Here is a 54,856-nt window from a genome sequence, read left to right as displayed (position 1 = left end):
TTTTTAGACCTACGACATCTTTATAAGTGTTAGAAAGAGAGAAGTGAGCTTTATAATCTTTCTTTTCTAGAGAATTCGTTAACGCTATTTGCAAATCATTTTCGATTGCTTTCAGTTTTTCTGTGGACTCCTTAAAGAAATCCGAATGATCCATTCTCTGTTCAACAGTCAGTGAAGAACTCAATATAGAAACTAACTCTCTAGCTGTTTTCACCAAGGTTTTAATTTCTGTATATGGCAGTCGCTTTTCACTGGACTTGCTCTCAATTTCAACAAATGTATTTGTGGTACTTTTTTTACGAAATCAATAGTTTGCATATTTTCTCCTTGTAGCGATTGGTCGCAACCCTATAAAGTGTTATTCAACTATTTACAAACTTTAAAACGAATTATGTATGTAGCTTCAATACCTTCTTCATCAAATACCATGAATTTCTGTGAAGGCTTAGTTCCAAAGCGTCCTTGCATAGCGTAGTCATCAGCGCCTACTAAAGCTCCATTAACAACTACAGTCGTACTGCCGTATTCTTTTTCGTAATTGTGGTGAACATGTCCACCGAATATGTAAGAAGGGATATAACCAAGTAATTGAGGTAGCCGTGTTACACACTGATCAACCCGATCATAATGACCATGCACAAACACAACTTCTTGATTTTTAATTTTTGTAGGGATGAAACCGTCTTGCTCTTGCTCAATAGTGATATTTGAGATGTGGCTTAGGCGAGCTTCTAAATACCAGTTAATTAAATACTCGAAGTTTTCTTTAATGCCTACATCGTTTTTAGAAGGGGAGAGGCGACCGTGGTTTCCTGCAACACTATAGAATTTAACTTGTTCAAACTCACTAGCGAATGCTGCCAAAATCTCAGCTAATGTTTCTGTGACGTATTGAATTTGCTCTATAGAATCAGTATTAGCTTGAACTCGTGTTGAAACATGTATTAGTCCACCAATTAAATCTCCAAGATTAGCTACATGCAGAGTTGAAATCCCATTTGATTTACCGTGTTTAATAACGTCCTGAGTTAGTTTCTGAACTCTCTCGTTGAATACTTGTTCATTAAAAGTGTTAATTCGATTGTTGATGTCCATTCCGAAATGCCAGTCACTGAACAGTGCTAGACCATGCTTATCAGATGTTGAAGGGGGAGGGGAGGAGAATTTAAGAGGACGTTTTTTCTCTAAATTCAAAATTGCTTCAGTCAAATCATCACGGATACGATCAAAACGAGCGGAATTTCTAATCTTCTTGGTTAACTCTCTATTCTGATCACGTCTACGGACTTCTGCTTTAGCGGCTTCAATCTTAATTTCATCATATTTATCGACAATTTCTTTATCCAGGTTTTTGTTTACATGAAAGTCAGCCCATCTACGGTATTGAGCGAAGTCTTTGCGCCATTTGCTTTCGCTGTAATTTTCGCCAGATTCTTCATTCAGTAAGTCTCTGATAACGAAATTGTCGATTTTATAATCGTGTTTATTTGTATGTAATCGAATAAAATAATCATCAAAGCTTTCGTCTTTTCCACGTCGTAAATCAGGATTTACATTTACGCTCATTTACTCACCAACCTTTACTCGTATTTAACAGGAAGCTCATTCACTTCTTTGATCGAGATACTTACCTGTTTTCCGTTAAATTTAGATAAAATTTCTTTTAGGTCATACGGATTTTTTTCAGAGTCTTTTGTTCGTTCAACAACTTCCATAACATCCATATCAAAAATACCTTTTAAATCAACTGTGACAGTTTGCTTGCTTGCCATTTTAAAACCTCCAGATAGTATGTAATTTTATTTTAAACCGAATAAATTCCTTCGGATGTCCAATGCCGACACATTGGAACACCCGAAAAAGGAGAGAAGAAGGGGATAAAAAAGAAAAGTCGGAAGGGTGCTGGGGAAACACCCGAAGGAATTTACTAATTAAAATAACCCTATCTTTATAAGACAGGGTGGTACGCTGATTACGGGTTCAGCGATTGAAACCTTTGTAGTCGACAGACTCTGAGTAAGTCGATAGGATAGTGAAACACGCTTACTGGCACGTATTTTAACTCCCTGCCAGTGGAGAAACCATCGCTACTTAATGATTGGTTATTCTACGGGATTTCTTTTTTTTAACGTGGGGTAGTCCCTACCACTAATACATAATAATCAATAGAAAGGTAAGACCTATGATAAACCTTTCTTGAGACAAATTCTGTTGCGCTTGTCAGGTCACACGCCCTTATCTACATACATTGCGTGTAGATCGCCAGTCTCTTATTCTGCATGGTTTTTCTTTACCTTGTGTGAGAAGGTACATGCTTGGGAAAATATAGTTTAAAAGAAGATCGGACGCATCCAATCACCTTAAGTGAAGGCCGAAGCTCAACACCGCAATTAGTTTTAATTGTCGAGCAAAATGCCTCCTATAATAAGCCCCTGCTAGGATACAGTCGCATTTGAGCGTGAAGACTTATTGGCATTAGTAGCCCGATAATATTCATTTGGTATAAGTTGAAGAGGGGGAGTCCAAACCTATATAAATGAATATTATCCGACTCAGGAGTAGCCATCTCCTAAAATCTGAGCCAGACCTATCTTATGAAAGGGAGTGAGACAGTTTGGAGAACAAAATTGTACAGGGTGGTCAACCCACTAATGACTATTATTCTATTAATAATCATTAGTCAGCCACGAATACCCCCATATTCGTGAAAGACCTCTAATATTGCAGAAGTGTGTTATTTATTGATTTGAATAAAATTAACCTTTTACAGCATCTTTAAGTGCTTTTGCAGCTTTAAATTTCGGTGCTTTAGTTTCAGGAATATCAATTTCTTCACCAGTCTGCGGATTTCGACCTTTACGGGCTGCTCGTGTAGTTACTTCAAATGTTCCGAATCCTGCAATCTTAACTTGACCTTCTTCTTTAAGAGTGGACTCAATTGCATGTAATGTTGCATCCACAGCTGATGCAACTTCCTTCTTTGCTAATCCTGTTGATTCAACCACTGCTGAAACTAATTCTGTTTTATTCATTCTAATTCCTCCTGATTGTATGTGTAATTTTTATTTTTTTAAAATTGGGGAGGGGAGATATACTAACCTTTTTAATTTGGATATTTGCTTTTTACCTCCCTTATGACGATTATCTCCAAAAGTGGTCTAAACCCTTGTGGCTGTAAGGTTGAAGCCACTTTTCACTAGGCTTATTTTTGCACAAAAACGCTGTAACCCTTGTGGCTCTAGGGCTCAAGGTACTTCCTAAACCGTCATTTTTATCCTGGATGAATATAATTTCTGTCTTTTTCTATGTTTTTCTTTTTCAATTGTGACTGAACACTTTGAACAAAAACTAGAGTTGTTAGAGGTAGGCTTATAGATTTGTCCGCACTTTACGCAACCTTTGAAAGTTTTTAAATTCCTTTTTAGATTATTGAGTATGGTCTCACCAAAACATTCCCACAACGTTGCTTTATATCTGCTTTTCTTTTTGTATAGATGTTTCACAAGAACATCCACAACATACTGTTCATCGCTATTTATTTCAAGCAGTCGTTCTCTAATTAGTTTATAAACGTATAATTTTTGATTTGGCTTAGTTTCTTCTTTATTTGTAAGCCATTTTTTGTTTCGATCAAGCCTTATGTATTCCTTAACTAACTGCTCATCTTCTTTGATGCGTTTATTCTTTAATAGAAAGTTGTAATCGAAAATACCAGCCACAGCTTTGAAATTGATTCTTTCAGTTGGGATGATACTGTCCAATTTATTAACAGTGCTTTCATTAATCGGTTGCACAGAGGTGTGCTCTTTGTCCTTGGCATGAACAAAGAAGAAAGGTACTTTGTCTTTTATGTAATTTTTGATTTGCTCATCTACATTTTCTGGTCTAGTCGGCATAAAAAGTGTTTTGGCATAGTCGATAGCAAAGTTGTTTTCAGCGCATAGCCATTTGATGACATCAATATTTACAGAGTTACTGTTCCAAATCTTTGTAATGTTGTTACTATACTCACCAATGTTCACCGCATAAGCATTGGTCAGTGATTCATACAAGTTTTTGCTGTTAATTACCTGTTTATTGGCTACTCCCATCTCATAGTAAAGGGGAACGATGTCCACTACATGTCTCTTAGCAATATCTACAAAGTAAGGATCCGATATAATAAGAGCTTTATCTCCGTCATTATCGAACTGCAGCAACTTAGAAATTGGATCATGGATGCTTGTGTATACACCCTTTGTAATAAACCATTCATCCAATAATTTATTACGAGTATTATTTCTAATACCATGCTCACGATATAGGTGAGGGGAGCGTAGAACATCAATATCTCCACTATCATACAAGGAACAGTAAACATCACTACCATTTAAAAGCCCGTTAGGATTACTAATTCCTAGAAACAGTTTTTCGCAGAAAGCGTATAAATCAGGACAAAGATATGTATACCTGGAGTTCTCAACTTGTAATTTTCCTGATTTCGCATCTTTAACAAGGCTCTTCTTTTTATTTTTGATTGTTTCTTTTACATAGTCATCATTTAAAAGCTGTGGGTAGAGGAGAAGGGCATCTTGCAATGGTGATCTAAATTTTCGATTTTCAGTAGCTCCCATAACCTTCATCATCACATCTTTGTCATTTCCAATTGCTTTTATTTCCTTGATTGTCTTTTCACTGATCGACTTGAGTTCATCATATGTAATATCCGTAAGCGTCTGAAGCATTTGATATGTAAGTTTTCCTTCTACAGTAGTGTCTTCTTCGTTTAATCTTGCCCCAAGGCATGCAAACTGGATAAATTTATTCTGATATTCATCCCAAGAGGAGTAATACTTCCACATTTTAAACTGTGATTTAGTAAATATGATTTGAATATCATCATTTTTAATATCCCACACTTTTCCGTATATATCTGTTATTTTGGATTTATTGTGTTTGTCAGCAAATTTGTGAAAATCAAAAGGAACTAACAAGCCCTTAACCCAAGGAAGCCTAACCATAAAACTTTTTTTGCTGAGCTGAGGAGATATAATACCACAGCCGTCTGTGTGTTCGATAGGGATATTCATTTTCTTTCTAGTAATCTCGTATGTGTCTCGATTTATATAATCCACTTCACTCATTACTTCAGTCTCTAAATCATCAACTACAACTGTTTTACTTATATCAATATCCCAGTGGCTGCTTGCACTATTGGATAATGCGAGATATGCATTCCACTTATTAATGTTCATACCGCCTTTAGAATTGATGTGATCTAGACTAAGTCCACAAGTTAATGAGTTTTGATATTTATCATATGTAGACTTCTTAATAAAACAAGCTTTTTTAGTTCTGATTTGACCTGCTGAACTTGTAAAGTAAACATAAAGTTCATTGTTATGTACAAAACCTTTATCAAGAATGCTCTTGAACACCTGAAAGTGGTAAACCTGAACCACAATTACATCATCAGAAAAATTGTTTTCTTTTATACCTAGGGTGCGAGTCATAACTGAATCAAACATAGCGATCTTTTTATTGTCAGTTAACGTGTCAGCTCTAAGCATTCGTACACTTTCATGTTCACTGAAGGCTTGATTTAACTCCTGTTTTAATTTAGCGATTCTGTTTTTTATGTATTTCTTATTTTTTTTGGTATCCCCATTATGTGTTTTAAGCAAATCTCTATATCTATAAGACTTTAAAATCTTTCTATGTAATAAATTCTCTCGGTCATTATAAAAACTAGAAGTATCGAGACTATAGATAAATACTTGCTTACTTAAATCATTTGTTTTTCTCCCCAAAAGCGCTCTCCTCTATTTGTTATTTTGTCTTTCAATATGTAATGCCAATCTTTTAAACAGGGTAGAAGACTCGTCCGTTTTGCCAAACCATTTGAAGTCTTCATAAAAAATGTTCTCTTCTTGAGAAGCAATACCATTAACAATCCGATATTCAAGAAGTTCAATGATGTCCTGCTTGTTACATGATCCCAATAAATCACCTCATTTCAGTACGTTATAAGGTGATTATATTTGTAATTTGTATTTTAGTCAATAATAAATATATGTTATTTGTATTTTAATAAGTGAGACTGATTACTCAGTCTTCAACAATTGAGAATAGATCATCGATTTTACATTTCAATTGTTTGCACAAGGCCATAGCATAAGGAAGGGAAGGGGGATTTGAGCAAAACCCTTCATCATTATTTGTACACCAAATAGAAATCCTGCTGGAATTAGTGCCTATTTGGTCAGCAAGCCACTTTTGTTTAATACCTTTGGAGTTTAAGTAATTCTTTAGATTGCTTCTAACCTTATATTTCATAATATCACCCAATGAGAATTTTATATTATGTGTCTATATGGATAACTTTTGTTACTCTATCAATGGAGGTGCAGTATGACATATTTTGATGAAGTCGTGGCTAGATTGAATATTGACGATGTATCACTGTTAACTTTGCTGCAAGAATGCGGTGCAATCAGGCTAATAAAAGGAATGACGAAAGAAGACTTAAAGAGCGAATCAGTTAAAGTAGAGACACAATTCTCAGAATCGACTATAAGATCGTCTTTAAGTAAATTAGAGGCGTTGCTACTAATTGAAAGAGATTCAACGAGTAAACACCATAAGTTCATTATTACTTCATATGGAGTTATGGCCTTAGAATATCATTTGGAAGGGGAAATGGTTTAATGTACGGATTTGTTGGAATTGGTCAATGTGGTGGGAGTATTGCAGATGAAGCTATGAAAAGAGGATATTTCAGTATTGCTGTCAATTACTCTAGCTCAGATTTAAATAGTTTAGAAGTTGTTGAAGACAGGCTTAAGTTAGTAGGATCCGAGGGAGTAGGTAAGGACAGGGAAGCAGCTATCAACTATTTTAAAAATAACTGGGAATCATCTGTTGAATTCATTAAAGAAGCAATGGAAAAACCATCGATTCAAATTGTATTCGTAGTCTTTTCAACAGCAGGAGGCACAGGATCAGGAATCGCACCGACATTAATTGAATTATTAGATGAATATTTGGATAACAAAACCGTAGTTGCTGTACCTGTACTTCCTGATCAAAGTGAAGTGATATTGAATCAATTAAACACCGTTGAATGCCTCCAGGAACTGACAGAAAAGCAATTGAATATAATTCCACTAGACAATCTTAAAGTGTCTCAAAAGGGCATTAAAACATTCTCAGAGCCAATCCTATATCAAAAGGTAAACAAACAATTTATTGATATGCTTGAAGAGGTTGAGGGGTATACAAACCTTCCATCTAGCTACAGTACATTAGACAAAAAGGACTTAAATCAAATTTTCAATACTCCAGGTGTAACAGTGATATCAAAAATGGATTTATCTGATTATAATAACGGAAAATTTGCAAACACTCTTCATGCTGACATTAAACAGTCATGGCAGCAATCGATATATAGCGCAGATAATTTTAATTCATTAGTTAAAGCGGGTGTTATTATAGATGGTAATGCTGATCTGACTGATCAAATTAACTTTAAGAGACTCTTTAATGAAGGAGAACCATTAGATTTATTTAAAGGATATTATGATACTGGTAAGAATCAAGTGATTTGTATTTTAAGTGGACTAGGGTGGATTAATGAAAGAATGAAACAATTAGATGAACTGATTGACTCTAGAAAGGTTGAACCAATTAAAGAAGAGGTATACGTTCCAAAATTTAATTCAAAGTCAGCGTTTTTAAAGCAGCAAACTAACACAAATAAGGGTGAGAAACAAATAAGCAAGGGGAGTTACTTAGATAGACTTAAATCATTAAAGAAATAAATAGGATGAGATGGTCAATTGACTGTCTCATTTTTTGTTATCGTAAATTTTTGAGGACGATATCGTAAAATTGCTCAAAAAGTGAAAATACATAGTAATATCAATAAGTTTGACGATAATTTGATGATTGTGAAAGGTGAGTGATCGTAAAGTCGTTGTGGGAGTAGGGAAAAGTGGTCAAATTTGATGGGAATCATGAAAAATGGGTGAGTAGGGGAAGGGATTAACGTTGATATATAAGGCGTTTACGATAGCAAGTACGATAGAAAATAGGCTAAAATCGATAAAATTTAAAGGGTGTGGAAATGGAAGTGCTATGGGCACATTTGTTCTTTGTTTTAGCGATTTGGATGTTAATATACCCCCCTCTACTGGTGTTTTATGGTTATGAATACGTCTTATAATTATAGTTATAATGCAGATTCCTTTGTGAGTCTGCTTTTTTATTTGAGGCAAATTGAATGCACAATTAAATAGAAAAATCAATACTTTATTCAATTAAATTTAAAATTTTTTAAAAAATGATGTAATTTTGAAAGTTTGTTCCATTATGCGGAACTTTTCGTATGAATAACGTGGGTCAGGAAATCGAAGTGTTATTTTTATGAATAATATTGCGTCCACTATATCACATTTAGCAATTCACAGAAAGTAAAAGTTACATTTATAAAAACATAAATAACATATAATAATAATTGACAAAAACACAAATAACATATATAATATAAATATAGGAAGTAGACGAGTACTTAATAAATGGAGGAATAGAAATGAAAAAGAAAATTCATTACTTCAATACATACTCTGTAGATAATTTAACTGATAAACAATGGAAAGAAGATGTTTCTAAGCATTTGTTGAAATACAAAGAAATAGAATGCTATTCAAATGAAAAGTTACCTGTTAACGAATTTGAGGTTTTAATTGCTCAAGGGTATAACTTTTGGGTAAAGCAGATAAACGATGCTCCTTATTACCATAGTGATTGCATACTAGTTGATATAACATTGATGTATACTAATAAAGCTATGTCATTTTACATTGATAAAGAATATTTAACAAATAAGATATATACGAAAGTAGCTGTGTAATACCTTTACCACATCAATTCTAAGCACACTCACAGCCTCATACAAAGATTTAAATTTATCACACAACCTATCTTATCTAATGACTTATATAACTCCATATAAACAAATTTAAAGAAGAGATAAAATCCACCAAAATAAAATACAAATTACATATATGTTGTTGCCTGTTATTAGTTGAAATGGTATAATATAAATATAAGATAAACGGTAACCAATTGGCCAAATTAAAGGGGAGACTACACATGAAAATATATTTTACTGATAATAAAAACATCCAAAAATTTAATGAGAAAGAAGAGGCGAAGTTCTTCTTCACACCTAAAGAAGGTGATTATGCAATAATGGTTGATGAGACTACTGGAGTTTTGTCAACTGATATAGAAGGAAGAGACTGTATTATATTTAATCATCCAAGCTTAAACGGGCATTTATTAACTGCATACGGATCAGATACAGCACAGCAAGAACTAGTTGATGTTAAAGAAGGAAAATCTGGTGCCATGATGTTGCGTGATGTAATTACTGATGAGATGTTACATATGGGTTTTGCAAACTATAAGCCATTAGAAATTGACCTTAAAGAGTTTGAGGTAAAGGAAAACGAGACATCTTTAAACTCGAAATCATTTAGAATCAGAAAGCGGTAAATAATTTTTGTTCAAACACTTTTAAGTCTAACTTGAGAGTGTTTTTTATTTGATTAATAAACAACAAATTACACACATTATCATGATTATATGTTATAATATAAGTATGGAAAGGAGGTGCAAAAGTGCTTGAAAAGGTGACTATAATAATGGCTTTACTAATCAGTCTTACTACAGTCTTAATCAATATGCTTGTGATTATTGAAAAGGTTGTAAGTATCACTAAAAGTATAAGCCAAAAGAAAAAGCGTACACATAAGCGACCTCGGTCAAGGACACGCAAACGTATACGCCGTTAATCATCATTAGACATTGGGAGGTACTTCTCCCTTTGTCATCTATATTATAGCACCTTGCAGCACTTTGTAAACATATATGCAGCATAAACAATTATGGTACTCACTAATCACTTTCGGTATCACATTCATTGTATTCTGGCTTATCAAAGGGTTATTTAGTAGCAGCGCACAATACATCATTAACTGGACATATGCTATTGCTACATTGATCCTTATTGTTTCATGGTTGTCTTACTTTGTATTTAAATGTTTTAAACGGTGAGCGGTAGCTCAGCTCGCCATACATAAAATTTTGAATAGAGGAGAACGAATGTCAAAAGTAAAAATTATTGATTCGATTATGGGCAGCGGTAAAACGAGTCTAATGATTGATCACATGAATGAAGCATCTTTAGATAAGCATTTCATTTTTATCACGCCATATCTGGATGAAGTATCAAGAATTAAGAAGTCATGCAGCAACAGAAAGTTTTATGAGCCAAAGGTTCACACAGAAAAGGGAGAAGTATTATATAAAATTGATTCCTTTCATAAGTTACTTTCAGAAAACAAGGACATTGTTGCAACTCACGCATTATTTAGCATGTCTGATCAAACAACCAAAGATTTAATTTACTCAGGCAATTATACTTTGGTACTTGATGAAGCAATGGAAGTGATTAAGAAATTCAATATTTCTAAAGATGATTTAGATATGTTATTTAAAAACAACTGGATCATTAACAACAACGGAAAGATATTGTGGAACTCTGAGAATGAAGAAAAGTTGAATAGGGAATACAAAGGAGAGTTCCAGACATTAAAGAAGCTGGCCAAAAGTGATAATCTAATCTATCACAATGAATCTGTTTTGTTCTGGGAATTCCCTAGCGATGTCTTTGCTAAGTTTAACGAGGTGTACGTGTTAACATATTTGTTTAATGCTCAGATTCAAAAGTATTATTTTGACTTACACGGTATTGAATATGAATTGTTATCAGTCATAAAAGAAAGTAAAAATTATAAATTAATTAAACATAATGAATCCCTAGACCAAAAGGTTAAAGCTGCTTTGAAGAATAAGATAAAGATTTACGAAGGAGATCTGAACAAGGTAGGTGACGACTATTACGCATTGTCTAAAAATTGGTTTGAAAGTAGAACAGTGTTACATAAGCGGTTAAAAAACAACATCTTAAACTATTACCAAAATATCATAAAGTCTAAATCAAATGAGAACCTATGGACAACCTTTAAATCTCATAAAGGGAAGTTGAGCGGTAAAGGATACACTAAAGGATTCTTAGCGTGTAATATTAAAGCGACTAATGAATACAGTCACAAGAAATCATTAGTTTATTCAATCAACAGATTTGTTAATCCAGCTATTAATGATTTCTTTAAGCAGAATAACATAAATATAGATCAAGACATTTACGCATTATCAGAGATGATTCAATGGATATGGAGATCAGCAATAAGGAATAACAAATCAATCAACATTTACATCCCATCATTTAGAATGAGACGTCTATTAATCGAGTGGTTAGAAAATGACCTATGAAAACAAAAGCAATAAATCATTTTAAAAACTCAACAGCCACAAGGGTTATTAGGGGGTCTCTCGTAAAAGAAAAGAAGTTAAAATTATAAATAATATATAGACTGAAAATAAGACCTTGGGGTGCTGACTTTGGTCACTTCAACAAGTTGAATTGCCCTTTCGTCCTACACCACCCCAAACCCCTCATAGGACGTAATAAAATACTCAAATAAATTAAAAATAACATATAAAAAGTATTGATTAAAATACAAATAACATATATAATAAAGATATAGAAAAGAACGAAATAAAATGAATATTTTAAAGGGAGAGATTGAAAATGACAGCAGTTTTAAAAATTAATGAAGAATTGAATGGGATCGAATTATACTTTGATAATAAGCCAGGAAATGAAACATTGACTCATTTAAAATCTAACGGTTTTCGATACTCTGGATTTAAAAAATGTTGGTGGAGTAAACGTACAAACGAATCTTTAGAAGTTGCTAACGATATCACTAAAAACAAAATTACATATATTGAGACGGCAGATCGGAATGAAAAGGTGAAAAAGAATGACTTTAACCTCTGGAATGCTACACAGTGGGAACCATTTGAAGTTAATAAAGAACAAGATGTGAAATTGATTTCTAAAGAAATTAAAAAACATCTTACACAACGCTTCCCAGGCTTTAAGTTCTCTGTGAGAACAGGCGGAAACAATATGTACAGCAGCATCAACATAGAAATCAAGAAAACACCTTATGAGAAAAAGAGTGTTTATCTTTCTGCGGTTCGTGAGTACTGTGAAACTGTGTTAAACCATTACCGTCACTGTTACAGTGCTGCGGATGCTTATACAGATTATGCTGGAAGCTATAATTTTTACGGTAATGTTTCAATCGATTGGGAATACAAACAAACAGAACCTACTGAAGACATAAAAACTGATTGTGAAATGTATGACCTAAAATCAGAAGAAAAAGCAAATGAGGAAAAACTAAAAAAAGACGCAGAATTTAAACAATATCTCGAAGAACAGGAAAGAAGAAATAAAGAATATCAAAGAACCCAACTTGAAGAGTCCGAAAAGGTAGAAGAAATCACTTCATCTATTGAAATAAAAGAACTTGATGAAGAACAACAATATTTCGTGATGAATTCACAATTTGCTAACTTAAATAAGAATTGTACATTAACAGAATATAAGAATGAAGTAGAAAAAGGTGATTATTCAAACGAAGATGTAAAAATCACTAAAGAAATTCACTTTAATAATGCTGATGCTTATGAAAATTTCTGAAATATGTTAATGACTAACTTTGATTTCTTAAAAGAAACGGGTGGTAGCTTCACTGAAGATAAAAGAATTAATTCTTATTTAGATTACGATATGATGGACGAATTAGAAAAAAGAACCGTCAAATGGTTTAGAAAAGGCGTAGCGGTTTATTCTGATGGTAAATTGATGTTTGTTGTAGATGCTCAAGGTTATTCTTATGCTAGGTATGTGGGATTAGTAGAGGGCTGTGAAATCAAAAAGACAGTTGAACATCGACAAGCTATTAAAGAAGACGATTTAAATAAACTTATTACTAAAGCAGATATATTGGAAAACATTTCATCATCCATTATTGAAGAGTTAGACTTGAGTAAAACATGGAAAAATGAATGTTGGAAAGCTTATAAAAATGAATTCAAAAAGAAAATGCAATTGGCCAATATTAGTCTATCAAAGAGTATCATTCAACAAATTGAAATACCAGAACTTAAGCAAAATCTTTATAAATTATTAGTGGAAGTAGAAGGAATCCAAGAACAATTTGAACATGGCGATTTGAAGAAAGGTGAAAAATACACACTTTGCTACATATCTGATTTAGGGTCATTTATTACACAACAAATCACATTCGATTCTTTTGCGTCAACTAAATATGCTCAATATGAAAATGCTGTAAAACTTGTCTTTAAGCCTCAGAACAAAAGAAAATTGTACTACAACTATTTTTATTCCGATTTATTAATTTTTAAAGGGTGGCATGAAATTCCTGAAAATGTTTTGAATAATGTTAAAGAATCTAAGGGTTTCTTAACTATTTCCAGCAAGTATCATTCTTGTGATAAGCAACAATTTGATGAGGTATTGAATTACTTCAAAAAAGAAGGTATAGAACCTATTATAAACACATATAGAACAAATTAAAAAATAGATATGGGGAACAAATCAAATATGTTCCCCTAGAAGGAGCTTTTATGTTTAAAGAGAATCCAGATTTTTATCCCACTCCAGCAAGTTTAATAAATAAAATGAATAAAAAAATAGATTGGAAGAATATTAAATCTGTTCTAGAGCCATCAGCAGGTTCTGGGAATCTAGTTGATGCAGTTTATAAACAGTTTGATTACACTAAGAACTATAGAAGAGAATCAAAATATGATATCGATGTTATTGAACATGATGAAAATTTGCGCCACGTCTTAAAAGGGAAAAATTTTAGAGTTATATCTGATGACTTTATATCTTTTAATACATACAAGAAATATGATCTTATATTTATGAATCCTCCTTTCAGTAATGGAGATAAACATTTGTTAAAGGCTATCGATTTAATTGAATCACAGAATAGAGCGGGTCAGATTGTTTGTTTATTAAACGCCGAAACTTTAAAAAATCCTTATTCGAATGACAGAAAATATCTAGTAAGAAGGTTGACGGATCTTGATTCAGATGTTGAGTTTTTAAAAGATGCCTTTGTTAGTTCTGAAAGAGAGACAAGCGTAGAGATAGCTTTAGTTTATATAAAAATTGATAACGGTGAATACAACAGTGTTCTTTTAGATGAATTGCAAAAAGATGAAAGCCACAAACTTTCAGATGATTATAAATCAACTCAATTAATTGATTCTGATTACATAAGGGGAATTGTTGAGCAATTTAACTATGAGCTTAAAGCAGGCTTGAAACTTATAAATGAATACAATAGCATGAAACCGTTAATCTTAAATAGCTTTAAAGAAACTTCTAAACCGATACTAAAATTAGAATTGGATTCTTCTGCAAAGAACTATACAGAAGATACGGAAAACGAATTTATTAAAAGTGTAAGGCAAAAGTATTGGAATACACTGTTTAATAATGCTGGATTCATGAGTCTTTTTACAAGCAATCTAAAGCAAAAATATTTGCAGCATGTCGAAGAGTTAAAGGATTATGATTTCTCATTATTCAACATATACACATTAAGAATACAAATGAGTAAAGAAATGATTCAGGGAGTCGAAGAAACCATTTTAAATTTGTTTGAGGAGTTCAGCCATAAACACTATTATGATAAAACATCAAAAAATGTTCACTTATATAACGGATGGAAAACAAACAAGTCATATAAAATAAATAAAAAAGTTGTAATCCCACTCAATGGCTATGGTACTTGGGACGGTAATTATGATCCAACTTACTATACAGTTATGGATAAACTCAAAGATATCGAAAAAGTGTTCAACTACCTAGACAATGGCCTTACTGACGATGTTAATATTGATGACGTTCTAAAACTGTCTAAACACTATGGGGAAACGAAAAAAATTGATTTGAAGTATTTTTACTTAACGTTTTACAAAAAAGGTACATGTCATATTGAATTTAAAAATGATGAGATTTTAAAGAAGTTCAATATTTTCGGAAGTCAGAAAAAAGGGTGGCTGCCACCATCATACGGTAATACAGAGTATACTGAAATGAACGAAGAGGAAAGAGCGGTTATCAATGAATTCGAAGGTGAGAGAGAATATAACAAGACAATGAAAAACAAGTCTTACTATATGTTAGATACATCAAAGGTTTTAATGTTAACATAAAAATATAAATAACACATAAAATCATTTACAAAACAACAAATAACATATATAATAAAGATATAGAAAAGCCGCAGATGAATCAAGTCATCGGGTGCTGAGAGGGACTTGAAATGAGAAAGACTAAACAAAAACTAAACCGAAATGACGAATACAGCATTCTTGAAGAAACAGGATATAAAGTCATTCATAGAATCCTCTCAGCAGAACCCATACCTATTGCAGTAATTTATCATGGAACAGAACAAGGAAGATTCAATATAGACGTTCGGTATCTAGGTAAAGAGTTTGGCTTCAAAAGTGAAGAAGAAGCGATAAGAACCGCCATACATCTTCATGAGAAGGTTTATGTAGCTTTAGAAGAAGTATTGAAATAAAGGGGTGTCTTATGGAGAAAATTAAATGCGGAATGTGCGGCAAGCATATAACAGATAAAACAGAAGTGGAGTACAGCGAATGGTATACAGAGTTCTTCTGCGATCCAAAACACGCACTAACTTATTATATGGATCAAGCGCAATCCAGACCTTTAGAATTTGATAAGGACTCGTTAAATAGACTTGGTGTAAAGCTGGAAAATGGGACACTTTATACTAAATAAAATTCTAACTTTAAAGGGAGAGATTGATATGAAAGCATCCACATTTGGAATGACATTTACAGTTTTCGCATATACCCTAGACAAAAAAGGAAGAGTGATTGAAGAAGTTGTATGGGGTGAATACAACGATTTAAATGAGGCTAGAAGAGCTATACACCCATATAGAAACGTTAAGGAATTAAAATTTCAGATTGTCTAAAAATTTAAAAGTAAAAAAATAGAATTTTATAAAGAAGGGAAATGATAATATGGCAAGAGAATTATGGTGTACTTTTCAACACTTTCGATCTGGAATGCACATTGGAGCAATTTATAAAAGAAAGAAATTAATTTTAGGTATGATTGATTCTTTAGAGGATATGCAACCATACATTGATAACGATGATGTTTACCTAGATACAGAAAAATGGTGCAAAGAACATACAAATAAACGCTTTGAAACGATTGAAGATGCAGTCGACTATTTGCAAAAGCTAGGTGTAGAAGACTATTTAGATTTTGATTATTGATAAAATGTTGATTTTCTACAGAAAGGTGTGAATGAATCTGAAATACTTAAATGAGTCTAAACAGCGAGAAATGCTAGAAGAAGAGGCTGAGAATTATTTGAGAAACCTCTACAACTCTAATCCAGTCGGCAGGGATGAAACCCCTGACGTTTATCGCTCTAAAGGAATTATATTGGGGCTATGCATGGTATTTGGTGCAACCTTTAAAGTAGAACTTCGCAGAAAAATCACATTCTATAAATTCAAAAATAAAGATTTTGACGAGAAGTATTGGTTTGAGGTTGAAAACGAAGATGTAAGTACAGAGGAAGCTGTGGACTCGATAAGGCAGATGGAAAATGAAAATAGAGAAATTTCGAATATGCGAGTAGAACTGATATAAGGAAAGAAGAACGCTGATTTTCTACAGAAGGGAGTAAATAATATGGAGGATTTTCGAGGTCATACACTTAACAAAAACCAAGCAGAGGCATTAAAAGAAATAATACTTGCTATGGGAAGTTTACAAGAAGAGAAGATTCCAACTGAATCAGTTGATAATTTAATCTGTAAAGTTGATAGTTTTTTAAATGAATTAGAAGCAATTGATTCATTAGCAATAGGGAAAATCATTGGCGATAAGGAAAGTCACCAAATTGATTGTAGATGAAGTTTCCAAGATATTGATTTTACATACAACAAGGGGGAGCTATTAAAATGGTAACAAAACCTAAATATCAAAATTACCGAACCTGTAAAACATTAAGCGGTGAAACGGTTTACGAACTGAATAAATATTGTCAGTGTCCAGAATGTAGAAAAAGAAGCCAATTTTATAGAGAGCCTGCTAACAGACTTTGTGTGACAGTAAAAAACATTGCTGACTTAGATAATGCCTCACTATTCTTGAAAGATTGGTCTTGTAATGATGGAAATAAACAATTAGAAACATTATTTGTAAAACTTTAAATTTTTAAAGCTATAAAATGTTTCTTTTATCTAATTTATAAATGAATTATAAACTTATGTTAAGCTTAAAGTAAGATCGTATAATTTGATTCTATATATCAGAGAAAGAGGAGTGAATAAAAAATGCGACAATTAACAGATGTAATAAATCAAATTTTAGAGATTTCAACTAATGAGGAATTAAATAGCGAATTGAAACAAATTAAATCTGATGCCAGTTTTACCGCACCAGAATTAATGCACATGAGGTGGGGGGCAACTCATGATTCATTATTAGATCATACACCTAATCCCATTAACAATGAAATGGTGAAAATTTTCAGTGTTTTTAGCACGAAGTCAGAAAACGAGGTCAGAAAATCATTTACAGAATTTTAAATATACATACACACACTTAAACTGTTTGGTTATCAGAAACAGCTGATTGTCTTTAGATATTATATACGGTGAAAACAAAGATAGGGATATGACTAAGGAAACTTTAGGGGAAGATTAATGAGTGTATTGATACTTAAGTCGTCAATTTAAGACGACTGATCAAATAAATAAATAACATATATTATAAAGGTGGACACGTTATGAAAGATTTAGAATTATCACTATTAAAGATGTGGAATAGGTACGAAATTAAAGATATTTATAAATATAAGAACAGAATCAAAGCGTTCCGAGGGGAAAATCTTGCAAATTTTGAACTATTCAATGATTTAACTCATGTGATGTTTAAGGATATTGAAGACATAGCAAACCATAGAGATTCTATTGCTGAGGATCATAAGGCGAGTATAGCGATGCTAATAAGAAACAGAGAACAGAAATAAAATCTGCTTGAGTGAAAACTAAATAAAACATGAGTTTTAAACAAATAAATAACACATATTCTAAGGGGTGAAGAAGTTGAAAACAATCCAGGAGCGGTTATTAAAGCGGCGAGATGAATTAATCAGTGTTGCTATATTTAGTTTATTGGCCATTATGTTGCTTTGTGCATTTGTTTATTCTGGATGAAATACAAATTACATATATTTAAGAGGCATAAGATATGAGAGATATAATTAAAAAGGAACTTTCAAAACCAAACATGCACAATATGTTCAAAGGTTGGGCGGATCAGGAACAAATTATAGATGAACTTGAAATAGGGTATACAGGGTTTGATGGCAGCGTAGAGGAATACTTAAACAACCAATTAAATTACTGAGCTTCTACATAAAAAGGGGAATGATATGTGCCAATTGAGAAAAAATTAAAACAAAATTTAGCTAAAACAAATGCTTTTGAGAAGAAACATAATGAATTCTTAAAAGGAATTAAAGAATTTGATAATAATAAAGAACTTCAATATGAATATCGACATGTTCAAGATGCTCTAATAGAGGAGGAAAACGAAAATATGAGAGATTCATGGGAAGAAACTGTGTCTCGAATAAACGATGAGCTCGAAGAAATGAGAGCCCTAAAAACAAAAGAAGGTAGAAAAGCATACGCACAAGCGTGCGGAATTGTGTCAAGAAAATATAAGATGCCGTTTGAGCTTTGTCTTGCAGTAGGAGCAAAAAATGTCGAGGTGCTAGCCAAACACAAAAGACGAAGGCCAACAAAAGCACAATACTGGGCACTCGATTATTGTGGAATCGACCGCAGAAAGAGCGCAATATTTGAATTAATAGGTGAAGAGCTATTCCGCAAGTTGGACGTGGAATGGATGAACCAAATAAATTCAAAACGGCTAGGGGATTGGCTTAAAGAGCCAGCTGACGGGAAATACGAATATAACTATTGACATATTTTGATTTTATTTCATTAGAGGTATCATAAAAATAAAAGTATAACTAAATAAAATGATGTTTTTAATAAGAAAGAGGAGCATATAAACAGCTCCCCTTTTCACACAACTTACTTACGAAGGCCATTAATTGAATTTCTTTTTTAATCCATCCATCATATCTGCAGCATAAAAAGATTGTAAGAGTTCATCTACATTGATTTTTTTATCCTTCTTGCTTAGAAATTGATTGATGATCTTTTCATATTCATCTCTAGTATTTCCTTCAATATCTGAAAGGTTTAATTCTTCACCAAAGTGTCTAATAAACGCTGTCCTTGTTATATCATATGCCTTTTTGTTTTCTTCTTCACAGGTGCAAAATGCTCCCGAGAGAGTGATAAGGAATTGAACGTCTTCATCGTCTAAACCATTGGCTTTTTGGAACTGAATAAATTGATTTTGTGACATATATAGTTACCATCCTTTTATCTAAAGTATGAGTAAATCAGCAGTGAGAACAATGTATTCAACAACAAGTCCGATTGTATCAGCTACACCCGAATCTATATGTTTTTTAAGCTCTGCAGAAACAACTTTTCTAGCCCTACCAGCTGCATTTTTTGGAGTATCAATAATTTTTTCTAATTCTTTAATGATCTTGTTTGCATTTTTGACAGTACCATTTACAGCTTCCTTTCCAAAACGTTGCTGTAAAACCCATTTTGCCCAGTCGTTATTTACTAAGCCTTTAATTACTTTGATTGCTGCCTTAATAGCTGCACCCTTAGGGCCATTTGTAGTAGCAAGTGGATCATTGTTGGCATTCTCAATAGCTTTAAATGCTTGAAGCAAGGCTTCTTGTTTTTCTAATGGTACATCTCTTAAAGCAAGTTGTTTCTGAAGCTCAGTAGGATTGATAGTTACTACCAAATCTTCTTTCTGTTCGATCTTTTCTGCTGCATGTGTAGCTGTGGATGGAATAAATACTGCTGCTGAAATGAGAACTAGCAACATCTTAACAAAAAACTTTTTCATTGGAATACTTCCTTTCTAATCATTTTTCAATAGTGAGGATATCACCAAATGAAATGAATTTTACATAAATTAGAAGAAATAGTATTTAATTCACACGCTTTTTGTCATTGTTTCATTCAATGTATTACTAATTTCCCGCACCTAAAAAAGGGGATATTTACACACAAAAACAACTTTAAACCTAACCCTAGGAGTTACTCCTTCTAATTTTTTTGCAAGTATTTCCTTAAAATGAAGCTTAGAAACTCAGGCTGTTTTATGAGGTGCGAAATTGTATTTTAGGAATCTGAAGAGGAAAATAAAAGAAAATATTGGTGAGTATCGACCAGCTATATGCTAAAATAGCACTTATATAGAGAGATGTAGCAATGCGTTTAAATACAATTATTTTGGGTGGAGTATTTATAGAAGATTAAAAGAGAGACAAAAGTTATCAAAATAAAATCATTCTTTTAATGAAAGAGTTATTCTTTCTAAATACAGATTTAAAACAAAATCATGACGTTTTAAAAAGCTTGAACTGTAACCTATTTGCATATGAATGGGTTTTATGTTTCGTATTGTATTTATTCAGAACGTCTCTTCAAGTGGAAGAATCACGTTTTAATAAATTGAACTTAAATCTTATAATGTATATTATAAATTTAAATGAAATTGATAGTAGGTGATTCATAAGTGAATAATAATTTGCTTTTGATAAAAGACTTTAGCGAATTAACTGGCTTATCACGAAAAGCTTTGTATCTTTATGATAAGCATAATATTTTGAATCCTGTATTTATTCATCCGAATAATGATTATAGATATTATGATAAGAATCAGTTACTAACTGCTAAACGAATAAATTTGTTAAAACAAGCAGGGTTTAGTTTAAATGAAATCAGCAAAATCATTCATAGAAAGTTATCTGATGCTGAAATAAGTAATTTGATAGAAGAAAAGCTTCAATTGGAAATAAATAAGATAAAAAATGCAAATCAAACAATAAATAAATTGAAAAGCCTGAATCCTACAATTACGATTTTAAATAACGAAATAAAAAAAGAGTATCTAGAATCATTGTTCGTATATGAGTATGAATTATTACCAAATGAAAATATATGTGTAGCACTGAATAACCTAGAAGGATTAGTTAGGGGACTTAATGTTAAAAAGAATGAAAGAATCATAACATATAAACTGATAGATAATAAAATTTACCCTTTTAGCATCGCCTTACAATTGGAAAATTACGAATCGAATCAATTGGCAATCACAAATTATTTTGGTTTTCAAGCGCAAAAGTTTTTTTATGAAATTGATCCGTATCAACAAGAATCGATATTAAAAATAAATGAGATAATTCAAAAAAATGAAATAGAATTATCTGAACCATATATTTATGAACGTATATTAAGTCCGGATGATTATCTATATTCCTCCAAACGTCTTTCGGAATTTATTTTTCCATCTAAGTAAGTATTAAGTGTTTGACCTTACCCTTAGGTTAACCCTTACACTCACTTTAAAGGGAGGTATAATACATGAAAAAAAATGATTATGCATTAGTAACAGGAGCATCTAGAGGGATAGGAAAAGCAATCGCAATCCAACTTGCTAATGATGGATTCAATTTATTATTACACTATAATCAAAATATTGAAAAGGCTAATCAAGTCAAATTAGAAATTGAATCAATTGGCAGACAAGCACATTTAATTCAAGGTGATTTCAATTCCAGTGAGGGGATTAACGAATTCATCGAAAAGACCAAGGAAATGGTAATCCAAGATAGTAATGTATCGTTGCATACAATTGTTCACAATGCTGGACATGCTACATCAAATGGATTTGGAGAAGTGGACTACGATGAGTTCGATCGTCTATTTAATGCAAATGTTAAAGCACCGTATTTTATCACACAATCTCTAATCGGACTTATAGAACCCAAAGGTAGGATAATAAATCTATCATCAGGTGTGACACGTATCGCATTTCCGCATATGATGATATACAGTATGACAAAAGGCGCGATTAATACAATGACGTTTACACTAGCAAAGGAATTGGGTGAAAAAGGCATTACTATTAATTCTGTAATGCCTGGGATTATTGATACGGATTCAACTGCTATTTGGCTGCATACAGAAGAAGGTCAAGAAAATGCAAAGAACATGAGTGTTTTAAAAAGAGAGGGTCAACCAGAAGAAATTGCAAATGTTGTTTCATTTCTAGCGAGTGAAAAAGCGAGTTTTATTACTGGGCATAATATGGATGTAACTGGTGGAAGTCATTTGTAATTAGGGAAATGTCGCTTATCTTTTAAAAGAGCGGTACAGAAGCGTTAAAGAAGGATATATTTATACAAGAACTAGAGCTAGTATTACTCCGGTCAATCAAAATTGCTCAATATCAACTATTGAATCTTTATGGAAAAAGCGATTTGGTCTGGACAAAACTAGGTTGGAAAGGTTCAGTCATCTTTTGAAAGATCGGGATAATTGGACTCCCAATAATTATGGTTATTATCACGCTCTCAAACATTGAGAAAGAGAATTTTTTGAATTTTATTTATCATAGAGAGACTACTTTCAAGAAAAGGTTAAAATATCAGTTTAATCAATATTTTTCAACTGATAACAAAGTATTCCGAGGAAGAATAGCAACAGCTAAAGTATTGAAAGGAATGCTTGAAGAATTCCGAAGGGAAAAAAGTTATATTAAATACAATATGATAAAGAGATTGTGTGCTGCCGTTAAATGAATTTAAATAAAAGAAGTATTTCATTTAGAAGGTGATTGAAAATGATTGTTGAAGCAATTAAAGTAGGAGGCTAATAGTATGGGAGGTGAGCTTATGGCTGATATTCGTCCAGGAGGATAAGAGTGGAGGGAGGGGTTAAACCCTCTTTTTCATCCCACATTTGGCGCATTTGCGTATAAATTCACCTTTAGATATAGTCGATTTAAATTGCGCTGTATCACAATTGTCGCAGCGACCACTGTTTTTATCAGGGTATTCTCGTATGTCGTAAATCTTGTCTAAATCAATTTCTTCTAACATCATAATATAATCTCCTTATAAACCCTTTTATATAATACTACATGGTTTTCGGAAAAATTGTAAATAGCAATCTATTAAAATGCAAATAACAAATAAAATGTGTTGACTTAATTCTCCATTCATAGTAAATTATATATAGAGTAGCAAGGGGGGTAAAAATGAATTTAAAAACTTTTATTAAAAACAAATGTGAAGAAGATCAAGCGTTGGCATTAAAGCTTGCTCAAGCGGCTGGCTATGCGCAAAGATCTGGACTATACAGATTTCTGAATTCGCCAGAAAAAGAAATGGACAATCTCCAAGGTGTTATTGATATGGTTAGATTAATTGCCCCTAATGAAGAACTCCTCTACATGTCAGAATACATAATGACCTTAGATCCAAATAAATCATGTGCAAGACAAGGATTGGAATATCTTGATGTTAATAAAATTAACAAAGAAAGAGATATGCTAATAGAAGTAATGAAGGCTTCAAGAAACTCACTTAGTAAAGAGTGGGCTGAAATTTATGATGTTCACAAAGATTTACAAGTAAATAAAATAAATTACATCCAAGCGCAAAACAATTTGAGTTCAATTAAGACAAAAAGTATAGAAATGACTGTATTCAGAAATTTGATGCTGTTATATCCAACGTGTCTAAATGGTGAATTTGGATTAATGAAGGAGATTGTCGGAATTCTAGATGTTGATATGATTCCAGCAGGTTTTGTTAAGGATTCTTATACTTGCAGGATCCTCATAATGAAAGCTAGTAGCAATGTAAGCCAAAACAATACAATTGAAGCTAGAGAAAATGCAAAATTAGCTTTTGAAACAGCTACAGTGGACAGATTCAAGATATTTGCACAATTGCACTTAGGGAACTCTTATATTTTTGAAAATTACCAACTTGCTAAGGAACATTATTACAAAGGTTTGAGCCTTACCGAAGAAGATAGTCCATTTAGAACTGAGATGGTAAGAAGTCTTTGTGCACTTGAAAATATCTGGGGAGTTAAAGAGAATAGGTTTGTGAATGAATATTCGACTGAGGCTACCGATATCCAGGAAGTCATATTTCATAATTTAGTCATTGGAAATAAAGAAAAAGCAAGTACTTTAATTGATCAACTAGATAAAATAAGTATTAGCGATTATGAAAAAGCGCATTTATTTTTTTTGAAAGGTCTATGTAATGATGATGTGAACTCTTATTTTAGTTCAATTAAACACTTCAAGAAAACAGGTGATAAATTTTCGATAAACTTACCTCTTATAAAGTTAAAAGAAAAAGGTTTAGACAATGACCTTTTAGAATTAATAGCAATTTAATTAACATTCGATAGGTGAAAGGGGGTGAAGAAATGAAAAAGATCGTATTTGGTTTAGTTATTGTGTTATCTTTTATCGCAGGTAATCATCAGGGAGCTAATGAGCAAGAAGCAGACCATCCAGTTGAGACAGCTGCAATTGGTAACGGAGGTTGATTTTATTGGTTAATAATGTTAGGATTGCGTTACATAATTAGACGTTTAACTCAAACGAGTTGACGTCTTTTTGTTATTTCTTCTAGGTATTACAAAAACCTTTTTTTTGAAAAGTGGTAACACGAAGAGCACATTATAAAAATGTGCTATTTGTCGTGAAAAAAGCTTTACATATAGTTTTTTATCCATTAAACTATAAATAAGACATACGGAAATATGTAATTTAGGAGGAGAACTATGTTAGCTGCTAGAAAAGACAATGTTATAAATTTTAATAAAACTGTTTATGCTCGTAAGATAGATCAGTTCGGGGGAGAATGGTTTAATCACCAAGAAAACAAAAATAACATAGATAAAGAAATCAAAAAAGAACAAATTAGAAAATCGATGATTTCTGGATATATGAAATTATTGAATAGTTAGGAGGTAAGGCCAGTGATTGCATCACCAGAAAAAAGCTGTGCGGACATTGAGTATCAATACGAAATAATCAACAGCTTAAAAGAAGAACTTACATATTTACGCAGCCTAAGTTTATCAATTAATTCACCAGTTGAACTATATAAGGTTAAACAAGCTGTATTTGAGTATTTAAAACAAATAGATGAGTTTTCTTTTAATCAAACCGTATTGACAAACACTTACACTGGAGATCTTCTCACAGCCTACCGTAAGAGAATGGAATTCATAAATGAACTTCGCAAATCTGTTGAGTATGAATTTGAATACTTTATCACTACATAAAATTACCACCAATGGCCAGGGCATCTAAGATACATAAGCATTCGAAGGAGATGTGCCAGTGCCTAATAACTTACTAAATATTATAGATCAATCGAACAAAACTATAAATAGTGTATGTGCTGAATCAGGTATTTCAGTGAAAAGACTAGAACAAATTATAGCTAATCCTGAAGAGGCTAAGCTAATAGAAATGGCAAAAATAGCGATTGTTCTCAATTCAACAATTGAAGAATTAATGTGAAGGAGGGGAAGAGATGAGTACTAAAGCAGTTCCATTAAAGGAATACACTGTTTATAACGATGTCATGACATATCTAAAAAAGATTGATGATGAGGGTTCAGTTGGTAATCTAAATAATTTTTCTAAAACGCAGCGCAGACACCACATGTTTGAGACTAATACAGCAGTTAATTATTATGGTGACATTAAACAATTCTTTAATTACTTTAAACCGACTGTAGGAATAGAGTTTTTAACTCCAAAGGATATCGAAATAAATTCTATGGATTTGATCAACTACAGAAAACATTTAAAAGAAGAAGGCTTAGCTAACACGTCAATCAATCGTAAGCTAGTTTCTGTTAAGGGATTGTATAAATTCCTAAAGTCATTTAAAGCTTATACTTCCTATATAGATTTAAGCCAGTTTGATCAAACAAAGAAATTAAAAGAAGTCAGTAATAACTATGGTAAGACTACTCAAACTGAAGCTGAAAGAATTGCTGAAAATATGTTGCTAGAGCGGGAAAACGGTTTAAAGAAAAAACTTCTTACTAAATTTTTAATCCGTACTTCATTTAGGATTGAGTATGCACTTACTGTTAGATGGATGGACATTAAGCTAGTTGACGGTGATTTATATAAAGTTGAGGCATTGAACAAGGGTTCATATGTAGTTTCTACTGGCCTTCATAAGAACTTTTTGATTGAATTGGATCAATTAAGAAAACAAAACAGCATGGATAATGATTTAGTGTTTAATGGATTGACATCGAGATCTTATAGAGAATCGTTCAACAGAGCTCTGAGTAGGTTAGGAATACCTGTATCAAGAAACCTTAAACCTCACTCTTTAAAGGGAGTTGGGATAGATATAGCATATGAAGAGTCTGGCAATGATATACGAATTGCTATGGCTCAGGGGAATCATAAAGATCCTAAGACTCCATTGAGATATTTAACTAAAAACGACAATATTGAAAATTCTGCGGGTATATTGATGGATAAAGAATTGGATTTTTCATTGATTGAAAGTGCCACAAAAGAGGATTTTGTCAATTTTTTTCGTAAGTCAGATAGGGGAACTATGCAAAAGTTCCTAGAATTTGTGAGGTAAGTTTACATTTAGATTAATTTTGCGACTATAAATTGATTTAAGATAATATGTTTGTTATTTTTGTTTTAGAAGAGGTGTGCTATATGAATAAGCTAGTTATTTTTGATGATGAAAAAGACGCTTTACTAAACGAAACAATAGAAATGCTATTGCAAAAAAATAAACATGACAAAAATTTCAGGGAAAGACTGCAAAGTATTCTTTCTCATAAAGGCATTTCACCTGGTGAAACAATGAATCTCATTATTAGATTTGGGAGACAAGAAGCGCTTCGGAAAGAAGAGAAATATCTTCTAGCTACAGGCATATACGAAGTGACTAAAGATGAAAAAATTAATCCAGTAAATTATTTTCCAGAAAGAATAATACAAGAAATTGAAACGACGTGGGAAGGTTTCTCACAGAATAATGATAGTGAGCTGAATTTTCCTATAACATTTGAGGATGTTACTAAAGTAGATGACAACAACTTCACATTCTTACTTAAAAGAAGCGAAATAGCAAAGATGTATGAAAACCATTTGCTTCAATACAACCCTAGAACTCAGAGAACTAGTAAGACTAAAAATTTTGAGTTTTTAGGTGGGGAAATACCTGTCCCTGAGCTTAATCATGATGCGGTAGAAGATATTTCACAAAAAACCATCTATGGCACCTTAATAAGCTCAACTTTAATATTTAATGCAAGATTTGGTTCGTCTTCCGAAGGGATTGAGGTAGATTATGATCCCATTAAAAGAAGCTTAACAGTGATGAAGGGCACTCTGCTTGATGTAATTGATGGTTATCATCGAATTGTTGGTATTTCTAAAGCAGTAAGGTCTGGCAGCTTTGATGATAAATTTATGAAAATAGACTTTTACAATGTAACTCAAAAAGTTGCGAGACAGCTGTTTGGGCAGCATAACACCATGACACCTGTAAGACTGTCCAAACTCAAAGAAATGAATGAAGAAAACCCTGTGAACAAAGTTGTTACTCATATTAGAGATAACAGTGTGATCGGACAAAGAATAAGTTTAGATCATGATGTAATTGCAACTCAATCAGATTACTTATACTCTTTAAATGATATGGTCAAAGCAGTCGAAGCTACGAAATTTCCTGGGCTCCTGAAAGACCAAATTGCTGTAAGGAAAATTGGAGTCTTTTTGGTTGAATTCTTTGATGAATTAACTGAGCTGTATTACGAAGAATTTCTAGGAGACAAATTTGAACAAACCAAAAAAACTATTGTAATAAATAAAAACATTTTAGTTGGATTGATGGAAATAGCATATTTTATGTACACTGCTGGGATTAGTGCAAAAATGACGCAACAAATAATCACAAAAAAAGGATTTAACTTCGACAGAAATAATCCAGAACTAGCGAAACACAAACTATTGAATAAAAAGAATGAAGTAACTCACAGTAAAAACCATGTTATTAAATATTTTCAATACAAATTGAATGAAGTAGAAGGTGTTTAGCTTTGTGGTATAACTCACAGTTTAAGAAAAGTTATTTAGATACATTAAGTGGTGATAGTCAACAAAAGCAAATTTCACTGTTGTTTAATCATTCTCAAAAAGAAGAGGAAATAAGAAACAAAGACTTATTTGATTTCACTACTGAAGAAATTCTAAATGTACTAAGAGCAATGTATTCAACTTCTCTAGCTTCATTAGAAACATTCTTATACACGATGATAACCTATATAGATTGGTCAATTGCAAACGGTGTTACTAAGGGTTCTAATAACTTAGCAAGATTAATAAATACAAATGATTTATTATCGTGTATAGATTCATCATTAAAACTATTTATCACCAAAAACGAATTAGAGAAAATGTGTGCAGAATTAATTAATGCTCAAGATAGGGCGTTGTTTAGATTGCTTTTTGAAGGCATATTAGGTTTCGAAGCAAGTGAAATGACTAGTCTTAAAAGAAGTGATATAGAGAAAGCGTTAAATAATAATAATATGCTAACTGTACATGATTCAAAAAATGGTGAGAGAACAATAAAAGTAGAGAAAGCAACCTTGCAAGACTGTCTTGAAGCAAACCTTGAAACAGAATATAGACCATTGAATGGGAAACCAGGGCTTAGAAAGCCATCATTAAGTTTAGTTGATAATGAATATGTAATAAAAACAAAACTGACTAATGCGATTGGGCAAGGACAAGCTTCAAGAACTGTAGTAAGTTCTACTTTTAGAAACCTTAAAGAAATTTTTGGTTTTTCATTTTTAAGACCTATCGGTATAGTTAAGTCAGGCCTTCTATATGAGGGCTATAAGCTAATATTAAAAGGGGAAGAGTTGGACAGAAAAGCTCTTAATGAAATATATGAGGATAGGAAAGTCCAAACAACTGATTTAAATCAAAAAATCATCTCAGATCGAAGAGAATTCATGAATGAGGAAACCATAAGAAAATATTACGCAGATGAACTTAAAAAAGAAGGCAAATCTTTATGATTTGTCTCTTTTTTATGAAAAATTCTAAATAATTTCCCTATTCGACAAAAAAAGACAAAATATTGCGTATACAACCTGTTATGCTTATAGTAGTATAGTCTTATCAGCGAATTCGCTGATAATGGAGGTGTACTGAGACAATGGTCTCAGTTAATCAATGTCGTATCCTAAACTCAAATAAATCGTCAATCTTGCATCCTAAAGCCATAGCGATCTTCGCTGCTGTTTTAATGCGGATGTCTACAGGTTGATTAATTATTTGAAAGATGCTTTGTGGTGTCAGGCCAGTGGCACGTGCCAAGTCAGCCTGTGTCCAGTTTTTTTCCTTTAGAAGCTTAGGAATATGACATTGCCCGATCTCTACATTTAACATCGGACAACCTCCAGTTTTGTTGTTAAAATGTACAAGCTCTATTACATATCATACCAATCAAAGTGAAATAAAAAAAGAAAAAAATACTGTAGCTAATATTAGAGCTTAGATGTATAATGAAAACAAGAAACAGAACACATGTTCCTTTTATGTTGCAGGAGACTAATCAGATAGGGAGAAATGAGTATGGCTAAGTTTAGAACCTGCTTCGTTATAAGCGCTGATACATTTTTAGATATTGAAGATGTTGAAAATGCTGAGGCTGCGTATAAAAAAGCGGATTTGTTTATTACACCTTTTGAATTAACAACTGATATAGTATTGAAAATCGGTGATAGAGAAATAAAATTAGAATCTGGATGTCTGGATATAACACTATTAGAAGATGTTGAAGAAGTAGATTAAACCTAAAATAACATAAATCCTACACCACGGAATGCAGACAACATGCTTTCGGATTGGAAAGAAGATAGCTAAATATGGCAAATGTCATTATTAAAAAAGAAGACTATCAGGATATCAGTCTAAAAATTCAAGTAGACAAGCTAAAGGATATGGATTTTTGCTTCGAGCTTATATTTTCAGGGAAAAACAATAGTATTGCGATAACAATGAATCCCTCAGACTTGATACAGCTGAGGGATAAAATCAATGATACAATTTTCAAAATGTCATAAGAGCAAAAAATGCTCTTATTTTTATGTAAATAAAACATAAATAACAAATATCTATTGACAAGGAAAGGGTGATTATCGTAGTATTAAAATACAAATTACATATATTAAAAAGAAAGGGGTTCTGATTGGAAATATTAGAATCAAAGTTAGAAAAGATTGAGAGTTCCATTTCAAATTTCAAAAGAAACTTGAAAGAAGGTAAGACTGAAGCTATTGGAGATATTCACTCAATAATTGAGTATGGATATGAATTGCTCTACATATATGAGGCAGCAACTAAAGAATATAAAATGTAAGTTTTATTTAGACTCTAGGAGGTGAATGCTATATCGTAAAGGAATATTTTTTCGAAATTAAAAATACAAATTACATTCATTCTGAAGAAATGATAACTGAGATGTTTAATATTGCAAATGGCGAAGCTGAAAGTAGGGATACATTGATTAAGTCAATTAGATTTATTGATGAAGATGTCTCATATTCCATTGGAGATAGTGTAGAGGGCTTCATGGGAGCTAAGATATATTCTATCTATGACTATCGTGAAGAGCCAGAGAAGGCGTTCTGGATTCATTTAGATAACGGTAATCAGTTCTTTATAAATAAGGGGAAAGTAATTGTTGAACATTATTAAGGAGGAGAGAGCTATGGAAAAAGTAATTGTATACACTGATGGCGGTTGTAGAGGGAACCAAAACGAAACAAATGTTGGAGGCTGGGGAGCAGTCTTATCATATAAAGGGAAAGAAGTTGAATTGAAAGGCGGCAAGCTAAACACAACAAACAACGTGATGGAGCTTACAGGCGTAATTGAAGCTTTAAAACACATAAAGACAAATAACATACATATTGAGGTTTATGCAGACTCTGCATACGTTGTAAATGGTATGAACAGCTGGGTGAAGAATTGGATTAAAAACAATTGGCGTAAATCAAACAAGAAACCAGTTGAAAATAAGGAACTCTGGATGGAATTAAACGAGCTTGTTAAGAATCAAGCGTCAGTCACATTCTTAAAAGTAAAAGGACATAGTGGAGATGCAGGGAATGAAAAGGCAGATGAGTTGGCCAACAAAGCAATGGATGAACTTGAGAGTGTGACACCATGAATATTAGAGAGAAGTTTCTGGAAAACAATATTCCATACGACCGTATCGACAAACAACTAATTAACTTAATAGACATTTTAAATTTTAAGCTGGGTTTGAAAACTCGTCACTGCTGTTTTGGACATGAGCCAATGGATGAAATCTATGTAATTTTTGAAGATGATGTCAATCAGAAAGAGGATATGATTTTAGAGCTTGCTGAATTAGCAGGAAGAGAGTGGATGAAACTTCATCTTAGCTTTAAAAAATGGGCTAGATTTTCACCACTAAGTTCAATTGGCAGCTTGTCTTAACAAAGAGATATGAGGATCCTGAGGATGCTAGTAAATATAAATACCTGAGAACGATTGAAGAGTTCTTTGAGAAATATGCCGAAAACGTTAAATAAAAGATGCATTTCATATTAAATTAGAATAGGAGAGTAATTAATAATGGTGACTAAACACGGATTAAGTCAAGGACGTTTAAATACAGCTAAAGATTATACTCGGAGTTTTTTGGAAAGGATCAATAAAATTGATTTGATGTATCAGCTTTCTGTAAACAAAATGGTGGATGGAGAAAAAGCTGAGAATTTTATTGCAGGAAATATTAAAGGAATTGAGCGTGATTGGGAGTGCTTTAAGAGCTATATTAAACAAAGAGACGTTATGAGGGAATTAGATTAACAGTAAAAATCCAAATCTATTTCATGGTGAGAAAGTAGAAGGCTATAGTATACTATCCAATATACATAACCAAAATCTGTCTAATTAAAATTAACCAATAATATAATTAAAAGCAAAACGTCCTACTTAATCTTAAACAATGAAAAGGAAGGGATTTTATAATGGGCATATTCTTAGATGTATTAAATTGGATCATTTCTAACACAGGAAATTTAGGGATGTTTATATTAACTATATTTATAGCATTTTATTCAAAAAAATCTTCAAAGGCTAGCTTAGAAGCTTCACAACTAGCTAAAAAAGAATATGAGAGTAAGAAAGAACCTGAAATAATAATCTATTTTGAGCTAAATGAGTTTAGATTAGATTTTAAAATGAAGAATATCGGAAATGGAGTTGCGACTAATATCACCGCCAGTTTAGAAGAGAAGAGTGGCAATTTCCACAAAAGTCATATGTGCAAAATTAAAAATGGTCTTTTTGATACGACTATAAAAACTTTCGCCCCAACCCAGGAGATCAAGGGTATCGCAGCTGAGATTTCAGACATTAAAGATGATTCCGGATATCCTGTGTTTACATGTAATTTTAGTTACTATGATATCAATGGTAATCAATATAGTAGGAGCTATGATTTTGATTTGAACTATATAGGGGGATTAGTTTGGACTAAAGAAGCAACCTTAAAAGATGTCACTGAAAATTTAAAAGGAATCAACAAAGAAATAGAAAAACTCAATGCTAAATTCTAAAACTATTAATGTTTGTTAAAAATGAAACTTCTACACGTTGCCAAGCAACATAATCAACAGATTAATTAATACAAAGATAATTAAATATTATGATTCGTTGGCAGCGTGTACGATATTAAAATAAAATAAAAAGACCGTTTTAAAAGAATGGAGTTGATGAATTGCCAATCGATTTCAAGAAATTATCTAAACAAATGTCTGATCCTGAGTGGATTAAGCAGCAAGAGAAAGAAAGAGAAGAGGAAAAACGCACCTTTGAAGAAAGTGAAAAAATAAGACATAAAACAGTGTGCTTCACAGGTCATCGTCCACAAAAATTAGGCGGATATGATATGAAGAATCCAACAATGCTGAAGTTAAAAGAAAAGCTTCTAGAAGTGATTGAAAAATTGATTGAAGAAAATGAAAGCGATCGATTTATCACAGGCGGTGCTTTAGGCGCTGATACTGCTGCGTTCTGGTGTGTACATATTATGAAAGAGAAGTATCCTAATATCAAAAATATTGTTGCGGCGCCATTTGAAAATCAAGATAAGAAGTGGTCTGCGGAACAACAGGTCTGGTATAGAAAGATGCTTGATAAAGCAGATGAAGTAATCAAAGTAGATGAAATTAAAAATTACAAAGACAATACAGTTCCAACTGGAGAATACTCAATTGAAAAGCTTAGTCGAAGAAACGAGTACATGGTGGATCACAGTGGAAGTATTGTAGCGATTTATGATGGTAGCAAGAGCGGTACATCAAACTGCTTGTACTATGCTCAGAATAGATATTTAGGCCATGAAATATGGAGACTGTATCCGCAATATGATTTTCAATTAGACATTTACTATACACCTAGCTAGGGGGTGAGTGCTGTGAAAAGTAATTTTGAACGAATGAAGGAAGAAATGAAAGAAGTCAATGAGGTTTATTATAAGATTTACACTTCCAATAAACCCAAGTATTCAGTCGTTACATTGCAGTGGTTTGATGAATTAAACTATCAAGAATCAGACTTCTTAGACAATCAGCAGGGAAACCATTTGAAGTTTGAACGGAAAAAGGATGCCTTAGAATGGCTTTTCCTGAATGTGCCTAAAGCATTAATAGATTTAGATTAAAGTCAATAAAAGGATTATTTCAAAGGAATTGGGGAGAGGCAATATGAAGACAGTTGTATCAAATTTAATGGTCAGAGAGATTGTTTTAGATATGATCGATGAAGAAACAATGATTAGAACTCCAGAAGGATTAGCGGATTTCCTATTGAAGCATAGAGACAATGAAACAATTTTTGTTGAAGGATGGGAAAGTAAGGTTGATCTAGAACCGTTTGATGATTCTGAGTGGGATGAGTAATTAAGGTGAAAAAATGATAAATTACATATATTTTGTATATAAAACAGCGAAGTTTAATCTTATCTGGTATAAGGTGCACCATAAAGCAGACATAAACATATTTGAGAACTGCAGTTGGAAGTCGTATGTAGCCTATAAACAATATAAGAAGGATGGTGAAAGAAGTGGACAAGGTAATTTTTAAAAAAGACATTGCTCTTGCAGAGTATCCATATACTTTATATTTCATAAAGGATAAAGAATATGAAGTTCTTGATGAGGATAAGGAAAATATTCATGTTGGACATAAAACAAATTCAAATCAATGTACTAAAGTTCCAAAGACAGATGAAGGTACATTGTTTGAATATAAATAACACACATCTTGAGGGAGGTAATACATATGAACAATATGAAGAAATTGATTAAAGAAAACGTTAAATTGAAAATGAAGCTGGCAGCTAATGAAGAAGCAATTCTGAAAGAGAAAGAAGAAATGAGAAACAACAAATTGATTAAAATCATGATGAATAATCGACAAGCAGGTTTAACAGTTTAGATGAAATCGTGATTTTAAACAGAAAGGAGATATAAGATGAAAATTACAGTTGATCCTAAGCTGAAACGGTTCAGTTTAAATTTCAAAAGGCATTGGAAACAAGCAGTTGGTCATGAAATATTTGTTGGAGAATATAGTTTTTGCGTGACCCCGATAGATGATGTTTTAAAGGTGTCTGAGGTAACAACGGGGGCATTAGTTATGGACTTACTGATACCCAAAATGGACATAACCAAAAATGAATCAATGAAAATATTAGAACAAATAGGAGAACAGTTGCATGAAAAATTGATGAAATCGAAAAATCTTTCAATGGCATTTGAAAAAATGCAACAAAAATCATACGATTTATTGGGATTAACTCCGCCTCCAGAGCCAATTTCTTTTGAGAGTAATGGAGTAGTACAGTATTTTAAATAAAAGATAGTTTTTAGGAGTTATGTAACGGAGAGATTATACTCTCCAGGATTCGAAGGAAGGTATGCGGAGTTTGCCGTGCTTAGTCTTAAATCTGTGCTTAACTTTACATATAATAGGATCAATAAATACATAATCGTCAGATTCAGACTTTACTTGTTTCATAGCGTGGAATCTATTACGTTCTACAGGTGGCATGAATTCCATAAACCCAGCTGCAGTTCCATCAGGATAGGTTAGAAGAAACTTTATATCCTTTTTGGTGTAGCCAGTAATAAGAACTTCAGTGTAATCATAATTAATCACTTTAAGCCAATTATGAGAACGTTTATTGATTTGATAAGGGGAGTCAGCTTTCTTGAGTACGATCCCTTCTAATTTCTTTTCTTTGGCCAAATTGAAATAAGTAAGGCCGTTACCAGGAATTCCTCCGACAATGCATATATTCGGATGATTTAGTTCAAGCAAGTTTAGTACTGTCTTTCGTTCAGTGAGTGTCTTAGTTGCTATTGACATACCGTTTTTATAGATAACATCAAAAACACAGTAAACAATATTATGAGCAGTTTTATTGGACAAAAAACGTTCCATCACAGCATCAAAATTAGGAGCGCCGTCTGGGGCAGCTACAATTACTTCACCATCAAGAACTGTTCCATTTGGGATATCTAAATCTAAAAGCTCAGGAAACTTATTTGTAACTTCATTATTGTGCCGAGTATAAAGCTTTATCTGATCTTTAAACTTGGAAAGGATAAGCCTTATCCCATCAAATTTAAGCTCTGTAATGTACCTATCATCATCGAATGGTTCTCTAATTGAATGCAACAACATTGGCGATACAAACAAAATATCACCTCCTACCTATTACATAATAACGAAGTGAAGGTGATATATAAAGCGAAAGAACAGTGGTACTTAATGGGATTGTATGAGCTCTGGTGAATTGTTTTTAGGCGAGTTTACTAAGGATGAAACCTGGTATGCCTCCATGTCATGAGTAGCATAAGGCTTTAGCAAACTCTTTAGATAATCAGTGTCGGAATTTTTAGGGTTGAGCCATTCTTTTTCACTTCCCTGAGTCAGGATTACTGGCATACGATCATGAATATCTTCCATAAGCTCATTGGGCTTTGTCGTAATGATTGTGCAAGTGAATAACGTATTGCCATCTTGCATGTTCCATTTTTCATATAACCCTGCAAAAGCAAAAAGGTTAGATGATTTAAGCTTAATCCGCATAGGAATTTTAGTCTTTGGATCGAGGCGTTTCCATTCATAAAAACTGTCAGCTGGTATGATACAACGTTTGTTTATGAGTGGTTTTCGAAAACTAGGTTTTTCGGTTAATGTTTCAGAGCGGGCATTAATCATTTTATAACCAATCTTTTTGTCTTTAGCCCAAGGAGGGATAAGACCCCATCTTAGTTTGCCAAGACGGTTATTTGATCCATCGTTGATAACTGTCAGGATATTTTGAGATGGAGCAATATTATAGCTCGGTTGATATTCATCTTCGGGCAAGAACTCATCAATACTGAAATGCTTAATAATGTCATCAAATTCAGAGAATAAAGTAAATCTGCCACACATGTTCATCATCCTTTAGGAGTTTTGAACATTGTACAAGGTTGACAAGAGAAAATCAAAAAGATAGGCGGTGACGCAATGTCCGTAATAGGAACAGAACAAGTTCATGTTTATGTTGAAGGCGTATGGATACAACAACCTTTTAGTGAATTAAACTGTGGCCAAGTATTTAAAATGCTACATGAAGAAGGGATTGGAATTTATACAGCGATTAGTGATGCATGGTACGACGAGTTGTATGAGCAGTGGGTTGTACATATAGAAGAAGATCATGGTGGATTAATTAAAAAATAATACATATATAGAAGGTGTGTTTGTTTGAGGGTTTTGACCAGAGACTTAAAGTATCTGATTAAGGCAGGAGTTTTAAAGCAGCCTTTCGTGGGGCTTATCATAGCAAATCTGTTCATTTATCTTTTATCCAGGAGTTATGGAAATGGTGAATTCGTGAATAAGGAATTCATTTGCGTAACAATGAACGTATCATTCATTACAGGTGGAATTATAAGATACATCAAGTATTGGAGACCGATGATTCAAGAAGAAATCAATGAATTGAATCTACAAATTACAAATAATCAGAAGTTGATGAGATTTGGCGGATTAAAAAGGAAGTTCGATAAGTTAGGGTAAAACAGAGACTTTAAATACATTTAAAAAGGGGAAACAGATGAATTTTACATTTGAAAAGAACAAATTGTATGCATATCTTGGAGAAGAGTTAGTCGAAACATTTAAAAAGTACGGTGCCATTATTGCTGGAGGAACTATTACTAGCCTGTTTAACAACAAAGAATTTAATGATTTAGACGTGTATTTCAAAAGTGATAAGCTTGCTTGTGGGTTTTTAGCAGAATGCTGGGAAGACAATATTTATGTTACAACACATACTTCCAAAGCAACTTTATTTTTAAAAGACCACAGACAAATTCAAATGATTCACTTTAAATTTTTTGAGTCGCCAGAAGATATTTTCAAAACATTCGATTTTACAGTATGCATGGGTGCTTTTGATTTTAGTACTGAGAAATTTGTTTTGCATGAGGACTTTATGAAGCATAATTCACAGCGGCTACTCGTGTTTAATGGAAGCACTGCATTCCCTATAGTTTCGCTTCTTAGAGTTCAAAAATACAATGGGAAAGGATATACGATATCTAAACCAGAGTTTATTCGAATTATTCTAACCTGTATGGATCTTAAAATTAATACATATGAAGAACTGAAAGAACAAATGGGCGGGATGTATGGAATTAATTATGACAAATTGTTTGAGGATGATTCTGAAGAATTGCTATTATCCGAAGCGGTTGAAAAAATTGCTAATCTGTCTTTAGACGAAGACTATTTTAAATTACCAGTTAACAAAGAATTTGATGACTTAGATGATCTATTACATGATATCAATAAAAGCCCTGTGAAAACATTGGTTATCAACGGAGAAAACTATAAAATTTCACCTGATGGTTTACTGAACGTGTTAAATCGTGAAATTGAAGATGAGGCAAAATTAGATACCGAAGAATTCTTCGACAGTAATAAATTTTATAAATTTGTTGAGAGACAAGGAAATAAGCTGGTTAGTTTCTTTGATAATACATTTGAATATCGAATTGGTGATTTTGCAAAGGCGAAAAAAGCTCTACCTATTGATCGTTGGGATTCTAGCGGGAAATTATTTTTCAACGAAAAAAATGCAATAAAGTGTTCTTCATATTTTGGTCATGAAAATAAAGTTCTAATTGAAGTCCATGTTAAAGAAGAGGATTTTTTAAAAGCAGAAGATGGGACTGTTGAAGCTACTAAATGTTATGTGGTTAGAGAAGTCCCAGAGGAAGAGTGGAAGGAATACATAAACGCAAGAAATATCTAATTAATTGAAAAGGATGAAGTGTAATGTTTAATTGCTTCTGCAATAAATGTAATAAAGTAATCAAAAATGATGAAGTTGATTATGAGGTTGATTTAGTAGAAGGTCTTTGGGGAGATTGGGAGCACGTACATTTATCATGCGGCGGTGCAGTGTCTTGGAATTAAATTGTGAATTTAAATAAAAGTAATTTTTTATCTTAAAAAAGGAGGAAATGAATGGCCAGCAAGGAACAAATCAAGCGTATGAATGATATTAACGAGCTTATCAAGCTCATAGCAAGCACTGATAGGAGGACTTTTTATTGCAAATCAAAAGATCGGGTTGCCTCATTTAGATTTAAAACCAAGCTATTCTTCATTGACGGTTATACAGGAGAATATGTTTATCCATATGAACGAGGACGAAGAGTAGAGGGATTTTCACACGGTGGTAACATGTGGCAACTGGTCAACAGTATGAGGGAGTTTATCATCACTGGTAAATGTGGTCACCTTAGGGACTATAAAGAAATATGGGCTTACAGTCGTGCGGGATGTGAAAAGATACGTCAAAAGGCGAAGGAAATCGGATTTATTAAAACTGTTGATTATTCATACAGTTTCAGAGAATGGGAGAAAGCAAAATGACGAGCGTAAAAACTGAATTAAATAGGCTCATAGAAATCACTGAGAAAGTATCGCCTAAAGTATTTATTAATCACAATAATGAGTTGATCTTAGTTCCAACCAAAAATATTTATTTTAGATTAGAGGATGTTAAAACAGACCTTGATTTAAAATGTAAGGTTTTAGCTTGGCTATCTCGACCAAGTTGCAAAGGAGTAGGTCACTACTGGCAAAAGAGGGTGCTTCAAATATTCAACGAATTTTTAGGGACTAACTTCTCTAAAGAAGAAATGGACAATGTTTATACTCACTTAGGAAATGATGTTAATAGAGAATTGAGCATTAGTTTTATTGAATCAGGTTATGACCTGTCGGTATTACCCAATGAACAACTAGCAAAGGAGCAAGCCTGATGGATATTGTTATTAGATACATTTTCAAACATCGCTTTTCAGGAAACATCGAGATCAGAAGCTACTCAATCAGGCAACTAGAAGAGCGTTCGGCACAAAAGCTGTCGCCCTGCTTCAATGAGACCGATTACGAATTGATTGCACGGAACTTGTTTACTGGATTGAAAGATTCAGAGGGAAATGAAATTTATGAAGGGGATTTCATCTTAATCACTTACGACGAAGCCTTTTCAGATCACCCTTACTATATTGGAGAAGTCAAATTCAGAGCTGATGACAATTATCCTGCATTTGATTTGTTACCGTGGATTGACTGCGAAATGAATGCATTAAGCTGGTTGAAAAGCGAAAGCGATCCTTCTGTAAAAAGATATTCAGTCATCGGCAACATTTATAAAAATCCTGATCTACTGGAGGAAACGATATGAACGAAGCTATTCAATTTTTAAAAGAACTTCAACAAGAATTAAACACACAGGATGTTGATTGTCAGGCTGCACCACGTTTTTGGGTTGTAGGTGACTATGAGTGGGTTGAAGCAAATGAAGGAAACGCTGAGCGATATTCTGTGTACTTACCTAATGCAGCAGAATCTTATCCTGTTGAAGATTACATCGAAAGTGCAAAAGAAGACAGTGAATTCAGTGATGAGCAATTAAAGGAATTGGATGAATGTAATAATGACTATAATGAAATTTTAGAATGGATACAAAAATACGAAGATGAAGGAGCAGAACTCTTTCTTGAGAAAAAAGTACATATAAAAAAAGACAGCACATTCTTTATCACAAAAGAAGAAGCCAAAAAACATATTAAGGCGAACAGTCATCATTACACTAGTGAAGCGCACACTTACGCAATGACAGCATGGAGAGCTGCGAAAGTCGCTAAATTGTGGGAGATACTACAAGAATTTGATTGGGGAAGTTTGGAGATTAGAAAGGAGGCAATGGAATGAGTCTAAATATTAATAAGGCAAGGTGGTCTGAGCGAGTGTACCAAAGGAAAGTGGACATGGAACCTATAGGGAAATATTTAAAAGTGATTCAGAAGGATAAAGAAAAAGAGCAAACTTTTCAAAAACGATATGACTATCATATCTCACAAAAATATGAAGCAATGGCTGGGAATTATGATGGATGGAGTAGCAGTACAGATGCCAGAAATCATCATGCATTAAGTGCAAGCCTTGTTTACCAGGATGCTTTAACGGCAGGTATTAGATTGAAAGTGGAAGGGGAATGAAGATGAAAAAGAAATTGTTAGCATTATTTGTTGGGATTATGGTCATTATGGCTGGATGTAGTGAGGCTGATACAGTATCACAAAACATTTCTAAATCGTCTGACTCATTTGAGGTTCAGAGAAGAATCGTTTTCTTTAATGGGATCACAGACAAATACTTACTCACTGTAGAAGGGCTTTGCGCTCTTGGAAACGATGACAGTGATCTAAGAATGACTGTAACGTGCAAAATAGGAAAAGACGAATACAAAAAGCACTATCTTGGTTTAAGTGATAATGTGAGCTTTTTTGCTGAACAACTTGAGGCTAATAAAGAAGACCCGTTTCATTACAAAATTTTGTTCAGACCAGAAAATATTATCCCAGATATTGAGCTTCAGACGAGTAAATAACAATTACAACATACATAACTTCAAATAAAAACAACCTTTTAACGAAAGTGAGGAATTTAATGTTAAGCGAATTAAAACAGGCCACATTAAATAAACAAGCTGATCTAGATTACTTGTTCAATGCGTACTCAATCATTCTTCAAGAAAAAGATAATGTTTTAAGTAATCTACATACATACTTAGCAAGTCTGACCATTGCCCAAAAGAATTTATTTAATGTTTTAGACAAGGAAGCAAAGAGTAAGTTTTCAATAGATATTAGACAGCGAGTTTTGCAGCTTCTTAATGACTATGTGGGAAACATATACGATGGATGTATTGTCAAAATTTCGACAGCTAACTTAAATCCTTTGTCAATTATAACTGAGAAAGGGAGTATCCTGAGAGTAAATTGGGAATCAAAAACATACGGACGAACTGTTGAATGGACTTCAGAAAAGCACTACAAGAGAATGGATCAAGATATTAGAGATAGAATTGGAGAGTCTGAAGATTCTATTAAACGATACACAGAAGTTTTAAGAAGTCCCTTATTTGGACTTTTAAAAGATAACAATCGATTCATTAAGAATCCATTTAAGTACATAGCAATTCAATGTTCCACCTTGCTGGTACATCCATTTAAAAAGAAAGAATACATAGATATGCTTACACAATTAATTAAAAATCATGAAGGTGGAATTAAATCTAGTCAGAAAGAAATTAATAGAAATCTTGAGACATGGAGAAAACTGCAGGAAATAAAACCTGAAATAGACAAAATATTTAAAGTTTGGGAAGAGCATTTAAAAGGTTTGGGTTACAGAGAGGTTAAGTCTAATTCACCTGAACTTTATTAGGAGGGATACATGTTGAATAAAGAAGCATTAATTAACAAATTACAAACAGATAACAGATTATTGAGAGTCGAAAATGAAAAATTGAAACAAATTCTAAGCAATATTGAGCATCGTGGAATGGAAAAGGCTATCAAATTAAAAAGAAAGCAAATCTATTGAGGGGGAATTGAATTGACTGATACTAAATATAAAACGGAGAAACGTAAGGCGGAAGTAGGCGAACGCATTTTGATTACCAATGCTGATTACGAGTTATCAGATTATCAAAACGGTGGTGTATTTACGGTGACCAACAGCGGTACTACTGGCGTAGAGTTGGATTGCGGGATGATATCGCAGCACCACGAATACGAAGTCATCATCGGTGAACACACGCCAGCCCCGAACCTAGACGAAATGGACTATGACGAATTAGTTGCGCTAAGCGAATCCGTAATGAAGGCGCTAAGAACACGCTCATATAAGCTAGGATACGATCAGGGTCGTTTTGATGCGGATATTGAAGCGACGCATGGTACGTATGAGAAATCCGATCAGCAGAAACGGGATGTGATCGTTGCGAGAGCGAAGGTTGATATAGAGGCTCTGTACGCAACAGACCTCGGCTACTACCACGACTTTATCGTAAATGCCGAAAAAAGAACCGTAGTTGCTTTACGCAAATCGTTTGCAGAAGGCTATATTCGCGATAGAGGAATCGCCAAGTGCGCCCCTACCGACTGCTTCAACGCACACATCGGCAAGGCTATTGCGTTAAGACGTGCGTTAGGGCTTCCAGTGCCGTCGGAGTATCTAAACGTGCCACAGCCGACAGAAGTGCGTGTGGGCGATGTTGTAAAAGGGAGAACTGCATTCAGTATGGATACGTATGAAGAAACGGTTGGAGAAATCGAGGACGGTAAATACAAATACATCGGAGGAGATTTCGATTATACAGAAGATGCTGACCTCGTAATTATTGACGATTCGAGAGCGGGTGAGAGCGAATGACTAAACTAAAAAAAGAATTTTGCCCAAAAAAGGGATGGTTTATAGATTTTGAAAGATATCCAAGATTGGGAACTTGGTCAGCTGCTATAGGTATTAATAGAGAGTTAATGCAACACTACATGAATGGATATGAAAATGATATTACACATCAAGGATATAAATCTGAGATTTTTGCAACGTTTTTTGGCTTTCAAATTGCATTTGGCTATAACTCAGTCAAAGAGGTAGCTTAATGAAATACGATAAAACATTCGTTTTAAATTAAAAATAAAATATAGAGGTGATTGTATGACAGTTGTTTTAAGTCCAGAGATTCACGAGGCAGTTGAATATTTTAAGAAAAATCTTGGCTATTCAGATAAACATCTCTATTTGGGGTTGGTTCAATTTGATGTAATGAAAGATAAGAACCCTGAGTTTGCTGATGTGATTTACAATTTCTATAAAGAAAAGCCAGAAAGCTTTATTGCTGCTTTTAAGCATGGATATGTGGTTGAACGACCAATTGAATTCAATCAAGCCATTGTCAGATTCTTCAACAGGGAAGAATTAAGCGTTGTACATAAGAATTCGGGTAAACGTTTTAAAGTTTGGCTAGAGATGAAGAAATACCCTGCTAACTTCGATATGAGAACTTTAGACATGTGGAATTGGAGTGAGGTTACAGCAAGAAATGAATAAACTCATTGTGTAATCAGGTCATAGCGGCAGCGGTAAAACGAGTTTGATGCGTCACATCATGAAGAATGAAGTCGTATCATTTACTACCAGGAAACCAAGACAAGGAGAAGTTGATGGCCTAGACTATAAATTTATTAGTCTAAAAAAATTCGAGGAGTTAAAGGAACAAGGTAAGTTAATCGAACAAGTTGAATATAGTGGCAACTACTATGGAATTGATCAAGAAGAATTTGAAAATAAGATGGGTATAGGGGATGCTTTTGTCATTGTTGATTATCATGGAATGCAGCAGATAAAAAAGTTCTATCCTAATTTTGTCACCTTGTTTTTGTACACTCCTTACGATCAGGCTTATAAACAAATGATCCAAAGGGGAGATACATTAGATAAAGTTGAACAAAGATTGAGTACATACTCTGAAGAGATGAAAAATAAAACCTATTATGATTATGTTATAAGAAACAATCATAATAGGTTTAGAGTCACTAAAGAGATCATTGAAAAGGTTATAGAATCAGAAACAGGTAAACCATCAAATTAATATTTCTTGCCTAAACGAGTTTGGTGCGTTACTTTAGTCAATTTCTTCTTACGTTTTTTATCTTTGTAAACAGTAAGAATAAATTTATTGTTCCAGTATCCATTTTTAGGGCTGTAGTATGTATTTACAGTGTAGTAAAACTTTTTCTGCCCAGTAGAGCCTGATGAAGAAATTACCGCAGATACAATAACAGCAATTGCTTTAGCTGTAAAAATCGCACCAGCAACTGCACCAGTTCCAGTTGGTAGCATGAGAATAGCTCCAGTGACAAGGAAAATAACTGTGGTAGTGATATTTATTTCGTTTTTGTAAGACTTCACGTGTTTCCAATTGTAGCTTTTATTGGAGAGGGTATCAAATTGTGAATCACTATCGATACTTAAATCTTCTCCAATACCGCTTTTTATTTGTTCAATCGTTTCTTTATCCACTAATTTATTGTTAATTCGAAGTTCGTCTTCATTGCTGTTGTAAGATACAACGCCTACATTTTCACCATCATCAATTGAGACAGTTTGTACACCGTCCTTAATAACAGAAGTGAAAGTATGCAACTTACCTTCAATCTCAATTTGGTGTGAATCCTTGATTTCGTTTGTTGTCTGATTAGCTGCAGCTACTGTTTGAAGCGGTACTGTTGAAAACAACATTAACCCTAAGAAAACAAGCACTAACTTTTTCAATTTACTATTCCCCCTTGTTTGATTTGACGTTATAATGATAACATATGTTGGTTTTGTTGGTAATATATAGATGACTATTTAAACTGAATTTAAGCGGGGGATGATTGTTTGTTTTTTTACTATCTAATTGGTCTAATTGGGGTGCTGATCGGATCAGTTCTATTGAGCACAGAAGTTGAAGGTTCTACATTTATTATGAGATTCATTTTAAATCTGCTTGGTATGGCTTTTTTTGTAGGGTCAATTTGGTTTGTTAGAGCTAGGCATAAGAAAATGAAACACCGCCAATGAAAATTTTTCAAGCACCAACTGTGATTACAAAGGGAAAGTTTCATTTTACAGAATTCGATTATAGGGGAAATTAAAATGGCAATGTTAAAATCAAAATTGTTTCGTACGGTGTTTGCAACATTTTTTGTTTTAACACTAATGATTTGTCTTTTTAACATGGCGGTGTTCCCAGGAACGCCAGCATCTTATTACGTGGTGCTAATAAGCAAATTCATTGGTGTAAGCTTGTTTAATGGTGTGTTTTATGGAACATTGTTTTACTTGGTAATAACATTGATTAATTATCTTATTTCAAAAACGTCTAAACAAAATTAACAGGGAGAGAGCGGTCTATAGCCGTTCTTTTCCATTCTAAATAAAACTGTCATTTTAATTTAAAAATAACACATAAAAGTCATTGACTAAAATACAAATTACATATATTATAGAGTTACAGTAACGAGGAGGTGAATATATGAAGCTATTGAAAGTGAAAAAGAAAGCAGTGGATACATATAGGCATACTGTAAAAGGCAATCACAAATTATCGGATGAGAAAATTCAAATGAAACTTAATCGACATATCATTTGTTTAAAGGAAAGAGAGCCAGAAAGAATAATCAAGCAAGGATTATTAGGTAGGGTTTATCTTTATGGAAATCTAATGATTAAAGTTCGATTGGGGAAGATTGTAGACATTATTAATCTACCTCATAAACTTAGAATTGAAAAACGTTTAGAAGATAGTGTGTTTCAAGCAATTGAAAAGCAATTGAAAAACAAATAACAAATATAAAGGGGATTAATTATACATATGGCAAAAAAGAAAAGCGATATTAAAATCAATAAAAATCATGAAGGAAAAGAATTTAACAACTTTTTCAGATTTGTAGGAAAAGTAAAACCTGTTATGAAAAAGGATGATGCGACAGATAGCTGGGTGGAAGCAGCGATTTCTGAATTAACGCAAACAAAAACAGGCAAAGATCGTAAGGTAGTTCAGTTTATTGTAGAAACAGCCCATAGAAATGAGCTTAAGGTCGAGCTTGCTGGAATGGAACAAGCTTTTGTTTATCCTTACAGTTCTAAACATAAAAAGTCTTTTAAACTAGAATGGGAACACAGATTCGATAAAACAAAATTTCCAGACGAATCTTATAAAGTAATTGCAACTGATTGGGACTTGTGTGATGAACTAGCTGGACTTATTAAACCTGGTATGTGGGTTGATGTAAGAGGGGTATATGAATTCAGTTCGTTTAAGAATGATGAAGGCGAAACTGTAAATGTAGTAAAAAGAACAATTAAACAAGTTTATCCATTAAAGAATGGCCAAGTTGAAATCAATAATGTCAAATTAGGCGATGAATACAGGGTTTATGATTCAGAAGAAAATGGGACATTGCTTGGTTATGGGAAAGCTAAAGAAGAAGTCATTAAAATCAATGTAGGTTGGCTTTCGCCAGAAGGTGGAGATATCTTTATTACCAAATTAAGTAATGGGGAAGAAGGTAAAAGAGCAAAAGCTACATATAACGAAAACGTAAGTGAATCTGATCGAATTAAAGTCATTAATAATGTTGAAAGTACAATTAGAATTAACAAAGAAGATGGTTCATATGAGTACATTCCATATATCAGAGACTTCAAATCAGAGAATTTTAATGAAATCAATGAATTTGAAATGCAAATCGGTATTAAGAGTGTTTATCAACCTGAAGATTCTAAAGATACGAAAGTGAATGCTGCATTTCTTGGTTACGGTAAAGAAAGAAGTGAAGTGTATGATGTTGAATTAACTGTATTTCATAAAGAACCAGAGGAAGGAAAAAGATCAATTGCTGAGGCCTTTGCTAACTTAAACAGATTGGATTTTCTTGTAGTACATGGCATCGATAACAACAGAGCAGAATTTGCTACAGTCGAGGTGGAAGAACCAGAAGAAGATAATCCATTTGCTGATGTTGCTGAAAAAGTGAAATCCTATGAACAAGTTTCGTCTGGGACAAAAAAAGGTTTAGAAATTCTAAATGTTTTTGCAGGGACATACGTAAAAGAATTGCTTACTGAAGAAGAGATCACAGGAGAGTCAGATCAACAAGATCCTTTCTCTAATGTTTCAGTTTCGGACGATGAACTCCCATTTTAATTTATATACATATTAAATAAAATAAAAATTACATATATAGAGAGGTAGATATTTATATGAGTTTTAGAAAAAAGGTTAAGAACATTGTACCTAAAGTTGATTTGCAATCTTACATGATTGGGTTTGTCGGAGGTTATAAATCTGGTAAAACCCGATTGTGGAAAGAGCTAATTGAAACTTTTTATCCAGAGCAAAAGGAGGCTGGTCTGTTATTAGCTTTTGAGCCAGGCTACAATACATGGGAATTAGATTCTGTAATTCCTATGCATGATTATGACTGGAAATTTTTTAAGGGCGAAGTAGTAAAAGGTTTACTTGAAGAAGCTAAAAATGGGCGTGTTACTAAGGTTCTAGGTATTGATACAGCTGACAGATTGATGGACATGGCTACAGATTACATCTTAGATGAATTAAATAAGAAGTACGGAAAGAAAATGAAAACTCTTCAAGAAGTTGCTGAGACTATTAAAGGTACTAATGGTTACATGCTATTAAAGCAAGAAGTGTGGAAACAGGTAGATTTATTGAAAAATGCAGGGTACGGTATCATTTGGTTGGCGTGGACTAAAGAAAAAGAAACAACGACCAGAGATGATCTTAAATATAACTCTATTGAATTGAAGATGAGTAAAACAGGAGCGGATATCTTTGAGTCTCAAGCCGATTTAATTGTTACGTTACATAATGAAGTAACAGTGATGGATAAGCTTGGTAATGAACTCGAGGAAAATTTAAAGAATAAAGGTGGGAAAGAACAAGCAGCTAAGTATCACTCGACAGAAGCATATATGTATTTTCTACCCTCCAGTTACATTGGAATTGGTGGTGGGAGGTTTACAGATCTTCCTGAGAAAGTTCCTTATGGTGTTCAAAACTTCCTAGATGTCTTTGAAAATGCTGTAAAGGGACAACTTAAGAAAACTACAAAAACTATCTCTGAACTTAAAAATGAAGAGGGTCAAGTAAGGGAAGATAAGGTGAAAGAGTTTGTAGATAAAGTAAATGAACCCGATCCTAATGAAGTTCTTGAAGAAATTAATTCTCTTGTTTCAGATATTGAACGTGATAAGAAATTTGAGCTGTCAGAGAAGTTTAAAGAGGTCTTTGGTGAAGGTAACTATAAGCAACTTAAAACTGTTGAAGATTTGAACAAAGCTCTTGAAATTGTTAAATCATTTTTAAACTAAGAGGGGTTAATCCCCTCTTCAATGTACAAGAGGTGACTGTATGAAAGGCTATAAATGTAGATTCTGTGGTTTGAAAAATGACCATATGCAAATGAAGTGTTATTCAAAACCTACGGGTAAGTTTAACAAAAACGGTTCCGAGAAGATGGCGAGAAAATACGTCCATATAAAATGTGATGAAGAATATAAGAAGAATGAGGCTTTTAAAGAAAAAGAATTAAAAGAATTAGACGAATTGTTTACATATCTTAAGGAATTGCACAAGATCGATACGTTGGATGGCCGAATGATGGAGAAAATCCAAGACCTCAGAAACGGAACAGTGGTGTTCAATAAGAAAAAAATTAAAAGATATAAAGAAGGAGTGCCTTTTAGAGACATTTTATATACATACGAGGTAAATGAAACTTACATTAACGAAACTATAAGTAACATGGTTTTCGCTACAAAGTGGAATGAGTTTTCCTATGTGTTTGCAATTGTTATAAATAACATTAACGATTCAATTGGCGCTGCTTCAAATAAAGAAACTGTGATGAATCGTAGAGAGGCGATTATTGATAATAATTTAGTTGATCAGACCTCCTATTCTATTGATGAACCAGCACAATACAACACTAACAAAAAAGATGTCTTGGATATCTCGGAATTTTTATAGGAGGGTTTGATGGGAAAACATTTAGCTGAATTCGTGGATCCTTCGCAGGTGCATGAAGCTTTATTTGTAGGGTATCTTTGGAGTAACCCTTCATTGTATCAAAGGTATAAGACACATAAAATAACAAACAAAAGTTTCACAGAACATACATGGTATTTTTACTACACTGTTGGTCTTCAAATGTTTGATAACGGTATTCGTGACTTTGATGATAAAACCGTATACTCATTTGTTGTCTCCAGACCAAAAGAAAAAAACAAAAAAAGCTACATTGACGCATATAACGATTTCGGAGCATTTCAAACGATAGAAGAAATAATGAAGGAGTGTCAAAAAGATACTCATAATGAGGAATATCACTTATCTGAGATTCAAAAATTTGAAGTACTCAGAAATATGCAATCTGTAGGCCTGATTGATGTTGGAAATGAAGAACAAGTAATTAAATTAACTCGAATGAATTTAAAGCAACTGCAGTTGTATATTCAATTCAAGCATAAGGAAATGTTTGCGCATGTTAACGCTGGAGAAGTAATTGAGCACGATTTAGTTGATGATTTAGATGAAACGATTGAAGACCTAGATTCGGGTGAGTCTATGGGAATTCCCCTACATGATTCACCAAGACTTAGTAGGAAAATAAAAGGATGGAAGGATGGTTCTCTATATTATCTTGTATTAGCTTCTGGAGTCGGGAAAAGTTCGATTGCAATGGAGAAATTTATACTTTCTTTATTTGAAAATCAAGAAAAAGCAATCTTGGCCATTAACGAAGAGAGTGTAAAGAAATGGAGATCGCTTCTATTAGCTACTATTTGTTCTAAGATATTAAAGACACCTCTAAATAGAGAGAAAATGTTCGAGGGAAAATTTGATAAAGATACTCTTCAAAAACTCAACAATGCTAAAGCGTGGGCAGTTGAAAAAGGGCAAGGTCTTATTAAAACACTTGAATTAAAGAAATATAGAATTGAAGATGTTTTGAGTAGAGTTGAATTATACAGACCTAAAGGATACAAAAAATTAATAATTGACACCTTTAAACCAGATAGGTCTTCAAAAGATAAAGCTCGATGGGAGGCGTTTTCTGATTCAGCACAAGAGTTACACGACCTAATCAAAGAAGATAACCAGAATGTCGGGACTCTGGCAACCGTCCAACTAAAATTGGGTAAAGAATCAAGGTTTTTGGATTTAGACGCAACAGGGAAGAGTATGGAGATAAATGAAGTAGCTGCGGTTGTAATGATGGGAAGACTGCTTTATGACGATGAATACCCAGGAGCTAAAACAGCTAACGGTAAAAACAGTCCATACATATTGCACCCTTACAATTACAAAAAAGATGAGTTCGATGGTACATATTACAAAGAGGATTACAAACTTGATCCTAAAAAGACATACTTAGTTTTATTTCTAGCTAAAAATCGTTTTGGGAGTGAAGAAGAGCAAATCTTATATGAGGTTAGTTATGGAATAAACACATTTAAAGAAGTTGCATTAGTCCAAGTGCCTCGTATTGGAACGCACTAAAAGGAAGATGTCGAATGTCTGAACTCAAGGCAATTAAGGAACGAATTTTCAATGACAATCTAATTAAAGAACTATTAACTGATTTAGGTTGTTGGAATATCCAAAATGAGCAAAAAGGGAAGCTAATTGTTGCTGGCTTACCAGATGGCGATAATGAAAGAAGTGTGCAAATTAAAAATTCGCCTACGTTGACAGCAAATATTAGATCGAAGGGTATATCAGGGGATATTTATGATGTTATTTCATACATAGTATTTGAGGCTCAATCAGATGAAGAGAGAGTAAAATCATTAAATAAAAGTAAGTTTTGGATATGTAAGAAGTATGGATATTTAGAATACATAGATGAGTTTTACAAAACCACTTTAAAAGAACAAAGACCAAATTTAAATAAATGGTTAACTGGTCTTAAAAACAAAAGGAGTGAAACGCCTCATACTATAGAGAATAAAATAATTGAAGTCTCGTATGAAAACCAATATGGAATACTGCCATATTTAGACTGGTTTAGAAGTGGGTTGCGTATAAGTACTCAAAAGTACTTCCAAATTGGATTGGATATTAGATCAGAAAGAGTGACCTTTCCAATACATAATGCTGCAGGTCAATTAATCGGAGTTAAAGGACGCTATTGTGGACAAGATTCAAAAATTGAAGAAAAGTATAAATATCTTTATATTGTTCCATGCAATAAATCAATTGAGTTGTTTAATTATCATCGAGCTCTGCCGTACATAAAAGAAAAACAAGAAGTGATTATTGTTGAAGGTGCTAAAACGACAATGTTTTTGACGCAGTGGGGATATAAAAACTGTGTTTCTGTAGAGGGAGACTCTCTGTCAGATGACCAAATAAATCTGTTGAAAGCTTTAGGTTTAAATATAACTTATGTATTTGCTTTTGATAAAGATAAGCCATCAGATTTTGTACTTGCTGAAGCGAATAAGCTTAGAGGAAGAGTTAAATATGGCGCATATGATACTGAAGGTTTACTAAAGGACAAAGAGTCCCCCACAGATCAAGGAGAAGAAGTTTTGAATAAACTTTACTCAAGTAAATATAAGATTACATAGAGGTGAAGAGTTGGAGTATAAGGTAATTGGAAATAATGATTTTGAGCAGGATATCATCAAAACTATTTTAAGTAATAGGGGAATTTATAGTTCTGAGATGGGTTCTGTTTTAAACCCATCAGCAGTCTACGAGCAACCTTATTCTTCATTATGTAACATAAATAAGGCTTCTGAATTGCTATTAGATCATTTGAAAAATGGCAGTGATATTTTTATCCAAATTGATAGTGATACTGACGGGATAACTTCTTCTGTAATTTTAATGAAGTACATAAAGAAAATGTTTCCAAAATCAAAAATAACATACAGGATGCATGAAGGGAAAGAGCACGGAGTTATTCTTGATACAGTGCCAGACAATACGGATTTAGTAATAATTCCAGATGCAGGTTCCAATCAATACGAAATCCATAAGGAGCTTAAAGAAAGAGGTTGTGACATATTGGTTATCGATCATCATGAATGTGAGGTTGAGCCCCCACATGCAATTGTTGTTAATAACCAGCTTTCACCAAATTATTTAAACAAGTCTTTAACGGGGGCTGGAATGGCTTACAAAGTGTGTCAAGCTCTTGATGATAAACTCGGAAAAAACTATGCTGAAGAGATGCTTGACTTAGTTGCGATTGGCAATATTGCTGATTCTGCAGATTCAAGATGTTTAGAAACAAGATATTACATATCAAAAGGGTTAGAGGGTATTAAAAATCCATTTTTGAAAAAGCTGTTTAAAAAGCAAGAGTTTTCGACAAATGGTGTTAAAACAATTCAGAATACACAATTCTATATTAATCCGCTTATTAATGCTGCGATTAGAGTAGGTTCAAAAAAAGAGAAAGACCAGTTAATCAAATCATTCCTAGGTTCAAGAGAAAAGGTTCTTTATAAGAAGCGTGGATCTGCAGTTGAAGAGTCAATTTCAATTCAAGATGATACTGTAAGAATTTTAACCAATTTAAAGAATAAACAAAAGAGATTAGTTGATAAAGCAACTGATGAAATTGTCCAAAAGATACGCCAAGAAAATTTGTTAGAAAACAAGATACTCTCTGTATATATAGAAGGTATTCTTGAAAAAAACTTAACAGGTTTAGTCGCAAATAAACTTGCTGATACGTTTAAACGACCAGTTTTACTTGCTAGGGATGCAGAAAAAGCTGAGTTTTTAACAGGGTCGATAAGAGGATATGATAAAGGGGAAGTTAAAAACTTTAAAGAGCTGTTGGTGGGGACTGGTCTATTTGAATTCGTTGAAGGACATGCTAATGCAGCAGGATTTTGTATCAAAAAGAATAGTTTTAAAAAAATTAATTCGGCGCTTAACGATTTGTTAAAAGATATTGAACACAAGACAGTTCTTGATGTCGATTTTGAAATCCCATTTAAACTTCTCAAAGAAGATTTTATCTTAGAGATTGGCAATCAAAGAGAGTTATGGGGATACAAATTAGAAGAGCCTTTAGTTGCTATCACTGATATCCATGTGAATAAAAATGAAATAGAGATACTTAAAAAAAGAACAACTACTCTGAAAATAAGATCAAATCAAGTGGAGTTTAAAAAACAATTTTATAAAAACGAGTTCCCCCAGTTAACAGATGAAAGTGAAAGTTATGTCTTGGCCTGTATAGGAAAATGCAAGTTATCTAGTGAAAATAAACCGTACATTGAAATCGTTGACTTGGAAGTGGTACATAGATTTCTTTTTTAGAAAGGAGGAATGCTCTTGATCATAAATCCAAAACTCGAAACAGAAGTGACTAAAAAATATGAAAAACACTGGATAGAGGATTTTGAAGAAATCAAAAATCTTTTTGATGAAGACCAACCTAGATTATGCGTGATTGATTCTGAAACTACAGGGTTGCATATTATCAACGATAAGCCTTTTATGTGGGTATTTGCTTACAAGCTACCAAAGGAGAAAAGGAAAGAAGGATTAGAGGGTAGAAGTTTTGCTTTTAACTCTAATAAAGAAATACTTTATCAAGTATTACAATTGACTAAGAAATGCACTATGACTGTTGGGCACAACGTGAAATATGATTTGCATATGTTGATTAATGGTGGAGTTGAAGAAGAAGAGGTATTTAATTTAGCCAATGTTACAGACACTATGGGATTATGCAGACTTACATTTGATGCTGTTTCAGCTAGAGATGGTGGAGATATGTTGGGGTTAAAGAAAGTCTCCGAAAAATATATTGATCCTCGAGCAGCAGAATTTGAAAAAGAAGTCAAAAAAGAATTAAGAAGAATAAATGATCAAAAAAGAAATCTTTTAAAAGAATTGTTAAAGCCATACAAAGACATTGGCTGGGGTATTGGAAAAATTAAAGATGCATACAAAGTAAAAAAGAGAAATGATATGGATCAATTTACAACCGAAAGGAAGCAGCGATGGATTACTATTCCTGCCGAAATAGAAAAGCTATATCGTAATTGGTTAAAAGAAAATCCTTTTGCTAATTATTCAGAAGTTGACAGGGATATAATGATGGAATATGTCCATAGTGATGGAATTTACACTCTGGAAATAGTGGAAATGACTTATCCTACAGTTTTAAAACGAAAACAGAAAGCGATACTTGAGCACGAAAATAAGTTGATTATGGAATTACTGAGAATGGAACGAGTGGGCATGAAGGTTGATATGCCTTACTTAAACGAATGTTTCAAAAAATGCGAAGATGAGATACAAAGTCATTACGAAGAACTTTGGAGTATCGTCGGAGAAAATTTTACAGCTTCACAGGCATCTGTTATACAGGATTATTTTGAAAAAAAGTTAGGAGAAAGACCTCCTACTACAGATAAAGCGTTTTTAAAAAAGCACAAAGATGATAGGCTATCCCAACTAATTACTCGGCTAAGAAGATTAGAGAAATGGCAGTCTACATATATATCTAGAATCATAGAAGTAGCTCAATATGATGAGCATTTTTATACTCAATATGGACAATTCAACACCGTATCTGGTCGATTAGGTTCCGATGCACAGCAGTTTCCTAAAGAGAGAATCCTGACAGAAGAAGGAGAAAAATATGAAAAAGAACATGGTGAAGGTAAAGCCCCCTCAAGTTTTGAAATTTTCTCCCCAAGAAGAGCTTTTATTGTAGAGGG

The 54,856-nt window shown here is 33.2% G+C and carries 79 protein-coding genes and 1 pseudogene (2 of these 80 cut by a window edge); 66 read left to right on the top strand and 14 right to left on the bottom strand.

Features of this window, described 5'->3' with window-relative positions:
* The 7 genes from MHI33_RS12095 to MHI33_RS22075 all read right to left on the bottom strand — a co-directional run.
* Positions 1 to 214, bottom strand: partial view of a hypothetical protein gene (locus MHI33_RS12095; protein WP_340911547.1) — the 5' portion only. It extends 86 nt beyond the left edge of the window; only the first 214 of its 300 coding nucleotides appear in the window; its start codon is at positions 212 to 214; its stop codon lies beyond the left edge, outside the window.
* Positions 215 to 366: 152 nt separating this feature from the next.
* Positions 367 to 1,566 carry a hypothetical protein gene (locus MHI33_RS12090; RefSeq protein WP_340911545.1) on the bottom strand — a complete coding sequence of 400 codons (1,200 nt, stop codon included), beginning with the start codon at positions 1,564 to 1,566 and terminating at the stop codon, positions 367 to 369.
* A 14-nt stretch (positions 1,567 to 1,580) separates the two neighbouring features.
* Positions 1,581 to 1,772, bottom strand: coding sequence for a YonK family protein (locus MHI33_RS12085; RefSeq protein WP_217012366.1), 192 nt, complete (start codon positions 1,770 to 1,772; stop codon positions 1,581 to 1,583).
* A 984-nt stretch (positions 1,773 to 2,756) separates the two neighbouring features.
* Entirely contained in the window at positions 2,757 to 3,032 is a 276-nt protein-coding gene (locus MHI33_RS12080) for an HU family DNA-binding protein (protein WP_340911540.1), read from the bottom strand.
* A gap of 225 nt (positions 3,033 to 3,257) precedes the next feature.
* Positions 3,258 to 5,789 carry an RNA dependent RNA polymerase gene (locus MHI33_RS12075; RefSeq protein WP_340911537.1) on the bottom strand — a complete coding sequence of 844 codons (2,532 nt, stop codon included), beginning with the start codon at positions 5,787 to 5,789 and terminating at the stop codon, positions 3,258 to 3,260.
* Between the two features lie 12 nt (positions 5,790 to 5,801).
* A complete protein-coding gene (locus tag MHI33_RS12070; RefSeq protein ID WP_340911536.1) occupies positions 5,802 to 5,981 on the bottom strand; it encodes a hypothetical protein in 180 nt (59 codons plus the stop codon).
* Positions 5,982 to 6,087: 106 nt separating this feature from the next.
* Positions 6,088 to 6,315, bottom strand: coding sequence for a helix-turn-helix transcriptional regulator (locus tag MHI33_RS22075; RefSeq protein ID WP_373466238.1), 228 nt, complete (start codon positions 6,313 to 6,315; stop codon positions 6,088 to 6,090).
* Positions 6,316 to 6,390: 75 nt separating this feature from the next.
* Here MHI33_RS22075 and MHI33_RS12065 point away from each other — a divergent pair, with 75 nt between their 5' ends.
* The 20 genes from MHI33_RS12065 to MHI33_RS11975 all read left to right on the top strand — a co-directional run bounded on the left by MHI33_RS12065 (position 6,391) and on the right by MHI33_RS11975 (position 19,054).
* Positions 6,391 to 6,687, top strand: a complete 297-nt coding sequence (locus MHI33_RS12065) for a hypothetical protein (RefSeq protein ID WP_340911533.1) — start codon at positions 6,391 to 6,393, stop codon at positions 6,685 to 6,687.
* Positions 6,687 to 7,799 carry a tubulin-like doman-containing protein gene (locus MHI33_RS12060; RefSeq protein WP_340911531.1) on the top strand — a complete coding sequence of 371 codons (1,113 nt, stop codon included), beginning with the start codon at positions 6,687 to 6,689 and terminating at the stop codon, positions 7,797 to 7,799. Before MHI33_RS12065 ends, MHI33_RS12060 begins: the two co-directional genes overlap by 1 nt.
* 770 nt (positions 7,800 to 8,569) lie before the next feature.
* Complete coding sequence (locus tag MHI33_RS12055) at positions 8,570 to 8,890, top strand: hypothetical protein (RefSeq protein WP_216927245.1); 321 nt, start codon at positions 8,570 to 8,572, stop codon at positions 8,888 to 8,890.
* A gap of 242 nt (positions 8,891 to 9,132) precedes the next feature.
* Positions 9,133 to 9,537 carry a hypothetical protein gene (locus MHI33_RS12050; protein WP_340911525.1) on the top strand — a complete coding sequence of 135 codons (405 nt, stop codon included), beginning with the start codon at positions 9,133 to 9,135 and terminating at the stop codon, positions 9,535 to 9,537.
* Positions 9,538 to 9,662: 125 nt separating this feature from the next.
* A complete protein-coding gene (gene yonT / locus MHI33_RS22070; protein WP_436967807.1) occupies positions 9,663 to 9,836 on the top strand; it encodes a type I TA system toxin YonT in 174 nt (57 codons plus the stop codon).
* Between the two features lie 310 nt (positions 9,837 to 10,146).
* A complete protein-coding gene (locus MHI33_RS12045; protein WP_044141762.1) occupies positions 10,147 to 11,379 on the top strand; it encodes a hypothetical protein in 1,233 nt (410 codons plus the stop codon).
* Between the two features lie 319 nt (positions 11,380 to 11,698).
* Positions 11,699 to 12,661 carry an LPD29 domain-containing protein gene (locus tag MHI33_RS12040; protein WP_340911522.1) on the top strand — a complete coding sequence of 321 codons (963 nt, stop codon included), beginning with the start codon at positions 11,699 to 11,701 and terminating at the stop codon, positions 12,659 to 12,661.
* Positions 12,662 to 12,670: 9 nt separating this feature from the next.
* Positions 12,671 to 13,561, top strand: coding sequence for a hypothetical protein (locus tag MHI33_RS12035; protein WP_340911519.1), 891 nt, complete (start codon positions 12,671 to 12,673; stop codon positions 13,559 to 13,561).
* A gap of 50 nt (positions 13,562 to 13,611) precedes the next feature.
* The gene (locus MHI33_RS12030) at positions 13,612 to 15,216 is read left to right on the top strand and encodes a DUF4942 domain-containing protein (protein WP_340911517.1); all 1,605 of its coding nucleotides are present in this window, start codon (positions 13,612 to 13,614) and stop codon (positions 15,214 to 15,216) included.
* Between the two features lie 110 nt (positions 15,217 to 15,326).
* Positions 15,327 to 15,590: a hypothetical protein gene (locus MHI33_RS12025; RefSeq protein ID WP_340911514.1), complete on the top strand. Its 264-nt coding sequence runs from the start codon at positions 15,327 to 15,329 to the stop codon at positions 15,588 to 15,590.
* 11 nt (positions 15,591 to 15,601) lie between these two features.
* The gene (locus MHI33_RS12020; protein ID WP_340911512.1) at positions 15,602 to 15,814 is read left to right on the top strand and encodes a hypothetical protein; all 213 of its coding nucleotides are present in this window, start codon (positions 15,602 to 15,604) and stop codon (positions 15,812 to 15,814) included.
* A 28-nt stretch (positions 15,815 to 15,842) separates the two neighbouring features.
* Positions 15,843 to 16,013 (top strand): hypothetical protein, encoded by a 171-nt coding sequence (locus MHI33_RS12015; protein ID WP_340911509.1) that lies wholly within the window; start codon positions 15,843 to 15,845, stop codon positions 16,011 to 16,013.
* 49 nt (positions 16,014 to 16,062) lie between these two features.
* The gene (locus tag MHI33_RS12010) at positions 16,063 to 16,323 is read left to right on the top strand and encodes a hypothetical protein (RefSeq protein ID WP_340911506.1); all 261 of its coding nucleotides are present in this window, start codon (positions 16,063 to 16,065) and stop codon (positions 16,321 to 16,323) included.
* A gap of 31 nt (positions 16,324 to 16,354) precedes the next feature.
* Positions 16,355 to 16,705, top strand: coding sequence for a hypothetical protein (locus tag MHI33_RS12005; RefSeq protein WP_340911503.1), 351 nt, complete (start codon positions 16,355 to 16,357; stop codon positions 16,703 to 16,705).
* 42 nt (positions 16,706 to 16,747) lie between these two features.
* Positions 16,748 to 16,972, top strand: a complete 225-nt coding sequence (locus MHI33_RS12000) for a hypothetical protein (RefSeq protein ID WP_340911500.1) — start codon at positions 16,748 to 16,750, stop codon at positions 16,970 to 16,972.
* A gap of 47 nt (positions 16,973 to 17,019) precedes the next feature.
* Positions 17,020 to 17,271, top strand: coding sequence for a hypothetical protein (locus MHI33_RS11995; protein WP_216927230.1), 252 nt, complete (start codon positions 17,020 to 17,022; stop codon positions 17,269 to 17,271).
* Positions 17,272 to 17,394: 123 nt separating this feature from the next.
* Complete coding sequence (locus MHI33_RS11990; RefSeq protein ID WP_340911497.1) at positions 17,395 to 17,649, top strand: hypothetical protein; 255 nt, start codon at positions 17,395 to 17,397, stop codon at positions 17,647 to 17,649.
* Positions 17,650 to 17,849: 200 nt separating this feature from the next.
* Complete coding sequence (locus MHI33_RS11985) at positions 17,850 to 18,092, top strand: hypothetical protein (RefSeq protein ID WP_340911495.1); 243 nt, start codon at positions 17,850 to 17,852, stop codon at positions 18,090 to 18,092.
* A 221-nt stretch (positions 18,093 to 18,313) separates the two neighbouring features.
* Positions 18,314 to 18,472, top strand: a complete 159-nt coding sequence (locus MHI33_RS11980; RefSeq protein WP_216927225.1) for a hypothetical protein — start codon at positions 18,314 to 18,316, stop codon at positions 18,470 to 18,472.
* A 27-nt stretch (positions 18,473 to 18,499) separates the two neighbouring features.
* Positions 18,500 to 19,054, top strand: coding sequence for a hypothetical protein (locus MHI33_RS11975; RefSeq protein ID WP_216927223.1), 555 nt, complete (start codon positions 18,500 to 18,502; stop codon positions 19,052 to 19,054).
* A 129-nt stretch (positions 19,055 to 19,183) separates the two neighbouring features.
* On the opposite strand, the gene MHI33_RS11970 is transcribed toward MHI33_RS11975, so the two are convergent.
* Positions 19,184 to 19,507: a hypothetical protein gene (locus MHI33_RS11970; RefSeq protein ID WP_340911491.1), complete on the bottom strand. Its 324-nt coding sequence runs from the start codon at positions 19,505 to 19,507 to the stop codon at positions 19,184 to 19,186.
* A 21-nt stretch (positions 19,508 to 19,528) separates the two neighbouring features.
* Positions 19,529 to 20,074: a hypothetical protein gene (locus tag MHI33_RS11965; protein WP_340911489.1), complete on the bottom strand. Its 546-nt coding sequence runs from the start codon at positions 20,072 to 20,074 to the stop codon at positions 19,529 to 19,531.
* 675 nt (positions 20,075 to 20,749) lie between these two features.
* Here MHI33_RS11965 and MHI33_RS11960 point away from each other — a divergent pair.
* The gene (locus tag MHI33_RS11960; RefSeq protein WP_217012388.1) at positions 20,750 to 21,532 is read left to right on the top strand and encodes a MerR family transcriptional regulator; all 783 of its coding nucleotides are present in this window, start codon (positions 20,750 to 20,752) and stop codon (positions 21,530 to 21,532) included.
* 65 nt (positions 21,533 to 21,597) lie between these two features.
* Positions 21,598 to 22,353 (top strand): SDR family NAD(P)-dependent oxidoreductase, encoded by a 756-nt coding sequence (locus tag MHI33_RS11955; protein ID WP_340911485.1) that lies wholly within the window; start codon positions 21,598 to 21,600, stop codon positions 22,351 to 22,353.
* 599 nt (positions 22,354 to 22,952) lie between these two features.
* On the opposite strand, the gene MHI33_RS11950 is transcribed toward MHI33_RS11955, so the two are convergent.
* A complete protein-coding gene (locus MHI33_RS11950) occupies positions 22,953 to 23,120 on the bottom strand; it encodes a hypothetical protein (protein ID WP_200889660.1) in 168 nt (55 codons plus the stop codon).
* Positions 23,121 to 23,275: 155 nt separating this feature from the next.
* On the opposite strand from MHI33_RS11950, the gene MHI33_RS11945 reads away from it, so the two are divergent.
* From MHI33_RS11945 to MHI33_RS11910, 8 genes are all read left to right on the top strand, one after another.
* The gene (locus MHI33_RS11945) at positions 23,276 to 24,433 is read left to right on the top strand and encodes an AimR family lysis-lysogeny pheromone receptor (protein ID WP_044141748.1); all 1,158 of its coding nucleotides are present in this window, start codon (positions 23,276 to 23,278) and stop codon (positions 24,431 to 24,433) included.
* A gap of 32 nt (positions 24,434 to 24,465) precedes the next feature.
* Entirely contained in the window at positions 24,466 to 24,588 is a 123-nt protein-coding gene (locus MHI33_RS11940; RefSeq protein WP_268746351.1) for a hypothetical protein, read from the top strand.
* 237 nt (positions 24,589 to 24,825) lie between these two features.
* Positions 24,826 to 25,011: a hypothetical protein gene (locus MHI33_RS11935; protein WP_044141747.1), complete on the top strand. Its 186-nt coding sequence runs from the start codon at positions 24,826 to 24,828 to the stop codon at positions 25,009 to 25,011.
* Between the two features lie 12 nt (positions 25,012 to 25,023).
* Entirely contained in the window at positions 25,024 to 25,332 is a 309-nt protein-coding gene (locus MHI33_RS11930; protein ID WP_044141746.1) for a hypothetical protein, read from the top strand.
* A gap of 58 nt (positions 25,333 to 25,390) precedes the next feature.
* Complete coding sequence (locus MHI33_RS11925; RefSeq protein WP_044141745.1) at positions 25,391 to 25,573, top strand: helix-turn-helix domain-containing protein; 183 nt, start codon at positions 25,391 to 25,393, stop codon at positions 25,571 to 25,573.
* Between the two features lie 13 nt (positions 25,574 to 25,586).
* Complete coding sequence (locus MHI33_RS11920) at positions 25,587 to 26,669, top strand: tyrosine-type recombinase/integrase (protein ID WP_044141744.1); 1,083 nt, start codon at positions 25,587 to 25,589, stop codon at positions 26,667 to 26,669.
* Positions 26,670 to 26,752: 83 nt separating this feature from the next.
* Positions 26,753 to 28,141: a DNA sulfur modification protein DndB gene (locus MHI33_RS11915; RefSeq protein WP_052465541.1), complete on the top strand. Its 1,389-nt coding sequence runs from the start codon at positions 26,753 to 26,755 to the stop codon at positions 28,139 to 28,141.
* Positions 28,142 to 28,143: 2 nt separating this feature from the next.
* Entirely contained in the window at positions 28,144 to 29,133 is a 990-nt protein-coding gene (locus MHI33_RS11910) for a phage lytic cycle repressor MrpR family protein (protein WP_044141743.1), read from the top strand.
* Positions 29,134 to 29,287: 154 nt separating this feature from the next.
* Here MHI33_RS11910 and MHI33_RS11905 read toward each other — a convergent pair whose 3' ends face one another.
* The gene (locus MHI33_RS11905; protein WP_044141742.1) at positions 29,288 to 29,506 is read right to left on the bottom strand and encodes a helix-turn-helix domain-containing protein; all 219 of its coding nucleotides are present in this window, start codon (positions 29,504 to 29,506) and stop codon (positions 29,288 to 29,290) included.
* Positions 29,507 to 29,692: 186 nt separating this feature from the next.
* On the opposite strand from MHI33_RS11905, the gene MHI33_RS11900 reads away from it, so the two are divergent.
* From MHI33_RS11900 to MHI33_RS11835, 14 genes are all read left to right on the top strand, one after another.
* Positions 29,693 to 29,911: a hypothetical protein gene (locus tag MHI33_RS11900; protein WP_044141741.1), complete on the top strand. Its 219-nt coding sequence runs from the start codon at positions 29,693 to 29,695 to the stop codon at positions 29,909 to 29,911.
* Between the two features lie 74 nt (positions 29,912 to 29,985).
* Complete coding sequence (locus MHI33_RS11895) at positions 29,986 to 30,183, top strand: hypothetical protein (RefSeq protein WP_044141740.1); 198 nt, start codon at positions 29,986 to 29,988, stop codon at positions 30,181 to 30,183.
* Positions 30,184 to 30,308: 125 nt separating this feature from the next.
* The gene (locus tag MHI33_RS11890) at positions 30,309 to 30,479 is read left to right on the top strand and encodes a hypothetical protein (protein WP_161792798.1); all 171 of its coding nucleotides are present in this window, start codon (positions 30,309 to 30,311) and stop codon (positions 30,477 to 30,479) included.
* Between the two features lie 101 nt (positions 30,480 to 30,580).
* Positions 30,581 to 30,817 (top strand): hypothetical protein, encoded by a 237-nt coding sequence (locus tag MHI33_RS11885; RefSeq protein ID WP_106037427.1) that lies wholly within the window; start codon positions 30,581 to 30,583, stop codon positions 30,815 to 30,817.
* 13 nt (positions 30,818 to 30,830) lie between these two features.
* Entirely contained in the window at positions 30,831 to 31,292 is a 462-nt protein-coding gene (gene rnhA / locus MHI33_RS11880) for a ribonuclease HI (protein WP_044141739.1), read from the top strand.
* On the top strand, positions 31,289 to 31,585 hold the full coding sequence (locus MHI33_RS11875; RefSeq protein WP_235355617.1) for a hypothetical protein: 297 nt from the start codon (positions 31,289 to 31,291) through the stop codon (positions 31,583 to 31,585). Before rnhA ends, MHI33_RS11875 begins: the two co-directional genes overlap by 4 nt.
* Before the next feature lie 138 nt (positions 31,586 to 31,723).
* Positions 31,724 to 31,960: a hypothetical protein gene (locus MHI33_RS11870; protein ID WP_340911472.1), complete on the top strand. Its 237-nt coding sequence runs from the start codon at positions 31,724 to 31,726 to the stop codon at positions 31,958 to 31,960.
* 161 nt (positions 31,961 to 32,121) lie between these two features.
* Positions 32,122 to 32,712, top strand: a complete 591-nt coding sequence (locus MHI33_RS11865; protein WP_340911470.1) for a hypothetical protein — start codon at positions 32,122 to 32,124, stop codon at positions 32,710 to 32,712.
* A gap of 161 nt (positions 32,713 to 32,873) precedes the next feature.
* Positions 32,874 to 33,560, top strand: coding sequence for an SLOG family protein (locus MHI33_RS11860; RefSeq protein ID WP_340911468.1), 687 nt, complete (start codon positions 32,874 to 32,876; stop codon positions 33,558 to 33,560).
* 12 nt (positions 33,561 to 33,572) lie between these two features.
* Entirely contained in the window at positions 33,573 to 33,818 is a 246-nt protein-coding gene (locus MHI33_RS11855; RefSeq protein ID WP_340911466.1) for a hypothetical protein, read from the top strand.
* 43 nt (positions 33,819 to 33,861) lie between these two features.
* On the top strand, positions 33,862 to 34,056 hold the full coding sequence (locus tag MHI33_RS11850) for a hypothetical protein (protein WP_216927199.1): 195 nt from the start codon (positions 33,862 to 33,864) through the stop codon (positions 34,054 to 34,056).
* 164 nt (positions 34,057 to 34,220) lie between these two features.
* Positions 34,221 to 34,412, top strand: coding sequence for a hypothetical protein (locus tag MHI33_RS11845; RefSeq protein WP_340911463.1), 192 nt, complete (start codon positions 34,221 to 34,223; stop codon positions 34,410 to 34,412).
* A gap of 26 nt (positions 34,413 to 34,438) precedes the next feature.
* Positions 34,439 to 34,594 carry a hypothetical protein gene (locus MHI33_RS11840; RefSeq protein WP_161792796.1) on the top strand — a complete coding sequence of 52 codons (156 nt, stop codon included), beginning with the start codon at positions 34,439 to 34,441 and terminating at the stop codon, positions 34,592 to 34,594.
* 36 nt (positions 34,595 to 34,630) lie between these two features.
* The gene (locus tag MHI33_RS11835) at positions 34,631 to 35,014 is read left to right on the top strand and encodes a hypothetical protein (protein WP_340911462.1); all 384 of its coding nucleotides are present in this window, start codon (positions 34,631 to 34,633) and stop codon (positions 35,012 to 35,014) included.
* Positions 35,015 to 35,047: 33 nt separating this feature from the next.
* On the opposite strand, the gene MHI33_RS11830 is transcribed toward MHI33_RS11835, so the two are convergent.
* Together MHI33_RS11830 and MHI33_RS11825 are read right to left on the bottom strand one after the other, a co-directional pair.
* A complete protein-coding gene (locus MHI33_RS11830; RefSeq protein ID WP_340911459.1) occupies positions 35,048 to 35,860 on the bottom strand; it encodes an ATP-dependent DNA ligase in 813 nt (270 codons plus the stop codon).
* A 69-nt stretch (positions 35,861 to 35,929) separates the two neighbouring features.
* Positions 35,930 to 36,604: an SOS response-associated peptidase gene (locus MHI33_RS11825; protein WP_340911457.1), complete on the bottom strand. Its 675-nt coding sequence runs from the start codon at positions 36,602 to 36,604 to the stop codon at positions 35,930 to 35,932.
* A 75-nt stretch (positions 36,605 to 36,679) separates the two neighbouring features.
* Here MHI33_RS11825 and MHI33_RS11820 point away from each other — a divergent pair, with 75 nt between their 5' ends.
* The 14 genes and pseudogenes from MHI33_RS11820 to MHI33_RS11755 form a co-directional block, all read left to right on the top strand.
* Positions 36,680 to 36,895, top strand: coding sequence for a hypothetical protein (locus MHI33_RS11820; protein ID WP_340911455.1), 216 nt, complete (start codon positions 36,680 to 36,682; stop codon positions 36,893 to 36,895).
* Between the two features lie 376 nt (positions 36,896 to 37,271).
* Positions 37,272 to 38,474 (top strand): hypothetical protein, encoded by a 1,203-nt coding sequence (locus tag MHI33_RS11815; protein ID WP_340911452.1) that lies wholly within the window; start codon positions 37,272 to 37,274, stop codon positions 38,472 to 38,474.
* Positions 38,475 to 38,689: 215 nt separating this feature from the next.
* Positions 38,690 to 39,100: a hypothetical protein gene (locus MHI33_RS11810; protein WP_340911450.1), complete on the top strand. Its 411-nt coding sequence runs from the start codon at positions 38,690 to 38,692 to the stop codon at positions 39,098 to 39,100.
* Complete coding sequence (locus MHI33_RS11805) at positions 39,097 to 39,492, top strand: hypothetical protein (RefSeq protein WP_340911448.1); 396 nt, start codon at positions 39,097 to 39,099, stop codon at positions 39,490 to 39,492. The genes MHI33_RS11810 and MHI33_RS11805 overlap by 4 nt, the downstream gene beginning before the upstream one ends.
* Positions 39,492 to 39,920: a YopX family protein gene (locus tag MHI33_RS11800; RefSeq protein WP_340911445.1), complete on the top strand. Its 429-nt coding sequence runs from the start codon at positions 39,492 to 39,494 to the stop codon at positions 39,918 to 39,920. The genes MHI33_RS11805 and MHI33_RS11800 overlap by 1 nt, the downstream gene beginning before the upstream one ends.
* Positions 39,917 to 40,450: a hypothetical protein gene (locus tag MHI33_RS11795; RefSeq protein WP_333980465.1), complete on the top strand. Its 534-nt coding sequence runs from the start codon at positions 39,917 to 39,919 to the stop codon at positions 40,448 to 40,450. Before MHI33_RS11800 ends, MHI33_RS11795 begins: the two co-directional genes overlap by 4 nt.
* Positions 40,447 to 40,737, top strand: coding sequence for a hypothetical protein (locus MHI33_RS11790; RefSeq protein WP_333980463.1), 291 nt, complete (start codon positions 40,447 to 40,449; stop codon positions 40,735 to 40,737). The genes MHI33_RS11795 and MHI33_RS11790 overlap by 4 nt, the downstream gene beginning before the upstream one ends.
* 2 nt (positions 40,738 to 40,739) lie before the next feature.
* Positions 40,740 to 41,129 carry a beta-sandwich lipoprotein gene (locus MHI33_RS11785; RefSeq protein ID WP_340911437.1) on the top strand — a complete coding sequence of 130 codons (390 nt, stop codon included), beginning with the start codon at positions 40,740 to 40,742 and terminating at the stop codon, positions 41,127 to 41,129.
* Positions 41,130 to 41,188: 59 nt separating this feature from the next.
* Positions 41,189 to 41,968: a hypothetical protein gene (locus MHI33_RS11780; RefSeq protein WP_340911435.1), complete on the top strand. Its 780-nt coding sequence runs from the start codon at positions 41,189 to 41,191 to the stop codon at positions 41,966 to 41,968.
* Positions 41,969 to 41,980: 12 nt separating this feature from the next.
* Positions 41,981 to 42,127 carry a hypothetical protein gene (locus tag MHI33_RS11775; protein ID WP_340911432.1) on the top strand — a complete coding sequence of 49 codons (147 nt, stop codon included), beginning with the start codon at positions 41,981 to 41,983 and terminating at the stop codon, positions 42,125 to 42,127.
* 12 nt (positions 42,128 to 42,139) lie between these two features.
* Positions 42,140 to 42,958 carry a hypothetical protein gene (locus MHI33_RS11770; RefSeq protein ID WP_340911430.1) on the top strand — a complete coding sequence of 273 codons (819 nt, stop codon included), beginning with the start codon at positions 42,140 to 42,142 and terminating at the stop codon, positions 42,956 to 42,958.
* Entirely contained in the window at positions 42,955 to 43,191 is a 237-nt protein-coding gene (locus MHI33_RS11765) for a hypothetical protein (protein WP_216927172.1), read from the top strand. Before MHI33_RS11770 ends, MHI33_RS11765 begins: the two co-directional genes overlap by 4 nt.
* A 55-nt stretch (positions 43,192 to 43,246) precedes the next feature.
* On the top strand, positions 43,247 to 43,639 hold the full coding sequence (locus MHI33_RS11760) for a hypothetical protein (protein WP_340911427.1): 393 nt from the start codon (positions 43,247 to 43,249) through the stop codon (positions 43,637 to 43,639).
* Between the two features lie 28 nt (positions 43,640 to 43,667).
* A pseudogene (locus tag MHI33_RS11755) lies at positions 43,668 to 44,180 on the top strand (guanylate kinase); the annotation flags it as partial.
* On the opposite strand, the gene MHI33_RS11750 reads toward MHI33_RS11755, so the two are convergent.
* A complete protein-coding gene (locus MHI33_RS11750; RefSeq protein ID WP_340911425.1) occupies positions 44,177 to 44,863 on the bottom strand; it encodes a hypothetical protein in 687 nt (228 codons plus the stop codon). The pseudogene MHI33_RS11755 and the gene MHI33_RS11750 overlap by 4 nt on opposite strands.
* Before the next feature lie 745 nt (positions 44,864 to 45,608).
* Here MHI33_RS11750 and MHI33_RS11745 point away from each other — a divergent pair.
* The 8 genes in view from MHI33_RS11745 to MHI33_RS11710 are tightly spaced (at most 56 nt apart) and all read left to right on the top strand, a layout consistent with a single transcriptional unit that may run on beyond the window.
* Positions 45,609 to 45,920 carry a hypothetical protein gene (locus tag MHI33_RS11745; RefSeq protein ID WP_216927165.1) on the top strand — a complete coding sequence of 104 codons (312 nt, stop codon included), beginning with the start codon at positions 45,609 to 45,611 and terminating at the stop codon, positions 45,918 to 45,920.
* A gap of 27 nt (positions 45,921 to 45,947) precedes the next feature.
* Positions 45,948 to 47,282 (top strand): hypothetical protein, encoded by a 1,335-nt coding sequence (locus tag MHI33_RS11740; RefSeq protein ID WP_216927164.1) that lies wholly within the window; start codon positions 45,948 to 45,950, stop codon positions 47,280 to 47,282.
* 56 nt (positions 47,283 to 47,338) lie between these two features.
* Positions 47,339 to 48,469: an AAA family ATPase gene (locus MHI33_RS11735; RefSeq protein WP_216927163.1), complete on the top strand. Its 1,131-nt coding sequence runs from the start codon at positions 47,339 to 47,341 to the stop codon at positions 48,467 to 48,469.
* Between the two features lie 40 nt (positions 48,470 to 48,509).
* Positions 48,510 to 49,127, top strand: coding sequence for a hypothetical protein (locus tag MHI33_RS11730; RefSeq protein ID WP_216927161.1), 618 nt, complete (start codon positions 48,510 to 48,512; stop codon positions 49,125 to 49,127).
* A 9-nt stretch (positions 49,128 to 49,136) separates the two neighbouring features.
* The gene (locus MHI33_RS11725) at positions 49,137 to 50,660 is read left to right on the top strand and encodes a replication protein (RefSeq protein ID WP_340911419.1); all 1,524 of its coding nucleotides are present in this window, start codon (positions 49,137 to 49,139) and stop codon (positions 50,658 to 50,660) included.
* Between the two features lie 14 nt (positions 50,661 to 50,674).
* On the top strand, positions 50,675 to 51,733 hold the full coding sequence (locus tag MHI33_RS11720) for a DNA primase (RefSeq protein WP_340911416.1): 1,059 nt from the start codon (positions 50,675 to 50,677) through the stop codon (positions 51,731 to 51,733).
* Between the two features lie 10 nt (positions 51,734 to 51,743).
* The gene (locus MHI33_RS11715) at positions 51,744 to 53,444 is read left to right on the top strand and encodes a DHH family phosphoesterase (protein ID WP_340911413.1); all 1,701 of its coding nucleotides are present in this window, start codon (positions 51,744 to 51,746) and stop codon (positions 53,442 to 53,444) included.
* Positions 53,445 to 53,459: 15 nt separating this feature from the next.
* A protein-coding gene (locus MHI33_RS11710; protein WP_340911410.1) for a DNA polymerase crosses the window boundary here: on the top strand, positions 53,460 to 54,856 show its 5' portion. The gene runs 898 nt beyond the window's last position; 1,397 of the gene's 2,295 nt are visible here — the first part of the coding sequence; the start codon lies at positions 53,460 to 53,462; its stop codon lies beyond the right edge, outside the window.

Origin of the sequence: Bacillus sp. FSL K6-2971 (assembly GCF_038006405.1) — a bacterium.
GTDB classification, from domain to species: Bacteria; Bacillota; Bacilli; order Bacillales; family Bacillaceae; genus Bacillus; species Bacillus pumilus.
The sequence above is the reverse complement of the archived record's forward strand: the minus strand, read 5'-3'. Positions and strand labels throughout refer to the sequence as shown.

What these genes read in the sequence shown, in the direction of transcription:
- MHI33_RS12090 (WP_340911545.1), bottom strand. Translation starts at nt 1,566, where the DNA reads ATGAGCGTAAATGTAAATCCTGATTTACGACGTGGAAAAGACGAAAGC.
- MHI33_RS12085 (WP_217012366.1), bottom strand. Translation starts at nt 1,772, where the DNA reads ATGGCAAGCAAGCAAACTGTCACAGTTGATTTAAAAGGTATTTTTGAT.
- MHI33_RS12080 (WP_340911540.1), bottom strand. Translation starts at nt 3,032, where the DNA reads ATGAATAAAACAGAATTAGTTTCAGCAGTGGTTGAATCAACAGGATTA.
- MHI33_RS22075 (WP_373466238.1), bottom strand. Translation starts at nt 6,315, where the DNA reads ATGAAATATAAGGTTAGAAGCAATCTAAAGAATTACTTAAACTCCAAA.
- MHI33_RS12065 (WP_340911533.1), top strand. Translation starts at nt 6,391, where the DNA reads ATGACATATTTTGATGAAGTCGTGGCTAGATTGAATATTGACGATGTA.
- MHI33_RS12060 (WP_340911531.1), top strand. Translation starts at nt 6,687, where the DNA reads ATGTACGGATTTGTTGGAATTGGTCAATGTGGTGGGAGTATTGCAGAT.
- MHI33_RS12055 (WP_216927245.1), top strand. Translation starts at nt 8,570, where the DNA reads ATGAAAAAGAAAATTCATTACTTCAATACATACTCTGTAGATAATTTA.
- MHI33_RS12050 (WP_340911525.1), top strand. Translation starts at nt 9,133, where the DNA reads ATGAAAATATATTTTACTGATAATAAAAACATCCAAAAATTTAATGAG.
- MHI33_RS12045 (WP_044141762.1), top strand. Translation starts at nt 10,147, where the DNA reads ATGTCAAAAGTAAAAATTATTGATTCGATTATGGGCAGCGGTAAAACG.
- MHI33_RS12040 (WP_340911522.1), top strand. Translation starts at nt 11,699, where the DNA reads ATGACAGCAGTTTTAAAAATTAATGAAGAATTGAATGGGATCGAATTA.
- MHI33_RS12035 (WP_340911519.1), top strand. Translation starts at nt 12,671, where the DNA reads ATGACTAACTTTGATTTCTTAAAAGAAACGGGTGGTAGCTTCACTGAA.
- MHI33_RS12030 (WP_340911517.1), top strand. Translation starts at nt 13,612, where the DNA reads ATGTTTAAAGAGAATCCAGATTTTTATCCCACTCCAGCAAGTTTAATA.
- MHI33_RS12025 (WP_340911514.1), top strand. Translation starts at nt 15,327, where the DNA reads ATGAGAAAGACTAAACAAAAACTAAACCGAAATGACGAATACAGCATT.
- MHI33_RS12020 (WP_340911512.1), top strand. Translation starts at nt 15,602, where the DNA reads ATGGAGAAAATTAAATGCGGAATGTGCGGCAAGCATATAACAGATAAA.
- MHI33_RS12015 (WP_340911509.1), top strand. Translation starts at nt 15,843, where the DNA reads ATGAAAGCATCCACATTTGGAATGACATTTACAGTTTTCGCATATACC.
- MHI33_RS12010 (WP_340911506.1), top strand. Translation starts at nt 16,063, where the DNA reads ATGGCAAGAGAATTATGGTGTACTTTTCAACACTTTCGATCTGGAATG.
- MHI33_RS12005 (WP_340911503.1), top strand. Translation starts at nt 16,355, where the DNA reads ATGAATCTGAAATACTTAAATGAGTCTAAACAGCGAGAAATGCTAGAA.
- MHI33_RS12000 (WP_340911500.1), top strand. Translation starts at nt 16,748, where the DNA reads ATGGAGGATTTTCGAGGTCATACACTTAACAAAAACCAAGCAGAGGCA.
- MHI33_RS11995 (WP_216927230.1), top strand. Translation starts at nt 17,020, where the DNA reads ATGGTAACAAAACCTAAATATCAAAATTACCGAACCTGTAAAACATTA.
- MHI33_RS11990 (WP_340911497.1), top strand. Translation starts at nt 17,395, where the DNA reads ATGCGACAATTAACAGATGTAATAAATCAAATTTTAGAGATTTCAACT.
- MHI33_RS11985 (WP_340911495.1), top strand. Translation starts at nt 17,850, where the DNA reads ATGAAAGATTTAGAATTATCACTATTAAAGATGTGGAATAGGTACGAA.
- MHI33_RS11980 (WP_216927225.1), top strand. Translation starts at nt 18,314, where the DNA reads ATGAGAGATATAATTAAAAAGGAACTTTCAAAACCAAACATGCACAAT.
- MHI33_RS11970 (WP_340911491.1), bottom strand. Translation starts at nt 19,507, where the DNA reads ATGTCACAAAATCAATTTATTCAGTTCCAAAAAGCCAATGGTTTAGAC.
- MHI33_RS11965 (WP_340911489.1), bottom strand. Translation starts at nt 20,074, where the DNA reads ATGAAAAAGTTTTTTGTTAAGATGTTGCTAGTTCTCATTTCAGCAGCA.
- MHI33_RS11955 (WP_340911485.1), top strand. Translation starts at nt 21,598, where the DNA reads ATGAAAAAAAATGATTATGCATTAGTAACAGGAGCATCTAGAGGGATA.
- MHI33_RS11950 (WP_200889660.1), bottom strand. Translation starts at nt 23,120, where the DNA reads ATGATGTTAGAAGAAATTGATTTAGACAAGATTTACGACATACGAGAA.
- MHI33_RS11945 (WP_044141748.1), top strand. Translation starts at nt 23,276, where the DNA reads ATGAATTTAAAAACTTTTATTAAAAACAAATGTGAAGAAGATCAAGCG.
- MHI33_RS11940 (WP_268746351.1), top strand. Translation starts at nt 24,466, where the DNA reads ATGAAAAAGATCGTATTTGGTTTAGTTATTGTGTTATCTTTTATCGCA.
- MHI33_RS11935 (WP_044141747.1), top strand. Translation starts at nt 24,826, where the DNA reads ATGTTAGCTGCTAGAAAAGACAATGTTATAAATTTTAATAAAACTGTT.
- MHI33_RS11920 (WP_044141744.1), top strand. Translation starts at nt 25,587, where the DNA reads ATGAGTACTAAAGCAGTTCCATTAAAGGAATACACTGTTTATAACGAT.
- MHI33_RS11915 (WP_052465541.1), top strand. Translation starts at nt 26,753, where the DNA reads ATGAATAAGCTAGTTATTTTTGATGATGAAAAAGACGCTTTACTAAAC.
- MHI33_RS11905 (WP_044141742.1), bottom strand. Translation starts at nt 29,506, where the DNA reads ATGTTAAATGTAGAGATCGGGCAATGTCATATTCCTAAGCTTCTAAAG.
- MHI33_RS11900 (WP_044141741.1), top strand. Translation starts at nt 29,693, where the DNA reads ATGGCTAAGTTTAGAACCTGCTTCGTTATAAGCGCTGATACATTTTTA.
- MHI33_RS11895 (WP_044141740.1), top strand. Translation starts at nt 29,986, where the DNA reads ATGGCAAATGTCATTATTAAAAAAGAAGACTATCAGGATATCAGTCTA.
- MHI33_RS11885 (WP_106037427.1), top strand. Translation starts at nt 30,581, where the DNA reads ATGTTTAATATTGCAAATGGCGAAGCTGAAAGTAGGGATACATTGATT.
- rnhA (WP_044141739.1), top strand. Translation starts at nt 30,831, where the DNA reads ATGGAAAAAGTAATTGTATACACTGATGGCGGTTGTAGAGGGAACCAA.
- MHI33_RS11875 (WP_235355617.1), top strand. Translation starts at nt 31,289, where the DNA reads ATGAATATTAGAGAGAAGTTTCTGGAAAACAATATTCCATACGACCGT.
- MHI33_RS11870 (WP_340911472.1), top strand. Translation starts at nt 31,724, where the DNA reads ATGGTGACTAAACACGGATTAAGTCAAGGACGTTTAAATACAGCTAAA.
- MHI33_RS11865 (WP_340911470.1), top strand. Translation starts at nt 32,122, where the DNA reads ATGGGCATATTCTTAGATGTATTAAATTGGATCATTTCTAACACAGGA.
- MHI33_RS11850 (WP_216927199.1), top strand. Translation starts at nt 33,862, where the DNA reads ATGAAGACAGTTGTATCAAATTTAATGGTCAGAGAGATTGTTTTAGAT.
- MHI33_RS11840 (WP_161792796.1), top strand. Translation starts at nt 34,439, where the DNA reads ATGAACAATATGAAGAAATTGATTAAAGAAAACGTTAAATTGAAAATG.
- MHI33_RS11835 (WP_340911462.1), top strand. Translation starts at nt 34,631, where the DNA reads ATGAAAATTACAGTTGATCCTAAGCTGAAACGGTTCAGTTTAAATTTC.
- MHI33_RS11825 (WP_340911457.1), bottom strand. Translation starts at nt 36,604, where the DNA reads ATGTGTGGCAGATTTACTTTATTCTCTGAATTTGATGACATTATTAAG.
- MHI33_RS11820 (WP_340911455.1), top strand. Translation starts at nt 36,680, where the DNA reads ATGTCCGTAATAGGAACAGAACAAGTTCATGTTTATGTTGAAGGCGTA.
- MHI33_RS11815 (WP_340911452.1), top strand. Translation starts at nt 37,272, where the DNA reads ATGAATTTTACATTTGAAAAGAACAAATTGTATGCATATCTTGGAGAA.
- MHI33_RS11810 (WP_340911450.1), top strand. Translation starts at nt 38,690, where the DNA reads ATGGCCAGCAAGGAACAAATCAAGCGTATGAATGATATTAACGAGCTT.
- MHI33_RS11805 (WP_340911448.1), top strand. Translation starts at nt 39,097, where the DNA reads ATGACGAGCGTAAAAACTGAATTAAATAGGCTCATAGAAATCACTGAG.
- MHI33_RS11800 (WP_340911445.1), top strand. Translation starts at nt 39,492, where the DNA reads ATGGATATTGTTATTAGATACATTTTCAAACATCGCTTTTCAGGAAAC.
- MHI33_RS11795 (WP_333980465.1), top strand. Translation starts at nt 39,917, where the DNA reads ATGAACGAAGCTATTCAATTTTTAAAAGAACTTCAACAAGAATTAAAC.
- MHI33_RS11790 (WP_333980463.1), top strand. Translation starts at nt 40,447, where the DNA reads ATGAGTCTAAATATTAATAAGGCAAGGTGGTCTGAGCGAGTGTACCAA.
- MHI33_RS11785 (WP_340911437.1), top strand. Translation starts at nt 40,740, where the DNA reads ATGAAAAAGAAATTGTTAGCATTATTTGTTGGGATTATGGTCATTATG.
- MHI33_RS11780 (WP_340911435.1), top strand. Translation starts at nt 41,189, where the DNA reads ATGTTAAGCGAATTAAAACAGGCCACATTAAATAAACAAGCTGATCTA.
- MHI33_RS11765 (WP_216927172.1), top strand. Translation starts at nt 42,955, where the DNA reads ATGACTAAACTAAAAAAAGAATTTTGCCCAAAAAAGGGATGGTTTATA.
- MHI33_RS11760 (WP_340911427.1), top strand. Translation starts at nt 43,247, where the DNA reads ATGACAGTTGTTTTAAGTCCAGAGATTCACGAGGCAGTTGAATATTTT.
- MHI33_RS11745 (WP_216927165.1), top strand. Translation starts at nt 45,609, where the DNA reads ATGAAGCTATTGAAAGTGAAAAAGAAAGCAGTGGATACATATAGGCAT.
- MHI33_RS11740 (WP_216927164.1), top strand. Translation starts at nt 45,948, where the DNA reads ATGGCAAAAAAGAAAAGCGATATTAAAATCAATAAAAATCATGAAGGA.
- MHI33_RS11735 (WP_216927163.1), top strand. Translation starts at nt 47,339, where the DNA reads ATGAGTTTTAGAAAAAAGGTTAAGAACATTGTACCTAAAGTTGATTTG.
- MHI33_RS11730 (WP_216927161.1), top strand. Translation starts at nt 48,510, where the DNA reads ATGAAAGGCTATAAATGTAGATTCTGTGGTTTGAAAAATGACCATATG.
- MHI33_RS11725 (WP_340911419.1), top strand. Translation starts at nt 49,137, where the DNA reads ATGGGAAAACATTTAGCTGAATTCGTGGATCCTTCGCAGGTGCATGAA.
- MHI33_RS11720 (WP_340911416.1), top strand. Translation starts at nt 50,675, where the DNA reads ATGTCTGAACTCAAGGCAATTAAGGAACGAATTTTCAATGACAATCTA.